Here is a 57,671-nt window from a genome sequence, read left to right on the forward strand (position 1 = left end):
CAACAGGCCGCCAAGCTGGAAAACATCTTCAGCCAGATGCAGGAAGGGGGCGCGGCCTCGGTCAATATCCTGCTCAAGACCGACGTGCAAGGCAGTGCTGAGGCGCTGCGTGATTCTCTGGAAAAACTTTCCACCGATGAGGTCAAGGTCAAGATCATTGCCGCCGGGGTGGGGGGGATTACCGAATCGGATGTCAATCTGGCCAAGGCCTCCACGGCCATCATCATTGGCTTTAATGTGCGTGCCGACGCCGCTGCGCGCAAGACCGTCGCTGAGGAAGGCGTCGATCTGCGCTATTACAGCGTGATTTACGAGGCCATTGATGATGTCAAACAGGCGCTTTCCGGTCTGCTCTCGCCAGAGATGCGCGAAGAGATCATCGGGCTGGCACAGGTGCGTGATGTCTTTAAGTCTTCGCAATTTGGGGCGGTGGCCGGCTGTCTGGTCATTGAAGGCACGGTCAAGCGCGGTAATCCGATTCGCGTGCTGCGCAATAACGTGGTGATCTATGAGGGTGAACTTGAATCGCTGCGCCGCTTCAAAGATGATGTGAACGAAGTGCGCAACGGTACCGAGTGCGGTATTGCGGTGAAAAATTACAACGATGTCAAATCTGGCGACCAAATCGAGGTCTATCAGCGCTTCGAGGTTGCCCGCAGCCTGTAGGAGCTCGCCACATGCCTAGAGATTATGCGCGTACCGACCGGGTCGGTGACCAGATTCAGCGCGAGCTGGCTGAACTGCTGCGCCATGAGGTCAATGACCCGGGGATCGGCATGATCACCCTGGCCGGGGTTGAGGTATCGCGTGATTTTGCCTATGCCAAGGTCTATTTTTCGGTGCTGGGGGATGACACCCAGATCAAGGCCAGTCAAGCCGCACTGCAACGGGCCAGCAGTTTTTTGCGCCGCGAGCTGGGGCGGCGCATACGCCTGCGTACCATCCCGCAGCTGCGCTTTGTCTATGACGATACACAGCTGCGCGGGGCCAAGATCTCGGCCTTGATTGATCAGGCCATTGCCGAGGATCGGGCAAAGCACACCCCGGATGACCCACCCGATGGCGAAACGCCGTCTGAGCGCTGAGCACAGACCGTGAACAGCCCAGCGTCCAAACCCGTGCGTCGAGATGTGCATGGCATCGTCTTGCTGGATAAACCGGCGGGGTATTCCTCCAATCAGGCCCTGCAACGGGTCAAACGCCTGTTTCGGGCGCGCAAGGCCGGCCATACGGGTAGCCTTGATCCACTGGCGACGGGGGTGTTGCCCATCTGTCTGGGCGAGGCCACTAAGGTATCGGGCTATCTGCTGGATGCCGATAAATACTATCAGGCGGTTTGTCGCCTGGGTGAGGCCACCACCACCGGGGATGCCGAGGGCGAGGTGATTGCCCGCTACCCCCTGCCGGCGCTGGAGCCTGCACACGTTGCCCAGGTTTTTGCCGGGCTACATGGCCCACTGGAACAGATTCCGCCCATGTATTCCGCGCTCAAACACCAAGGCCAGCGGCTTTATACCCTGGCGCGTGCAGGACGCGAGGTGGAGCGTGCGCCCCGGTGCGTGCAGATTCATGCCTTAACGCTGGAATCTTTGCAGGGTCCGATGTTGAGCTTTAGCGTGCATTGCTCAAAAGGAACCTATGTGCGCACCCTCGCCGAGGAGATCGGCGCCCGTCTGGGCTGTGGCAGCGCACATTTGACCGCCTTGCGTCGAACCGGCCTGGGACAGCTGGCGCAGCACACCCTGTACACCCTGGAGGCGCTCACCGCCTTGGCTGAACATGACGATGCCGCCCTGCTGGCAAGCTTGACACCGATGGATGCGGCCTTGAGTCACTGGCCACAGATTATGCTGGATCAGGCCAGCGCGCATTTTGTGCGCCAAGGGCAGGCGGTGTTTGTGCCCAATGCGCCCACCCACGGCGATTTACGCCTATACGATGCGGCGCAGCGTTTCATCGGGCTGGGACAGGTTCTGGAGGATGGGCGTATCGCCCCCAAACGCCTGCTGCAAAGCTGATGGAGCATTGCGACAACGCATCCCATACCGTTAAGCCCGATGCACATGATCGCCCTTAGCCAGCCGTATCCACCACAACCCCTTATCTTCGCTCACGAGTGCTTCTATGGATTCAGCTTCCACCCCCCAGACCACCGAACCACACTTTAGCCTCACGCTGCATGATACGCAGATCACGGTATTGGGCACGGCGCACGTTTCCAAAACCTCCGCCGAGGTGGTGCAGCAGATGCTCGATAGCGGCGCGTATGACGCAGTGGCCGTAGAACTGTGCCCCAGCCGCCATCAATCGCTGGTCAAACCCGATGACATGGCGCGCATGGATCTGTTTCAGATTCTGCGCGAGGGCAAGGTCACTATGATTGCTGCCAGTCTGGCATTGGGGGCCTATCAGCAGCGTCTGGCCGAGCAATTCGGGATTGAGCCGGGGGCAGAGATGCGCATGGCCTTACAAGGCGCTCGCGAACATCAATTGCCCGTGTTATTGATCGACCGCGAACTGGGAACTACCCTCAAGCGCAGTTATCGCAATGTGCCCTGGTGGAAACGCTTTAATCTGTTTGCCGGTCTGATGGCCAGCCTGGTGAGTCGGGAAAAAATCAGCGAAAGCGAAATCGAGGCACTCAAGCAAGGCGATATGCTGGAGACCACCTTTGCCCAGTTTGCCGATGACTCCCGCGAATTATATGAGCCGTTGATTGCCGAGCGTGACCGCTATATGGCAGCGCGCCTGCAAAGTATTGCCCGTGACGGCGACTATCGCCATATTCTGGCGGTGGTCGGGGCTGGCCATCTGCAAGGCATTGAGGCACATCTGCGCACCCCCTCCAGCGCCCCGGTCGAGGTGATTCGCGATATGGAACAGGTGCCCCCCCCGGCCCGCTGGCCCAAATTCGTGCCGTGGGTCATTGTCGCCTTGATTCTCACCGGCTTTGCCATTGGCTTTAGTCGCAATCCCGAGCTGGGCATGAGCCTGGTGTTGATGTGGATTTATATCAATGGCGGTCTGGCAGCCTTGGGCGCCATCATTGCCCGCGCCCATCCCGGTACCGTGCTGGCCGCCGCCCTGGCCGCACCGCTGACCTCGCTCAATCCCACCATTGGCGTGGGCATGGTGGCCGCTGCCGTAGAAATCTATCTGCGCAAGCCCAATGTCGGCGATTTTTCCAATCTGCGACGCGACACCATGCGACTGCGTGGCTGGTGGAATAATCGTGTTTCACGCGTATTTGTGGTATTTATGCTCACAACCCTGGGTTCAGCCATCGGCACCTACACCGCAGGCTTTACCATTTTTGAGCGCCTGATGAATTAAAGGAGTACACCATGGACACAGACAAACCGCATGATATTCGTATCCAGGTACAAAGCTTTTTTGTCGAGGCACAATCAGACCCCGAACAAGCGCAATATGTCTTTGCCTACACCGTGACCATCCGCAACGAAGGCAAGGTGGCCGCCCGCCTGTTACGGCGCCACTGGATCATCAACGACGCCAATGGCCAGGTGCGCGAGGTGCATGGCGAAGGCGTGGTCGGTGAACAGCCTTACTTGCGCCCCGGCGAAGGCTTTCGCTATACCAGCGGGGCGATGATTGAAACCCCGGTGGCCACCATGCAAGGCAGCTACGAATGGATCGACGACACGGGCCAAACCTTCAAAGCCCCCATCCCCCGTTTTACCCTCTCGATCCCACGGGTGCTGCACTGACTGCAAGCACCCCCCGTCAACCCCTTATTTTTTATGGCCACTTACGCAATCGGCGACCTGCAAGGCTGTCTTGACCCGCTCAAGCAACTGCTTGAGCACATCGCCTTTGATCCCGCGCACGACCAACTGTGGTTTGTCGGCGATCTCGTCAATCGCGGCCCGCAATCGCTGGAAACCCTGCGCTTTGTCCGTGGCCTGGGAGATCGTGCCGTCACCGTGCTGGGTAACCATGACCTGCACCTGCTGGCGATTCACGCCGGCGTCCATCGCGCCCGCCCCAAAGACACCGTGCAAAGCATCCTGCAAGCGCCAGATCGTGAAGAACTCATGCAATGGCTCCAGCAGCGTCCCTTATTGCACCATGACCCCGCGCTGGACTGGGTCATGATTCATGCCGGTCTGCCGCCGCAATGGGACCTGCTCACCGCCAAGGCGGCGGCCCAGGAATTTTGCACCACCCTGCAAGGGCCGCAGCAGCGTTTGCTGCTGGAGCGCATGTACGGTGACAGTCCGCGCCGCTGGCATTCTCGGCTGTCGTATTGGCAGCGCCTGCGCTTTACCAGCAACTGCCTGACCCGGCTGCGCTACTGCACCCGCAACGGCCATCTGGATATGCACCACAAAGGCCCGCCCGGTACCCAACCCACCCGACTGGTGCCGTGGTTTGCGGCCCCGCAGCGCGCTCATCACAACCTGCGCATCGTCTTTGGACACTGGTCAACCCTGGGCTATTACCAGGATCACAACGCCCGCCTGATCGGCCTGGACACCGGCTGCGTATGGGGCGGCAAGCTCACCGCTGTGCGCTTAGACGGCCCTGCACCGCAGCGTATCCAGATCAACTGCCCGGCGCAGCAAACCCCCGGCAACCCCGCCGCCACCCTCCAGAACTAGGGTTAGTTAATGGCCAGTATTGAGATCAGGCCGCTACCGAATTCGCTGTATCGCTTTGTTGCAAGCCAAAGCATGATGCGGTCTTGTGGATGTTTTGTGCCCAATTTCGATGAGTGGAGGCTTCGCACATCGCATCATGCATTCGGAATACCGCCGGGGCGTCATCACGCAGGATATGCTCGGCCATCTCCATATCCGCCGCATGTACGCGGTAGCAGGCATGAATCCATGGCACCTGATCAGGGTGGATTGCGGTTTTACCGACCAAACCATGTGCCAGGTCGTCTTCGACTTCACGCTGCAGAGTCACAATATCACTCAGGTACTCAAAGACCGGGGCACTGAGGTTAAAGCCGCTGGGCTTGAAGATTGTCACCAAGCGCGCAATCACCGGGCCCAAGGGAGTCTGGTACAAGGTGCGGCCCCGAGGCCGACGCATCCCCAGAATCGACAGCAGATCGTTGCCACCGATGCGCAGCGCCAGCACGCGCTCCTGCACGCCGTCTTTTTCCAAGGCACGACGCAGCGCCATCATCTCCTGTTCTTCAAACACCTCGCGGGTTTCGAGCGTGGGCATCAGCAGGTGTCCACTGCCATGCAGCAGATGCAGGTACTCAGACAGCACGCTACGGGTCACTTTGGGCAGCACGAAGCCATCCAGTTCCTCAATGCCAGGCAGGCACAGCAACTGGCGCATCACGTCCGGATTACGCACCCGGACAAAGCGCATTTGCTGTGTTGTGCGGCGCAGCGCCGCCAGGGGGACACGCAGGTTCTCAACGGCAGCACTCAGGTCGCGCTCATTCACCGAGTCTTCGGTACAGAAGATGATCGAGCGCACCTGTGTGAGTTTTTCGCCGCGCACGACCTCCAGCAGATCGCCGCGTGTGGCAGGCATGTAAAGGCTGGCACCCAGTTCATTGGCATCACGCGTCACAAACACTGCTCCTAAAAACCTAAACAAAGTTGCTTATGCGATTTTTAGGCACTTCGCTCTCCGTTGATAGCGCCCCCGAAGGGCGAGCAACTGGAGTCCTGGTTGAGCAGTCCCAACCGAATGGCCGGTCAACACCGGCAACATGGGCGGTTTCAGCCGTCGAAACCCAGCTTGCGCCATAAAAGTGGCCTCGGCGTTCATCCTGAACAGAGAACAACTTTGCGATTCGACTTCGACCCCGACCATGGAACGCGAAACCTTCGCGCTTGTAGATAACCTATCTACAGTAGGGAATTTTGATGAAGAATGAAGAAAAAATCAAGAACTGTTTTTTGCTCCTGATAATGGAAACTGCGTTGTAGGGTAGGGAGGGTGTCATTTCGACGGGCACCCCTTTGTCAGCGGCCAATGCCAACAGATGGGCAACCTTGCGATCATGCGTATTGCGTACAATCACGCACTGCGGCATGCGGCGCAATAACACCCGTGTCGCCTCGCCAATGCCGGGCTTGATGAGGTTTGCATCGGAGATGCCATAGTGCGCCATGGCAGCCTTCATATAGGCCTGCGAAATCGCCACCTGGGCTTCGCGGCTTCGCACCGGCACACTGGAGATGCCCTCACGTTCAAAAATCGCCATGGCCGCAGCCACCACATCATCGACAAACCACCGGGACAGGTCCTCAGCGGCGAACTCGCTAAAGAAAACACAGCCGTGATAATCCTTTGGGCCAATGGCCTCATTGAGGATGGAGCGGCTCAACAGTCCGCTGATGGTGGCGTTGAGAATACTAGATGAAATCAGATAATCGTGGCTAGAGGCTGCCTGCGCAGCGGTTCCCGCCAGATCGGTCAAGACATTCAGCCCAGGGGCGATGGCGGTATGCGCCTGCTGGTTGTATGCCTGAATGGCGCTGGTCAGCGTCTGGCTGATAACCCCTTTGCCCGTCCAGCCATCGACAAAGGCCATTGACTCGGGCCGATGGCCTCTGGAGAGGATTTCATTCAGCGCCACTGTATCAATGCCTCGGTCACGGATGATCGAGATTGAGTAGTGCGCCGCGTTGATGCCATACAGCCGGGAGAGCAAGTGGCGCACAATCACGCCGATGGGTGTACCCGCCCGTGCCAGAGAAACAAGGGTCAGGTCTGCGCCATATCGGTGATAGAGCAGGTAGGCAAGCTTTAGACAGTCGCCCGCCAGCTGCTCGCGGTTATCTTGGTGTGCCTGGTGAAAAAGTGCGAGATAGTGCCTGGAAGGCAGCGTCTCCGGCGAGAGCATCTCACTGTAATGTCGCGCACCTGACTGGATGAGCGATTCCTTGAGTGCAAGGTCGCTCATGTACTCAATCTGGATGGGTTTGAGCAAAAACTCAACATCATCGGGGCGATAGGAACCGCTAAACATCACACCCTCCCCCACGACTGACTGATTGGGCTGCCCCTAAGATTAAAACAGTGTGCCATCGAAATCACTAAACAGGAATTTCTTCCGCCTCATCATGTGCCTGAAAGTGAATCAGACGCGCCTGAAGGCGCTGCGCCAACTGCCTAAGGTGCGCATTGGGCGGGGTTTCGTGGCAAATCAAGACGCGAGCATACTGCCCTGGATGAACGTTATAGATGAAATTGGGGATATCCTCGCCGTAAGGGTCGGGCACCGGCAAAATATGGCGAACAGCGCCCCATTTGAGGATCGGTGAGCGGGTCGTGGACTGTACGCGCACATCTACACCGCATGCCTCAAGCGCCTGACCAAGCACGAAGGCCGTGTGCATAAATTCACCCGTACCCAACACCAAGGTGCCGCCCTCGATGGACTCACCCGCTAGACGCTCAACCAGTGCCCGCGGCAAGGACACGCAGGCATCGCGTCCCAAACGACCGTAACCGGTATCATCAAGCCATACCTCCGCACCCACGGCGCATTGGGCCGCGCTGGGGACGCAAAACGATGCAAGAGAATCCGAAGGCCTGTACGCAAAGCGCCACGCACCGCGCAGCAGCGCTCCGATGGAACACGCACAGCCCATGCGCTCAGCGAGCACTGCCCGACACTCCCTGCCGGTGAAATCAGCGATTGTCGCCAGATGCACCTGAGTCAGTACGGGCATGACGGCGCGCAGGCGCTCGACCAGATTGATAAAGGTATTGCCGGTGCTCAACTCATCATCCATCAGCACCACCTGGCGAGCCGCTTGCAGCAGCGCCATCGTCTCGGCGCGTGGCGGCAGGTGCAAAAACAGCCGGGGCGCATGACTGTGGGATTCTTCAAATAACAGACACTTTGCACCCTGAATGCGGTAGCGGGTTGTCTGCAAGTACAGCGCCGCCTGCCCAGGATGCGCCCTGATCCAGGCCTCAAACACGCCCTGCCCAAGCCCGGTCGCGGTTTCTGCCATGCCGATGAACACCACCGGCGCATGACTATGCGGCACGCTTGCCGCCAGCCTTTGGTGTACCCCGGCCATCGCACTGGGACGCGACGGATAGTGCTTGCCAAGGACTTTACTGAGAAACAAAAACGCCCGTTTGGGATTCGCCCGGGCGGCAAAGTCCATCAGCTCGGTGTACGTCGAGTCGCTGTGCTCAAGCCGCAGGTGCAAGGTGCCGGTTGGCAGATCAACGAGAATCGTGTTTTGCATCTTATTAACCCGGCAATCAAATAGCTACGCATTGTGCGATGATGTGTTGCATGAAAAAAGATAATGCCAGAACCCCGCACCTAGCGGTTGCCACTGGCTATGCCAAGAACGCGGCTTTGTTCCTGGCGGTGGCTCAGATCCGCTGTATGGCGATCCGGGTGAGGATTTTGTGACGACACAATTTAGCACAGCATAAAAGTGTGGCAGCATCTTCCAGACGCTGCTCTAAAAAAGCGACGGCTGCCGGCTTGCGCCGCGTACTTTTCGGCAGGCAGGGAAGCCGCCGCTACTTCATGCGGAACGGGTGCTCCGCGCTCCCAGGGTGGTGGTCCTGGAGGTAAAAGGATGGCGTCCTGGGTGTGGCCTTCGTATACTGATCACGGCAGAAAATGCCGAATAATCAAGCGCAATGTGCGCGTTATATACGAAAATTGAACGGAGTTGAGCGATGGCGATGAATCGACGTAATTTTCTGAAAGCAGGTTCGGTGGCGGCAGGGGCCGGGGTGTTGGCGGCACCGGCGATTGTCACGGCGCGGGAGACCTTTAACTGGCGGATGACAACCACCTGGCCACCAGGGTTGCCGTTTTTTCAGACCGGGCCGGGCAGTGCCACAGATTTTGCCCGACGCGTGGAGGAGATGTCGGACCGGCGTATCCGCATTCGGGTGTATGCTGCCGGGGAGTTGATTCCAGCCTTTGAGGGCTTTGATGCGGTATCCAGCGGGCGTCAGGTGCAGCTTAATCATGGCTGTGCCTATTACTGGTCGGGCAAATCCTTTGCCGCGCAGTATTTCACCACGGTGCCCTTTGGTATGACCTTTCAGGGGTATAACGCCTGGATGAATGAAGGGGGTGGTTATGCCCTGTGGGAGGAGGTTTACCGGCCTTTTAATCTGGTGCCGCTGCTGGTGGGCTGTACCGGGGTGCAGCCGGTAGGGTGGTTCCGCCGTCCGGTGGAAAGTCTGAAGGATTTGCAGGGTTTAAATATTCGCATTCCGGGGCTGGCCGGGGATGTATATAACGCCGTTGGGGCGAATGCGCGTCTGTTACCGGGTAGTGAGGTGTTTGCAGCGCTGGAGCGCGGTGCCATTGATGCGGCGGAATGGGTCGGGCCGTATGCCGACCGCGAGCTGGGCCTGCATCGGGCGGCGAAATATTATTATTCCAGCGGCTGGCATGAGCCTTCCACCAGTACCGAGGTGATTGTCAATCGTGCGGCCTGGGAATCCCTGCCCAAGGATTTGCAGGCGATCATGCGCAATGCAGCCGCAGCCTGTAATATCACTTCTCATGCCTGGCTGGAAGGACGCAACAGCGAGGCACTCGATGATCTGATCAATAACCATAAGGTGATTTTCCAGCCGTTGCCAGATGATATTATCCGGGCGCTGTTTGAGGCGACCCGCGACATTCTCAATAGCAAAGCAAAGGAAGACCCGCTGGTGAAAAAGGTCAACGACAGTTTCTGGCAGTTCAAGGTCAAGCATGACCGCTGGCAGGCGAACAGCGAAACCGCCTTCCAGACGCAGATCCGCGATCTGGGTCAGCAGATGCTGGCTTAAGCAAGCTAATGATTACTCGTGGGGCTTGGCGCTTGCAAAGCCCCATCTGAACGTTACCGCTTTGTTCGGGGTATTTTCAGTTACGCGGCTTTGAACTGGCGGATTTCGGTTTTGATTTCTTCGGCAAGTTTTGCCAGTTCAGTAGCGCTGTCATGTATATGTTTGCTGCTGCAGCCTATTTCGCTGGCAGCGGTGTCAACCTGGCTAATATTTACGGCCATATCCTGTGATGCTGCGGCTGTTTTAGCGGTTTTTTGATTGGCATCACTGACGGTAAAAGCGATTTGAGCGACATGGCGGGCGAGATTTTGGGTCACGCTGGTTTGTTCTTCGATGGCGGAGGCGATGTCTATGACCAGGTGATTCATTTCGGTCATAATCTGCGTGATGGTACTGATGTCGGTCGTTGCCTGTTCGACAAAGTCTTGTACGCTGTGGATTTTTTGCTTGATATCATCGGTTGCATGTGCTGTTTGCGTAGCGAGTTGTTTGACTTCCTTGGCCACAACGGCAAAGCCTTTGCCAGCATCGCCTGCATTTGCCGCCTCGATGGTTGCGTTTAGCGCCAGCAGATTGGTCTGTGAGGAAATGCGGGTAATCGTGTCAGTGACTTCCCCAATCTCTGCGGCGGCTTGCGAAAGTTTTTCCATCAGGGCGCTCATTGCCGTTGTCCGGTTACCGGCATCTTGCGTAATCTGGCGGGCTTTGTCTGTATTCAGCGCCACCGCGCCAATGGTGGCACTGATTTGCTCTGTGGCAGTGGCGGCGGATTGAAGGTTGGCATTTGCGTGTTCCATGCCCTTGGCAACCTCCTGTGTATCTGCGCTGGATTGTTTGGCTGTGCTGGCTACGCTTGCAGTGTGTTCTGACATAGCGTGCAGGTGATCGGTGGTTTGCGCACTGACTGTGGATAATTCTGTCGCCGCAGTGGCCAGGGTGTCTGCGTTATGGGTTAATCGGGTAATCAGGCTTTGCAAGTGGGCAACCACTTGATTGAATGAATGCATCATCTCAGTGATTTCGTCACGGTTTTTTATAGGCAGCCGCAAGGTCAGATCACCGGCGGTAATCGCTTTTAGCACTGTCCTTGATGCCTTGATTGGTCGAATGGAAGAAGTTATCGAAAACCATTGCAATAAAAGCACGACAATCACTAATCCGGAAAAGATAAAAATCAGCTGGTTGATGCGGTCTGTCATCTGTTGCTGGGTATCCTCCAGCTGCGTTTTGACGGTGTGCATATCGCCCTGTATGCGGACAAAGATTTTATCAATTTCTACAAGGCGCTGGCGTGCTTCGAGAGTGCGATTTTCCAAAAACAATGAAGTCACGGACACTAATCTGGTAAAATATTCAAGATAGGCCTGTTGCAAGTGAGCCGTGGATTTTGGATATGCTTTTGAAAGCTGCTCAAATTGTTCAAACAAGTCTACAGAAGTTCGCGCAGCGGTAATGGCATAGTTTTCGTCACGGGTGAGAATACCGCTTTGCACATCACGATAGATTGCGTTAATGGCCTCTTCAATGGAGTAAAAATGACGCTGTTCTGTGCTGATGCGAGAAATTTCTACATTCAAGGCATGATGTAGATACGCCATAAAGAAAAAAATCATCAGCGTTAGCGCAAAGAATGGCGTTAAGATCTTTTTTTGTAGAGTGAGTTTCATGAAGTTATCTCATTGCACAGGAATAAATCCAAATTCAGTGACTAACTGCTGGCCATGCGATGAGAGGGCCTGTTGAATTAATGCGGTAATGGCAGGGGTTGGGCTTTTGTAGACTAAATTGAGCTGTCGCTGAATGGGATAGATGCCTGAGCTCACTGCTTGCACATTAGGCATTTGGTCCTCTAAAGGCAGGACACGCACCGGCATTCCCGCATCAATCATGGCATAGGCGCTACCCATCGAAACATAGCCGATAGCACCTGGTAAACCACCCACCAGGGTTAGACTTTCCAGATTTGAGCCGATGTCGATGGCCTGTTGACTAATGCGAGGATGAGAGGAAGAGCCGCGTTGCGGGTGGCGAAGCCCGCTGTAATCTTCAAATAAATCCAGGGTTGCGCGTCCGATTTCTTTGTTGATTAAAACAACAGCCTGATCCCAGTCACAGAGGCTTTGCCAATGACTGATGCGTCCGGAATACAGTTCTTGAAGTATTTCGCGGTTTATGCCTGGCAATGGATTTTGCGCATTGACAATAAAAACCAGGCTATCTAAACCGATGGTGACATGAGTCAATGCGGCCTGTTCGTCTGTGGTTAATGCGCGGGATACCATGCCCACATGGGCGTGTTCTTCCATGACCTGACGTATGCCCGCCCCGCTTCCTCCTGCAGTTATTTGCAAGGCTTGCCCGGTGTGTGCTTGATAGGCTGGGGCGAGGTGCTCCAATATTGGTTGCAAGGTTGAGGCGCCTGCAATCACTAAGGGGTCAAGGTTTTCTTGTGCCCCGGCGGTGGATACCCAGAGACTGCTCGTACTATAACAGGCTGACAGAAAAAGTAAAATCAGAAACACCAGGCGTGGGCGTTCAAATGTGAACGTCATAAGACATTTAACCCCATTATCAATGATTTTACGCAATTTAAATAAAATTAAAATAAAATCAATTTTTTAATTGCGTAATAAAATAGATGCAATATGAACATGCAAACCCAGCCAAACGGTCTTATCTGGATACCGTGCAGCACGTATTCATAATTATGAGCACATGGGTGAGTTGCGTACCATCAGTGGCGCGCTCCGATGCAAGCGAAAGCAAAGCCTTATGCGAGGAGGCAGTATATCGCATGTTTTTTGCTACATCGCTGCAATGTGTCACACGGCGGCTTTAAACAGGCATGGCACGCCGTTGCATCGGCATCATTGGCAAATCGCAAGGGGTGACGTGGGCCTGGCCAAGTGGCGGCATCATTAGGATTAGATGCACACAACGCGGCCAGCGTTTAAACTATCCGCTTTTTTAGTCCGGCCCTAAGGGCTAGACCACATCCGTTATTCATCTCCCTCCTTAAAATTGTTTCAGGATCATCGCCTTGGATATCATGCTGGTGTGTGCGGCGGCCTTTGTTGCCGGGATGCTTAATGCCTTAGCGGGGGGGGGGAGTTTTTTGACCCTACCGGCGCTGGTGTGGGTGGGGGTGCCGCCGGTGATGGCGAATGCGACGGGGACGGCAGCGCTGTTGCCCGGTTATCTGGCCAGTGCCTGGGCCTTGCGTGATCAGATGCGCTCCTCGGCGGGGGTGTCTGTGTGGTTATTGGTGGTGTTGGGGCTAGTGGGCGGGGTGTTAGGCGCGGGTCTGTTGCTGCTGACCTCCAATGAGGCCTTTCGCGGTATTGTGCCGTGGCTGTTGTTATTTGCGACGGTGTTGTTTGCCAGTGGCCCGTGGATTCAGCGGCGTCTGAGCCAGCATACGCAGCACCGGGCAAATCCTTCGCTGGCCGGGGCGGGCGTGGTGGGGGTGAGTGCCTACGGAGGGTATTTCAACGGCGGGATGGGGATCATCATCCTGGCTCTGTTGCGCCTGTTAGGGGTGAGCAATCTGTTGCAGGCCAATGCCTTGAAAAACCTGCTGTCTGCAGTGTTGACCCTGATTGCGGTGCTGATTTATCTGCTGGGCGGTCTGGTGGAGGGCTATTTTGTGTGGTTCATGGCGGTGGCAGCCACCGTGGGCGGCCTGTTGGGGGCCAAGGTGGGACGTATCCTGTCGCCGGTGTTATTGCGTAACCTCATTATTGTGATCGGTGCGCTCACTACTCTGGCATTTTTTCTAAAGCACTAAGCCCGGTGCGGTGTGTCTGGTGGTTGCGCGAGACGCTGATCTGTCCAAATTTTACTGTGAGAATCGTTTTTTATGCATGAATCGTGCAGCTCATGCCCGCCAGTGGTGGGCGATGTGGAGGCATCAGTCGGCTATTGCTGGCCGGTGCGGGTGTATTATGAGGACACCGATGCCGGTGGGGTGGTGTATCACGCCACCTATCTCAATTATATGGAGCGCGCCCGCACCGAATGGCTGCGGGCTTTAGGCTATGCGCAGGAGGCACTGGTGCGCGAGCGCGGGATTTTGTTTGCAGTACACCGCCTGAGTGTGGATTATCTGTATCCGGCGCGGCTGGATGATCAGTTGTGTGTGCGTGTGGGGGCGCTGAAAATTCGCCGGGCAAGCATGGAGTTTTCCCAGCAAATCCAGTCTAAGTGTGCGTCTTATCCGCGCCTCTTGACACGCGCTACGGTTAAGATAGCCTGTCTTGCCGCAAAAAATATGACGCCTTGCCCCATTCCTGACCCCATCCTCGACGCATTCCATACCTGGGAGAACCGACGTTGTGAGTGTTGATTTATCCTTAACCCGCCTGATTCTTGAAGCCAGTTTTATTGTGCAGCTGGTGATGATCATGCTGGTCATGGCCTCTGTCTTATCGTGGGTCGCCATTGTGCTGAAATGGCGTACCCTGCGCGAGGCCCATGCCAGCGCGGATGAATTTGAGGAGCGTTTCTGGTCGGGGGTTGATCTGGCACTGTTGTATGAGGGCATCCGCCGACGCGGTGGGGCCAATGCGATGGAACATATCTTTGCCGCCGGCTTTAAGGAGTTTTTGCGGGTGCGCAAACCGCGTGATGTGGTCCTGGCCATCACCGATACCGCGCTGCGCTCCATGCGGGTGACGATTTCGCGTGAGGCAGATCAACTCGACCGCCATCTGCCCTTTCTGGCCACGGTCGGCTCCACCAGTCCGTATATCGGCCTGTTTGGGACCGTGTGGGGCATCATGCACGCCTTTATCGGCCTGTCCGGGGCACAGCAGGCGACGCTGGCGATGGTCGCGCCGGGGATTGCCGAGGCGCTGATTGCCACTGCCTTGGGCCTGTTTGCGGCGATTCCGGCGGTGATTGCCTATAACCGCTATAGCAATGATGTGGATCGTCTGGTGGTGCGCTATGAGAATTTTTCCGAGGAATTTACCGGATTGCTGCAACGGCAAATCCTGCAAAAAGAGGAGGCCGGAGCCTGATGATGCGCGTATTTATTAACGGGTGGCCGCTGCGATGAGTGCCTCGTCCCGGCGCGGCCATCGGCGGATGCCGATGTCGCAAATCAATGTGGTGCCGTTTATTGATGTGATGCTGGTGCTGCTGATCATTTTCATGGTGACTGCGCCTTTGTTGCAGCAGGGCGTTGAGGTTGAGTTACCGCAGGCCGATGCCAGCCCGCTGCCAGATTCCCAAAAAGGGGAGCCGATTATCGTCACGGTGTCACGCAACGGTGAGTTTAGTCTCAATCAGGGAGCGCGGGTGGGATTGACCCTGGGCTATAGCGAAGTGACCGCACAGGTCGCCGCCTTGCTGGCTGCGCGCCCGGACACGCCGGTGTATGTGCGTGGTGATCGTCATGTGGATTACGGGCAGGTGATCGATGCCATGGTGGCGGTACAGGCAGCCGGCATTGAGCGTGTGGGCCTGATGACTGACCCGAGCGGACCGTAGAGATAAGTCCATGTGGCAGGATCTGCGTGCGCATCCCATCGTGGCCCTGGTGGTCGTGGCCTTGCATCTGTTGTTTTTTGTCCTGCTGGGGATGAATTTTCATTTTAAATCGCCGAGCACCCCGCTGGAGGTTTCGCTCAGTCCGCCGGGTGAAGTGATTCAGGCCGTGGCGATTGACGCCCGCGAGTTTGATCGTCAGGCTAACGAGCAGCGTCTGGCGGAACAGCGGCAACGTGAAGCGGCAGCGGCGCGTGAACGTGAACGCCAGGAGGCCGAGCGGCGTGCTCAACAGGAACGCCAGCGTCAGCAGGAGGCCGAACGCCGCGTCCAGCAAGAGCGCCAGCGTCAGGAGGCCGAACGCAAGGCCCAGCAAGCGCGTGAGGCTCAAGCGGCGGCTCAACGGGCGCAACAGGAGCGCGAGCGCCAAGAAGCAGAACGCAAAGCGCAGCAAGAGCGCCAACGTCAGGAGGCGGAACGCAAGGCCCAGCAGGAACGTGAGGCCCAGGCAGCGGCGCAGCGTGCCCAACAGGAACGCGAACGCCAGGAAGCCGAGCGCCGCGCCCAGCAGGAACGCGAGGCCCAGGCTGCCGCCCAACGGGCGCAACAACTGCGTGACCGCCAGTTGGCTGAGTATATCGGTGCGGTGCGGGCCGCTGTACAACGTCAATGGGTGGTGCCACCGGCGTATCGCTCGGGCTATAAAGCCACTGTTTTTGTGCGTCAGACTCCGGTAGGGTATATCCAGGAAGTGCGTCTGGAAAGTTGTACTGGCGATGAGCTGTTTTGCCGTTCCGTGGAAGCTGCCGTGCGCAAGGCAGAGCCCTTGCCTACGCCGACCGATCCCGCGCTGTTTAGTCGCGAGATTCGTTTTACCTTTGAACCTTAACCGATTGAATCGACACCATGAGCCTGTATCGTATCCCCTTGTTATTGCTACTTATTCTGTGGCTACCCGGTATTGCCCAGGCGGTGCTGGAGATCCGCATTACTGAGGGCCGCGAGGGCGCCATGCCCATTGCCATCGCGCCCTTTGGCCTGACGGCAGGTGCGCCTCCGCCGGGCGAGGACCTGGCCGAGATCATCAGTACCAACCTGTACCGCAGTGGCCAGTTCTCTCCATTGGCGCGCAATGCCATGCCGCAGCGTCCCACCCAGGCCCAGGACATCCAGTTTGGGGTGTTTCGGGATCGCGGCATGGAATATCTGGTCATCGGGCGCATCCAGCAAAGCGGCGCCGAGCGCTATCAGGTGGAATTTGAACTGTTTGATACGCTGACGGAAAAATCGCTGGCCGGGTATGCGATTCCCAGTACCCGTGCGGAGTTACGCCGTACCGCCCATAAAATCAGTGATCTGATCTTTGAGCGCATCACCGGCAAACGCGGCGCCTTTGATACCCAGATTGCCTATGTCAGCGCCACCCGTAGCACGACCCAGCGCCAGTTTACCCTGCAGATTGCCGATGCCGACGGGCATAATCCGCGCACCATCTTTCGCTCCACTGAACCGCTGATGTCGCCCGCCTGGTCGCCGGATGGGCAACGCCTTGCCTATGTGTCATTTGAAAACCGGCGCTCCGAGGTTTATATACAGACCATCAGCAGCGGCACCCGCACGCTGGTAGCCAGTCATCCCGGCATCAACGGTGCTCCGGCGTGGTCACCCGATGGGCGCCGTCTGGCATTGGCCCTATCCAAAGATGGCGAGCCTAATATTTATGTGCTGGATCTGGCCAGCCGCCAGTTGCGCCAGCTTACCCAGACCCGTTCGATTGATACTGAACCGGTATGGGCACCTGATGGCCGCTCGATCATTTTTACCTCGGATCGTGCCGGCAATCCGCAGCTTTATGAGGTGGGCATTGATGGCGGCCAACCGCGTCGCCTGACCTTTGAAGGACGTTACAGCGGCGCGGCGGATATTGCCCCGGATGGGCGCACATTGGCCTTTGTCTATGGTGATGACGGGCGTTTTCGCATTGCGGCGCTCAATCGTGCCACACAGGCAGCGCGGATGCTCACGCAGGGACGCATGGATGAATCCCCAAGCTTTGCCCCCAATGGCAGCATGATCATCTACGCCACCTCTGAACAAGGGCGCGGGGTACTGGCTGCGGTCAGTGAGGACGGCCGGGTGCATCAGCGCCTGCTCTCGCAGGAAGGCGAGGTGCGTGAACCCGCCTGGTCACCGTTTTTGCGTTAACCGTTAATACTTAATACATCGTGGCGGCGGCTTTTGGCCGTCGCCACCGCGACATCGGGAGCAAAAAAAAGTTCTTGATTTTTTCTTCATTGTTTATCATAATTCTCCATTGTAGATAGGTTATCTACAAGCGCGAAGGTTTCGCGTTCCATGGTCGGGGTCGAAGTCGAATCGCAAAGTTGTTCTCTGTTCAGGATGAACGCCGAGGCCACTTTTATGGCGCAAGCTGGGTTTCGACGGCTGAAACCGCCCATGTTGCCGGTGTTGACCGGCCATTCGGTTGGGACTGCTCAACCAGGACTCCAGTTGCTCGCCCTTCGGGGCGCTATCAACGGAGAGCGAAGTGCCTAAAAATCGCATAAGCAACTTTGTTTAGGTTTTTAGGAACAGGATGCCGCACATATCCTGACGGGATTACCTATGTCCTGCGTGTTTTTTTAGCGATGTCCAAACCCATCGGCTCGGCTGTGCGCCTGTATATCGCCGCAGTGGCTGCATTTGCAGCGCTGGTGCTGTTCATTGCCGCTTTTGCCCTGTACCAGCTGTATCAGGATGCCCTGGATAACAGTTTCATCGTCGTCGAAACTCATGCGCGCAGTTTTGAAGACTTTGTGACCCAGACCCTCAAGGTGACTGAGCTGCTGGCTGCGAACACCGTCTATTTCTACACTCAGGATGCCGAAAAACTCCCTACTGATGGCATCCAGCAAAGCTTTAACGCCGCCCTCCGCCATACCCCCTTTCTGCGTTCGCTGTCGCTTTTGCAACATGAACAGATCGTGCTCAGCTCAAACGAGCAGGCCGTTGGACTTCGTCTGAATACCGACGCTTTTTTGCCGCTGACCCAGCGTGAGGGGGTGTTGCGCATTGGTACGCCCTGGGCGGGGCGCGATCTGCATTCAGGATACCCTGTCACCCCGCAACAGCCGCTCGCCGGGACAGATCTGTCGTTTATCCCGGTCAGTCAGGTCTTGAGCGAAGGCTCTGGTCTGAGCACGCTGCTGGCATCCATCAATCCGGATTTTTTTATTGATCACATCGAGCAAAGCTTTTCTACCCACCAAGGCAGCGTGGATATCGTGCGCCTTGACGGCATCTTGTTGTTTAGTACAGATCCACAACAACGCCCTGGATCGTTGATCTCGCTCGCCGGGCATCTGGAGAATTTTGAACAGTATCTGTCCGGCAGTTTCAGCCAGCAGAACCATGCACAGCGCGCCGTTTTATCGTCGTATCGGGTGTCTGCACTGTATCCGGTGGCGGTGCTGGTACACATGGAGCGGGCGGCAGCGCTGCAGAATTTTTATCAGACGGTGCTGGTGTTACTGCTGGTAGTGATCCCCTTTCTGCTGCTGTTTGTGTGGCTGGCGGTTGTCTATTATCGACGCAAGACCGAGGAAGACGCGCTGCGTCTGGCCATGTATAAGGCCACCCAGGCCAATCGCATGAAAAGCGAATTTCTCGCCAATATGAGCCATGAAATCCGCACCCCGATGAATGCCATTATCGGCATGAGCTGGCTGGCCTTGCAAACTCCGCTCAATGCCCAGCAGCGGGATTATCTGGGCAAAATCGATCACGCCGCCAAGGCCCTGCTGGGGATCATCAATGACCTGCTGGATTTTTCCAAGATCGAGGCCGGGCGGCTGAGTATTGAATCAGTCCCCTTCAGTGTCTGCGAGGTGGTCGATGATGTCATGGCGCAGATGCAGTTTCTGGCCCAGGAAAAAGGCGTTCACCTGGATCTGCAGATGGGCGCAGCGGCGCGTTGCGTGGTGCTGGGTGATCCTTTGCGAGTGCGCCAGATTCTGCTCAATTTACTCAGCAACGCCTTAAAATTTACCCCGCGAGAAGGGCGCGTCCTCCTTGAAGTGCGCCGTCTTGATACCCTCAGCATCCACACGGACAAGTACGCGCAGATCGTTGAATTATGCTACAGCGTCACGGATAGCGGGATTGGGATGAACGCCGAGCAAATCAGCCAGTTATTCAAACCGTTCACGCAGGCGGACAGTTCCACCAGCCGTCACTATGGTGGAACCGGGCTGGGCTTGAGCATCTGTCGCAAATTGATCGACCTGATGGGTGGACATATCCGCGTCCACAGTCAGCCGGGCAAAGGCAGTCAGTTTCAGTTCATTCTGCCGCTGCAACTGACCGATGAAATACCGCAGCATCTCACCTCAAGCACCCTAAAGTTGCCGCGCTCAGACTGCGCTGCCTGCCAGCATGCCTGCGTGCGTAACGCCAAGGTGTTGCTGGTCGATGACAATCCGGTCAATCAGCAGGTGGCACTGGGGATGCTCAACAGCCTGTGTGTGAGCGCCGAGGTGGCAGATGACGGCCCGCAGGCGCTGGCCAAAGCCCAGCAGATGCTGGCCGAACAGGGGGGCGTGGATGTCATTCTCATGGACATTCAAATGCCCGGCATGAGCGGCTATGAATGCACCCAAATGCTGCGCGCCCAGACGGCCTTTCGCGACACGCCCATCATCGCCATGACCGCCCACGCCATGCAAAGCGAACGCGATAAATGCCTGGCGCACGGCATGAACGACCATATCGCCAAACCCATTGATATTCATGTACTCAGTGAGGTTTTACTGCGCTGGCTGGAACCCGTTGCCTGCCGCTCAGCCGCAAAACCACCGGATTCGCCGCACCTGGCCGCTATCCCGGTGGTCGTGCAAACGCCGACACCAGGACTTACGGCGGAACATCAGGCCTTATTTCCTGAGCCGCTGCCGGGTCTGGATCTGCAGGAAGGCATTGAGCGCTTTGCCCAGGATGCCTTGTTATATCGGGATATTTTGTACGATATTGCGCCGCTGTTTCTGGAAAAACGCGAGCTGATGGCAGAGGCGGTAGAACGCGGGGATCTGGAGGACATCAAAAAGATCGCCCACAGTGTTAAAGGCATGGCCGGAAACATCTCCGCGACCCGGCTGTTTAGCGTCGCCAGCGCCATAGAAAAGCACATCTATGAAAATCCGGCCCTGCGCCCGGAAGCGTTGCAGCAGGAGCTGGCCGAATATGCCGAGGCCTTTGCCGAACTGAGTATCGGCCTACAGCGCCTGCTGGAGATGCAGCAGGGCGTGCCCGATCTCAGCTCAAGTCTTAGCCAGGACGCAGGATCGCCCCGGTGAGGGCGTCGCGGATTTCAGAGGGCTTGCTGCGTGTCCCGAGGGGGGCGTCCACAATGGCATCCAGGGATTTACCGAGCACTCGCTCGACCTCCTCGGCACTGCGAGCGGGCGGCTGGCCGTGGCGGTTGGCGCTGGTGGAGATCAGCGCGCCGTTGAAGTGGCTGCATAAGGCGCGGGCGGTGGGGTGGTCGGTGATCCGTACCGCCAGAGCGCTGTGCTTGCCGGTGAGCCAGTGCGGGGTTTGAGGCTTGGCCGGCCACAACCAAGTGACGTGGCCCGGCCAGCTTTGTAGCACCTCGGCCTCGCGTTGTGCTGGCAGGGGGTTGAGCCACTGGCTGAGCTGGCTCAATTCGGCGGCAATCAGAATCAGCCCCTGTTCAACCTCGCGGCCTTTGATCTGCAGCAGGCGTTGCACCGCTTGGGCATTGATGGGATCACAGCCCAAGCCATACACCGCCTCGGTGGGATAGGCCAAAATGCCCCCAAAGCGCAGGATGGCGGCGGCTTTTTGCGGATCGCGCAGATAACGGGCCATGATGAGGTCTACCCTGAGACGTTAGCGTTGGAATCGGTCGCCGATTTTTTGCCTTTTGCGCTGCTTTTGCGCGGGCTGGCGGCTTTTTTGGGTTTGGCTTTGGCCTTCTTGGGTTTATCCGCTGCACTTTTGGCGCCGCTGGTGGCCTTGCGCGTTTTGGCGGTGCTGCTTTTGGGGTTTTTCTCTTTTTTGGGTTTTTTCTGGGCGTCTACGCCATCTGCGCCGGCGGCCTTGGTAGGCTTGGTTTTGCCAGCGGCCTTGCGGCTTTTTTTCTCCGGGGCATTGGCCAGCAGGGTCTGGCATTCCTCGAGGCTGAGCGCTGCCGGTTCGCGATCCTTTGGCACACGGGCATTTTTCTTGCCATCGGTCACATACGGCCCGAAACGTCCATTGAGGATCTGAATGCCTTCGGCCTCAAAGGCCTTGATAAAGCGGCTGGCATCCAGTTGTTTTTTCTCTTCCACCAGCTCCAGGGCTCGCGGCAGTTCAATAGTGTAGGGATCATCCTCACCTTTGATGGAAGCGTAGCGGCTGCCAAATTTCACATAGGGGCCAAAGCGCCCGATGCTCACGCTCACCGGCTCGCCCTCAGGGGTATGGCCCAGCGCACGGGGTAATTTAAACAGCTCCAGGGCCTCTTCCAGGCTCAGGGTGTCCATCTTTTGACCAAGGCGCAGACTGGCAAAACGGGGCTTTTCTTCGTCGTCCTTCGTGCCAATCTGCACCAGCGGTCCATAGCGCCCCATGCGCACGCTGACCGGCTTGCCGCTTTTGGGATCCAGGCCGAGTTCGCGCGCCTGCACCGCCTGTTCGCGTGATACTGAGGCCTCTTTTTCTTCAACCCGGTCACGGAAACTGAACCAGAAGCGCTCCATGACCGGAATCCAGTCTTTTTCGCCGCGTGAAATCTCGTCGAGCTCATCTTCCAGATGTGCGGTGAAATCATAATCGACGTATTGGGTAAAGTGCTGGGTGAGAAAGCTGTTGACCACGCGCCCCACATCCGTGGGCACGAAGCGCCGGTTGGGCATGTCCACATATTCGCGCTGTTGCAGGGTGGAGATGATGCTGGCATAGGTCGAGGGCCGACCAATGCCGTATTCTTCCAGCGCCTTGACCAGGCTGGCCTCGGAATAGCGCGGCGGTGGCTCGGTGAAATGCTGGCTTAAGGCAATCTCCTGCAAGGGGACGGCATCGCCCTCGGTGAAGGCAGGAAGCAGGCGCTCATCGCCTTCCTCGGGGGTATCGTCCACGCCTTCGCGATACACCTGCATAAAGCCCGGATCGCGCAGGGTCGAGCCATTGGCGCGAAAAACGTGCAGGCTATCCGCCGTGGCCAGATCGACGGCGATGGTATCGAGCGTGGCGTGGATCATCTGACAGGCGACGGTGCGTTTCCAGATCAGATCATAGAGCTTGTATTGCTCGATGCTCAGATGCGCCTTGATCTCTTCAGGGATGCGCAGTGCGGAGGTCGGGCGGATAGCCTCGTGCGCCTCCTGGGCATTCTTGGCCTTGGTTTTATACTGGGGCGGCTGGGCGGGTAAATGGTTTTTGCCGTAGCGCTGGGCGATAAACTCACGCAGTTCGGTGATGGCATCGGCGGCCAGCGTCACGGAGTCGGTACGCATATAGGTAATCAAGCCGGTGGCCCCGCTGCCCAGATCAATTCCTTCATACAGCTGCTGGGCCACGCGCATGGCCCGGCTGGCGGAAAAACCCAGCTTGCGCACCGCCTCTTGTTGCAGGGTGGAGGTGGTAAAGGGGGGGGCAGGATTGCGACGGCGTTGCTTTTTTTCAATCTGGGCGACGTGTAATTGCCCCTGTGCCGCCGCGTGCAGGGTATCGCGCACCGCATGGGCCTGGGATTCATTGGGAATGTCGAAGGGGTCATGCTTGCGCCCGGCAAACACCGCCAGACGGGCAGTGAAGGGCTGCGTCTGCTGGGTCAACTGCCCGGTGACGTGCCAATATTCGCGGCTGACAAAGCGCTCAATCGCCTCTTCACGCTCCACAATCATGCGCAGCGCCGGGCTTTGTACGCGCCCGGCAGAAAGTCCGCGCTTGATCTTTTTCCACAACAACGGGGAGAGATTAAAGCCCACCAGATAATCCAGCGCCCGGCGGGCCTGCTGGGCATTGATCAGGTCAATGGAGAGATCACGCGGCTTGGCAATCGCCTCACGCACCGCCTTTTGGGTGATTTCGTGAAACACCACGCGCACCACGGGCTTGTCGGTGAGCAGGCCGCGTTCATTGAGCAATTCGTACAAATGCCAGGAAATGGCCTCGCCTTCGCGATCCGGGTCAGTGGCCAATACCAGGGTATCGGCGTTGCGCAGGGCACGCGCAATGCCATCGACATGACGGGCATTGCGCTCGATGAGTTGATAATGCATCCGAAAGCCGTGATCTGGATCAACCGCCCCTTCCTTGGGGATCAGATCACGCACATGTCCATATGAGGCCATGACCTCAAAGTCAGGGCCCAGGTATTTTTTGATGGTTTTGGCTTTCGCGGGCGATTCAACGATGACCAGATGTTTAGTCATGCTATTCCTGAATTAATGCAGATATTCCGGTGGACCTTCAAACATGATGCTTTCCAGCCAGCTATAGGCGGCTTCTTGTCCCGGTTGATTGAAAAGCACCATCAACACCACCCATTTAAGTTCATCCAGCGAAAAATCATCGGTTTCCAGATCCATCACGCGATCAATCACCAATTCGCGCATCAAGGGATTCAATACACGGTTTTGTTCGAGAAACAATAAAAAACCACGCGCCTGGGCGTCAAGACGCTCCATTTCCTGGACGCTGTAAATGCGTAGCGCCTGGCTTTTGCTATCACTGTCAAACTGCGCCGCTTGATTGGCGAGGTTTTCCAGCCAGTCAAAGGCTTTGTCAATCTCCCGGTCAGGGAAACCGGCCTCTGCAAGGCGGTGTTGCAGCTGCTCGCGATCAGGTTCCAGCTCGGTGTCCTCATCTGCATAGTTTTCAAAAAGATACATGAGTACATCTAGGACGCTTTCTTTCATCTTTTTTGCGCGAGAGACTCCGGCATTCATGCCAGAGAGGGCTTTTGCACCGTGCGTCGCACGATCACGCAGCCCTGTTCGCGTCCTCCGTTTGTCGTGCGTGATTGAGAAAGTACAGGCTTTCCACCTGCCGGGCCGTGAGGCTCTGCCCACAAGGGCCTGCTAAGGTGGGCCTTGCGACCCACGCCGCTAGGAAAGATCTGCCAGCGGCGTCCGGTCTTCAGGCCAAGGGCATTCATGCTTATGCTTATGTATGACCCTATTTCAGGCGAACGTAGCGCCCGCCGGGTGAGGACTCCACATAGCCTTTTAATTCCATGGTGGTCAGCATGGAGGAAATTGCGGCGATGGTCAATCCGCTGCGATGCACTAACAGGTCCATGCCGACCGGATCATACCCCATGCAATCGAGCAGGTGTTGGGCATTCGCATCACTATCATCGGTGCCTGAATCGTCTTGCTCGCCCGTATGTAGCGCCGGTGAGGGCTGTGTGGATGCGATGGTAACGCCTTGAGCCGCCTGCTCTGCGGGGCTGTGATGCGCCGTTGCCCGCTGTGCCAGGGTATGACCGCGTATCGCCAGCAAGGGCGCCATCTCTTCCAGAATATCCTCAACGGTTTCGACCAGTTTAGCGCCCTGGCGAATCAGCTGATGACAGCCGTGACTGAGCGGATTATAAATCGAACCGGGCACCGCAAACACCTCGCGCCCCTGCTCGGCGGCCAGCCGGGCGGTAATCAACGAGCCGCTGCGCACCGAGGCCTCAACCACCAAGGTTCCCAGGCTTAAGCCGCTTAGGATACGGTTGCGGCGTGGAAAGTTCTCTGCTTTGGGGCTGGTGCCGATGGGGAATTCTGATACCACTGCGCCCTGTTCCACCAGACGATGTGCCAGGGCCCGGTGACGCGCCGGATAGACGCGATCCGCCCCGGTACCGATAACGGCAATGCTGATACCCTGTGCATTTAGCGTGGCTTCGTGGGCAATGGCATCAATGCCCAAGGCCAGACCGCTGCTGATCAGCAAGCCCTGTTCACTGAGCTGGCGACTTAAGGTGGCGGTTGTATCAATCCCGCCCGGGCTGGGACGGCGACTGCCGACAATGGCCAGCTGTGGCAAAGCCAAGACCTCCGGATCACCCAGCACATATAAAACCGGTGGGGCGTCATTGAGTTCTTTGAGTAAGGGCGGATAGCGGGGGTCTAACCAGGTCAGCAGATAATGGCCGGGTTGCTGCGCCCAGGCCAGATCAGCCTCCACGCCCGGATGCGGACATTGCTGAATGAAGCGACGTGTCGCCTGCTTGAGGCCCAACTCGCGCCAGGCGGCCAAACCATCGGCCACCGCTGCCTGCGCACTGCCATAATGCGCCAGGATAGCGGCAAAGCGTACCGGGCCGATGCTGGGGGTATGGGTCAGACATAGCCATGCATATAACTGTTCGAGATCAACACAGGCCGAGGCTGTGGGCTCGGTGACGGCGGGTGCCGTTGATTTTTCCATCATCGGGACAATTCCTTGGGCAATAGTGCCTGCCAGTACGGGGATCAGCAGGGATAACGGGCCATGCCAACGCGGTTTCTCTGGATTTCTGGTAGCATAGGAAGCCGCATCATCTGCAGTATACGTCAAATACAGCGGAATCAAAAATACTACGGTCGGCGCGTGTAAGACGCAGCGGGCGCTGTGCAGTTCCAGGTAGCCGGCTTTCTATCATCAAGGTTTGGAGGGGTGCGATGAGTTTAGCCAAAATAGTCTATGCAACCGATTTATCCGAACGTGCGGATCGGGCCGGGCAACGAGCCTTTGCCCTGGCGCAGGCCCATCACAGCACGGTGCTTGCGCTGTGCGTGATTGATGCCGACTTGCGCGAAAACAAACTGTTACACATGACCGGCCAGGTCGGCACCGAGATCGAAAACAACCTCATTGAAAGCCATCGCCAACGCCTGCGTCAACATCTGGATGGTCTGGGGCCGTTTGCGGGCAAGGACTTGCAAAGCACCGCCATGATGGGGCCGGTGTGTCGCACGATCTTAAGCCAGGCCCAGCAATTCGGCGCGGATTTAATCGTCATCGGCGCACATGGCGTTAATCATCTGCACGATGTATTGGTGGGCACCACCGCTGAAAATCTGCTGCGCCACACAGATCGACCGGTATTGGTGGTAAAAAATCCGACCCAGGACACCCCCTATCAGCGCATTCTGGTCCCGGTCGATTTTTCCCAGCGTTCGCGCCATGCCCTGTCCCTGGCCCAGGATTTACAGACCACGGGCCACCCTGTGCAGGTGTTGCATGTCTTTAATACCGCGCCGATGGATCATATCTATCGCACCGGTGTGGATGAGGGCATGATCCAGCGTATCGAGGCCCAGGCCCAGCGCGAAGATCAACAACTGCTGCAGGAATTTATCAAAGATTCCGGCGTCAATACCGCCAACCTGCAAGAAACCATGAAGGCCGGCTATCCGCCGCTGGTGATTGAGCAGTTTGCCCGCGAGATGCAGGCCGACCTGTTAATCATGGGCACGCACGGACGCGGGCGTTTCAAGGATGTGCTGCTGGGTGGCGTGGCTCGGCGGGTGGTCAATCAGGTGCCCTGTGATGTGCTGTTAGTGCGCGGTCAGGATTAGGTTGTTGGCATGAGTGCCGATCAGCCCGATGCCCCACGCACTGCCCTTGCTTATTGGCCGGATGACCCGCGTTTCTGGCATCAGGGGCCGGCGGCCAGTATCAATAATTTGCGCCTGTTATTGGAGCGATTTCTTGGTCAGGTAGATGCGCAGCGCGCCCTGTATGAGTATGCCGTGGCACACCAGATCGACTTGCTGCGCACGCCCTGTGTCGACCCCGGTCTGATCACATTTTGCGAGCAGATTTTGGGGAATATCATCGGTCACACGGCGGCCAAGGTGATGGTGTCCAGACTTGCCCAAGGGGATATGATCGGTTTAGAAGAGCTCATGCAGATTCTGGAAGAAAGCAGTCAACTGATAGCCTACAGCCAACAACTTGAAAGTAAGTCACGCGCCCTGGAGGCGGCCACTGAGGAATTGCGTATCGCCAACGAACGCCTCCATGAGCTGGATCGCATGAAGGATGACTTCATCTCCACAGTCACCCACGAATTGCGCACCCCTTTGACCTCCATCCGCTCCTTTACCGAGATTTTATATGACAATCCCAAGCTGCCTGAGCTACAGCGCCAGGAATTTCTGGCGATTATCATCCGCGAAAGCGAGCGCCTGACCCGGTTGATCAATCAGGTGCTGGATCTCTCCCGGCTGGAATCAGAGCAGATGCACTGGGTATTAAGTCCCACCGACATTGTGCAGGTGGTGCAGGATGCCATCATCGCCAATCAGCCCTTGTTTCAGGCCAGAGCGATTGCCCTGCATCTGGATGCCCCCGCCACGCCGCTATGGCTGGACAGCGACAGCGACCGGTTGCAGCAGGTGATCACCAACCTGTTGGCCAATGCGGCCAAATTCAGTCCGGCCCAAACAGGGCAGGTGTGGGTACAGGTGCGGCGCGAAGGCACCGATAGCGCACGCATCGTCGTTAAAGACAACGGCCCAGGTATCGCACTCGCCGCCCAGACCCATCTGTTTGAAAAATTCCAGCAAGTCGGCGGCACCCTCACCAACAAACCCGAAGGCACCGGCCTGGGGCTGGCCATCTGTCGCCAGATTATCAAACGCCTGGGCGGCACCATCTGGGTCGAAAGTGACGAAGGGCAAGGTGCCGCCTTCCACATCCGCCTCAGCCCGCCATAAACTGAGAGCGCCACGCCCCGGCGCAGTCTACGGATTGCCCGTTTAAGTACGCCTTATTCCTCATCCACCGCCTCCTGCAAGGTGATGCGGTGTAAGTCAAAACGATGTGGATCAAGGCGGATCTCGTACAAATGGCACTGCGATTTATAGCGCAGGTCATAGCGAAAGGTCTGGTTGATCCACTGGCGCGTTGCGGCCTGTGCATCAATCCCCAGGGTCAGTGAACGCACGGCCTGCACCGGCAGCGGATAATAATACGCCCCCTCCGCCTCTGCGGGGTGTGCCTCGGCCAGCGGACGAATCAGGCGAATCTCCTCTTCGTGGGCATATTCCGGGGCGCGGTGAAAGAGCGCCGGAAAAGGCTTGAGCGGATGATCTGCCGTGGGGCGTTCGGCGGCATACACCACCGGGCGCAACACCTGCTTGTTGCTGCTAAAATCGGGGTGTGCCGTGTCAATCTCCAAAACCAGGCCGCGATGCGCGTCTGCGTAATATTCCCACAGCAGCGGATTATCCCAGCGCTTAAAAAAACGACACCACACCAGACTGGCATACCCCTTCGGCTCCGGTAATTTGGGTACCTTGGCCAGCAGGCGCTGCTGCATCTGCGCCTCAATCTGCGGGCGTTTGGGCAACACCTTCTCGCGAAAATCCGCAAAACTGAACGCACCTTGAATGTGCGCCGGAAGCGCCTGAAACTGGCGTTTAAGCTCCGCCTCAAAGGCATCGTCGCTGATTCTGGGCACCTTTGGCATCACGGCGGGGGCATTGCGCTGATACGGATCAGCACAGGTGCTGACCGCAGAAAACCCAAGCCGTGCATGACGCAAGACATCCAGCTCAGAAGGTGCTAAAAAGAGATACACATTCATTCATGCAACATTCAGCTAAAAATGTTTAATATTCGGTTTGCGCGTTACAAACACCACAGGCAAACAGAGCAATGGGAGTGCGAATTTTGAGATTTTGGCGCAAATTGGCGTTGATGGTGGTGCTAACAACGGCGGTGATTGCCAGCGTGTTCATTACAGCAAGCTACAACGGCCTGCGCCAAACCCTGCTACACGAATCCGACCAGCGTCTGCAGGCTGGGGCTTATGCCGTGCTTGCCTTGCTCGCGCCCGACTATCACCAGCACATCACCGGCCCGGATTCTGTTAACGCCGAGCGCTTTTTGGCCGATATGGCGGTGCTTTCAGACTACGCGGATCGGGCAGGTTTTGCCTATGTTTACACCTATATGCAGTTTGCCGGGCGTATTGTCACTACGGCCAGCTCTGCCACCCCTTACGAACGCCGCCATCAAACCCACGATCACTTCTTTCAGCACTATGCCAGCGCCCCGCCTGAGCTCTACGCCAGCTTTCAGGACGGCAAAACCCGCTATCTGGAATATCAGGACGCCTATGGCGCGTTTCGCTCCATCTTTCTCCCCATAGCGCTTGACGATGGTCACTATTATGTCATTGGCGTGGACCTGGAGCTAAGCTATCTGCAAGCCAAACTGACGACGTTGCGCAACTACACCCTGGGCCTGGGTCTGATCCTGTTCGCCGTGAGCCTGCTGCTTTTGCTGGGCAGTTCGCGCACCCTCATCCAGCCCTTGCAACGGGAAGAGCGCCTTAGCGGCATTTTTGACGGCCTCGACAGCATCGTCTTTGTCTGCGACCCGCAAAGTCAGCAGGTTTTGTTCGTCAACGCGCAGGGGCAACACGCCCTGGGCATCACAGAGCACAGTGCCTGCACGCAGATTATCCTCAACGCCAAAACCGCCCATTGCACAGGTTGCCATCATCAAGATCTTGCACTGGATCAGGCTGTGCAACGCTGGGAAATTCACAATCCGTACACCGACCGCTGGTATGAGTGCCAACGCAAATGCATATCATGGAACGATGGCCGTTGCGTCTACCTGCAAATTGCTCACGACATTACCGAGCGCAAGCAAATGGAACAGCACCTGGAGCAAAGCGAGGCACGTTTTCGCCAGCTCTTCAAGGAGATGCCGGACGCGTATGCCCTGCATGAGATCATCTGCGATGACCAAGGACAGCCGATAGATTACCGCTATATCGAGATCAATCCCGCCTTTGAGCAGATGACCGGCCTTAAGGCCGACGATTTGATCGGGCGGCGCGTACTGGAGGTATTACCCGACACCGAGGACCACTGGATTGAGGCTTACGGTAAGGTTGCGCTAACCGGCGAACCGATGCGCATTGAAAACTACTCCCAGGAACTGGACAAATTTTTTGAGGTACATGCCTACCGGCCCGCGCCCGGCAAATTCGTCGTCGTCTTTGCCGATACCACCCAACGCAAACGCGCCGAACAAACCCTGCAAAACAGTGAACAGCACTTCCGCGCCCTGTTTACCGATCTGCCGGTCCCCATTCTCATCTGCGAGGTGGAAACCGCCGACATCATCGACGCCAACCGTGCCGCCATCGCCACCTACGGCTGTGCCAACCTGCAGGAACTGCGGCAGCGCGCTATCTGGTTTTCCAAGCCCCCCTACTCCCGCGCCGATGCCCTGCGCTGGAACCAAAAAGCCCTGAGTGAAGGGTTGCAAGTGTTTGAATGGTATATTGAGCATAGCAATGGGCAAAACGCCTGGGTCATGCTCTACCTCAACGCCGCCATCATTTACGGACAGCAGCGCATGCTCTTGATCCAGCTCGACATCACCGAACGTAAACACATGGAAGCCGAACTGCAACGCCTCTCCAGCATTGATGCCCTCACCGGCCTGCTCAATCGTGGCCACTTCTTTACCCTGGCGGAACGCGAATACCAACGCTTCAGCCGCCATAAGCGCCCGCTGGCACTGCTCATGATGGACATCGACCACTTCAAACCCGTCAATGACACCCACGGCCATGTCGTTGGCGACCACGTCCTGCGCGCCGTTGCCAATACTCTGCAAAGCAACCTGCGCCAGACCGACCTGCTGGGACGCTACGGCGGCGAAGAATTTATCATGCTCCTGCCCGACACCTCCGGCGAGATGGCCCTCATTCTCGCCGAACGCCTGCGTCAGGCCATCTATGCGCTACAGATCCAGACTCCAAACGCCACCCTCTCGGTCACCCTAAGCCTTGGCCTTGCCGTACTCCACCCCGAAAATCCCGCAACCCTCGACGAACTCATCGACCAGGCCGACCAGGCCCTATACCACGCCAAACAAACCGGTCGCAACCGCACCGTCCTGGGAGCGCACAGCCCCAGCTCCGCATAAAGCGTGGCGACACCTTCCAGATGCCGCTCCAAACAGCGAACGCAAGATGCGTCCGCTACGCGCCCTGGCGATGTCTGCTAAAGTTGCTGGCGAGGCGGTGTAACATATCGATCAGATAGATCAGGAGAGCATTGCGTATGCCACGAAGGCAGGCGAAATGGGAGCCAAGTTTAATTTTTCGGTCGTGATGTGAGCGTCTAGGGACGCGGTGGCGGCCCGAGCGCGGCGAGGGTGCTGATGCCGGATTACAGGTTCACGACGCGCTCTGGGCAGTGGGTTTAAGCGAGATAATGCACCACGCAATGCAGGCTGCGTTGATCATCGCTGCTGGTGGGGAAAGTGTGTCTGAGGTGCCAGTAATTGAGCAGACTTTGCATGGCGTCTTCGCGGGCGTTGCTGGCCGGGCTTGTGTCGGGATAAAGCTGTTGTGCCAGCCATTGCAGGGCGAGCCGTTTGCCATAGAGCTCAGTGTCCAGCAGTGCCCGGCGCAGGCGGTGGGCGGGGAGTGAGGCATGGGCCTCATTTTCCAGACGTAGCTGCAGACAGCGCAGCGGGATGATCACCTGTTCGCGCCAGCCCAGCAGTGCCTGATCAAGCTGTGCAATCCGTGCGGTCTTGACGCTGCCGGCCTCCCGGACGGCCTGCCAGCAAAGGGCCAGCAGCCAGACTGGATCAAGATTGCGGCGGTTTTGCAGGTCTTGACAGGCGGCCTCAACGCCGGGGCGGGTATACAGGCGACACGCAAATTCCCAGGCATCTTTGGCCGCCAGCAGATGTTGTTGGCGACAGGCGTGTAGCTCGTGTGCAATGGTTTTCATCGGCTCAACGCGCCTTACAGAGGGTGAGTGGTGCGGATTTCAGCGAGCAGACCGGTGGCGGCATCGGTAATCATATCCAGCACCTGATCAAAGCCGCGTTGGCCGCCGTAGTAGGGATCTGGCACCTCGCGATATTCATGGCTGCGGGCAAACTCCAGAAACAGGCGCGGTTTGTTGCGGGTGCTCGGCGGCAAAACCGCCCGCACCCCGGCCAGATTGTCCTGATCCATGACCAGAATATAATCAAACTCACGCCCATCTTCGGCCTCCACCTGGCGGGCGCGCTGGCTGCTCAGATCAATGCCGCGTTGCTTGGCGGTGGCCATCGCCCGCTGATCCGGCGGCTCACCGATGTGATAGGCGTGCGTCCCGGCAGAATCAATCTCAAAGCGTTCTGCAAGGCCCGCCTCGGCAACCAGATGCTCAAACACACCCTGGGCCATCGGTGAACGGCAGATATTGCCCATGCACACAAATAAGACGCGGATCTTTGCCTGTGACTCGTTTGTTTGCGACATAAAGACGCCTCCTGAAGGGTTAAGAATCGGAAAAAAGTGGGTTATCCTTCGGGTTTGTCCTTCAAAACCTGGCCGATCACCCTAACACCTCGGCCATCCTTAGCGGCCTGAAAGGCCGTATCATGCGCGTACACGCAACCTGCGCGATGTTTTCAGACCAGACAGACTATCTGCCCAAAGGTGCCCCATGCTAGAGACACTCCAGGCCTTTATTAGCCGCCACCGTGAACCTGCCTATCTCTTGTTGCGTCGCTATTTTAGTGAAAATCGCTGCTTTTTATTGCGTAACGAATTGCAAGACGGTCTGCAGGCCCTGATGGCGGATAAAAACCTGCCGGAGCTGGCGCATACCCCGCTGGGCGAAATGATTCGGGATGCCCAAGAAGCGGTGTTGTCAGCCCCCTGGGTGTATTTTGCGGTCAGGCCGCGTGTCGGGCGCTGGTGGTATCTGCGTTTGCATGTCGATGATTTATATCCCGATAGCGTTGAGGCCAGCGAGTTTTTAGGCTTCAAGGAGCGCCTGATCAGCGCTCAGGCCGGCACTGAACGGCCTTTGGAGTTTGATATTGAACCCTTTGACCGGGGCTTTCCGAAATTGCGGGAATCGCGCTCCATTGGGCGCGGCATGGAGTTTTTAAACCGTAAACTCTCCAGCCAGCTGTTTGATGGTGGCGACCAGGGTCTGGAAAAGCTGTTTCACTTCCTGCATGAGCACTGCTGCGAAGGCCAGATCCTTATGATCAACGAGCGCGTGCGCAACGTCAATGAATTGCGCGGGGTGATCCGCCGCTGTGAAAAGCTGCTCAATGGTTATGCTCGCCATACCCCCTGGGCCGAGGTGGCGCCGCTGCTGCGTGATGTGGGTCTGGAACCGGGCTGGGGCAGTGATGTCGGGCGGATTCTGGAAACCCTGCGGCTCCTGTCGGATTTACTGGAGGCGCCCTCACCGGAGACCCTGGAGCGCTTTTTGGCACGGATTCCGATGATTTTCAGCCTGCTGATTCTCAGTCCACACGGCTTTTTCGGACAGGCCAATGTGCTGGGGCGTCCCGATACCGGCGGGCAGGTGGTGTATATCCTTGATCAGGTGCGCGCCCTGGAGCGGGAAATGCGCAGCCGCCTGCAGGCCCAGGGGCTGCACATTGAGCCGCGTATCCTGGTGGTCACGCGCCTGATTCCCGAGGCGCAAGGCACCAGTTGTGATCAGCCCGTTGAACGGATTAACGGCACCCGCAATGCACAGATTCTGCGCGTACCCTTTCGCAGCAAGGAGGGGGAAATTATTCCCCACTGGATCTCGCGTTTTGAGATCTGGCCCTATCTGGAGCGTTTTGCCGATGATGTGGAACAGACCGTGCGGGCGGAACTGGGCACCCGCCCGGATTTAATTATTGGCAATTATTCGGATGGCAATCTGGTGGCCACCCTGTTATCGGCGCGGATGCAGGTGACCCAGTGTCATATCGCCCATGCGCTGGAAAAAACCAAATACCTGTACTCCGATCTGTATTGGAAAGAAAACGAGGCCCAGTATCACTTCTCCTGTCAGTTTACCGCCGATCTGATTGCCATGAATGCGGCTGATTTTATTATCACCAGCACCTACCAGGAAATCGCCGGCACTGATCACAGCGTCGGCCAATATGAAAGCTACAGCGCCTTTTCCATGCCGGGACTGTATCGAGTGGTCAAGGGCATTGATGTATTTGATCCCAAATTCAATATCGTCTCACCGGGGGCAGATGCCGAGGTGTATTTTTCCTATAAAGACAGCGAGCGGCGTTTACACGGTCTGCACGATGAGCTGCAGACACTGATTTTTGGCACGCCTTCCGAAGATATGCGCGGCACGCTCAAACACCCTGAGCGTCCCCTCATTTTCACCATGGCGCGCCTGGACCGGATTAAAAACATCGCCGGATTAGTGCAATGGTATGCCGAAAATGAGGCCCTGCGCGAACAGGCCAACCTCTTGATCGTCGCGGGCTATACCGATGCCGGAAAATCTGCCGACCGCGAAGAACAAGAGCAGATCGGCTATCTGCATCATCTGTTTACCACCCACGGACTCGATGAACAGGTGCGCTGGCTGGGCGTGCGCCTTGACAAGGTATTTGCCGGGGAACTATATCGCTTTATCGCTGACCGGCGCGGCGTATTTGTGCAACCGGCGCTGTTTGAAGCCTTTGGTCTGACAGTGATTGAGGCCATGGTTTCCGGGTTGCCCACCTTCGCCACGCATTACGGTGGTCCGCTGGAGATCATCGAACACGGTCAATCGGGCTTTCATATCGACCCGATGCGCGGTGATCAGGCCAGCGCCCAACTACTGGCATTTTTGCGCGAATGTGAACAAGACCCGGACTACTGGGTGCGCATCTCACACGGCGGCATGGAACGCGTCGAACGTCATTACACCTGGAGCCTCTATGCCCAGCGCATGATGACACTATCGCGCATTTATGGCTTTTGGAAATACGTCACCAACCTCGAACGCGCCGAAGCGCGCCGCTATCTGGAAATGTTTTACGCCCTCCAATACCGCCCCCTGGCCCGCAGCCTGACGGGAGAGTGATTGGGCAGGCTAACCGCTACCGCCGTCTAACCCGTGGCGACCACTGCAGCCGTGGCGGCATCATCTTGATGCCGCCCCTGCACCAGCTACGCATTAAATACGCTTTAAATCCCACGAGGCCTGTGGCCTCGGTGCGTAGCTAGGGGGCGTTAACAATTACTAATTTTTATGTGCCTGATGTAGCATAACGGGATTTGGAGGGATAACGAATGCCCCGACTCATGCTGCGAGATGACCCATGGGAGAGACTTGAACCGCTTCTCCCTGGCAAAGTAACCGACTGCGGTGTGACCGCCAAAGATAACCGCCGCTTTATGGAAGCGGTCCTGTGGATCGCGCGCACCGGGGCGCCTTGGCGGGATCTGCCGGAATGCTTTGGACGCTGGCACACGGCTTACATGCGATATAACCGGTGGTCGAAAAAGGGGGGTTGGCAACGCATTGCCGAGACGTGGGCCGATGCTCCTGATCTGGAGGCGCTGATGATGGACGGCACTATTGTCAGGGTTCATCCGCAGGGCGCATCAAAAAAAACGCTCAGGACACCGAGGCGCTGGGCACGTCGCGAAGCGGATTGAGCACCAAGATCCATGCAGCTGTCGATGCCTTGGGCAACCCGGTGCGGCTGATTCTCACCCCGGACCAGGCCTGTGAATACAGTGTGGCTCCGGCGTTGCTTGAAGGTTTTGCCCCGAACGCGGTACGGGGTGACAAAGGCTACGATGCGACTGCGCCGAGAGACATCATCCGAGCGGTGGGGGCTGAACCCGTGATTCCCCCGAGGAAGAACCGTTTGGATGTCATCGAGGTTGACTGGCACAGCGATAAAGACCGCAACCTTGTCGAGCGGTTTTTCCAGAACATCAAAGCATTCAGACGAATCGCCACGCGCTATGAGCGGCTGGCACGGAATTATCCGTCGCTACTGTGTCTCGTGTCAGCCTTCGTTTGGCTGGCTTGATTGTTAACGCTCCCTAGGGTGTGTATTTTTGCTGTGACAGCGGGACGTAGTTTTCAAGCGGGACGGCGCCCAGATTCAAGCCCAGGCGGGTTTGTTCCAGGTTGTGCAGGCGCTGGTCTATAAAGGCCAGGGTCTGGCGGCGAACCAGAAAGGTGTATGGCTGATCTTCATAGAGGATGCGCTCGGCCTGATGCCATAGCGGCATCCGCGCATCTTCGTCAACGGTGGCGCGGGCCTGATCAATGAGCTGATCCAGTTGGGGGTTGCGATAGTTGATAAAATTATCCCCCCCGGCAACGGTTTGGCTGGAATGAAACATCTGGAAGATGTCAGTCTCGACCCCGCTGGTCCAGCCCAGGGTGATGGCGTCAAAATCCTTGCGGTTGAGCAGATCAATCATCACGGACCATTCGGTGGGGCGGGGCCGTAACAAAATCCCGGCATGGGCATACAGGTCTTTCAAAAACAACACCATGCGCCGGGTGTCTTCATTGTCCTGGAAAAACACCAGATCAAAGGCAAAGGCCTCGCCAGCGGCATTTTGCAAGATGCCCTCGCGATTACGGCTACGATAGCCGGCCTCGGCCAGCAGCGCCTGAGCTTTTTCCAGATTAAAGGCATAGGGCGTCAGGCTCTGATCATGCTGCGGACTGCGCGGATTAAAGGGGCTGATGGCCGGTTCGGCATAGCCTTGCATGATCTCGTTTACGATGCGCTCCAGATCGGTCAGATAGCTCATTGCCTGGCGCACCCGCACATCGGCAAAGCGGGTCGGCTGCTCACCGCGTAGCTGGTTCCAGGCAATGTAGGCATAGCCTGCGGTGGGACTCATGTACTCATAATGGTGGGTGCGCTGGCGCAGGGCCTGATCGTCGCGCAGCCGCTGATATTCCCGCGAACGGGCACCATAGACATCAATTTCCCCATTGCGAAAGGCGGTCAGGCGCGCACTGTCATTTTCAATCACGCGCCACAGCAAGCGCTGAAATGCGGGCTCCACCGGCCCCCAGTAGCGCGGATTGCGCTCCAATTCGACCAATCCCTGATCAGGCGTCCAGCCGGTCGGATCGGCCAGGCGATACGGTCCTGACCCCAATAAAATCCCGCGCGAACGGTTGAAAACCTCCGGACTTTGCAGATAGGGTTCATAGAAGTGGCGCGGCAGAATCGCCATCGTGCCCGCCAGTTGCAGGCTGTTGAAGTACGGCTCGGCAAAGCGAAACACCACCTCATGCGGCCCTACGGCCTCGACACTGGCCAGTTTTTCCAGATAGGCGCGCGCCCTGGGGGCAGCAATCGCCTCATTCATAGTGAAGCGAAAGGAAAAGGCGACATCCTCGGCGGTCAGCGGCATCCCGTCAGAAAACACCACATCATCGCGCAGCTGAAAATGAATGCTCATGCCATCTTCGCTAAAGGCCCAGTCGCGGGCAATCAACCCCTCCCACTCCAGGCTTTGCGGATGGCGCGTCAACAAAGACTCCAGCACATAGGCTTGCACCTCGCTGGCATAGGCATCCGAGGATACCAGCGGGGTCAGCGTTGCCAGACCGGTAGGAAAGGCGCGCACCAGCCAGTCTCCGGGCGCATAATCCGGCTGCTGGGTGGCGGCAAAGGCGCGGGCAAAGGCTGGCGGAATGTCTGCGCTGTCTGTGGCATTGAATGTCAGCCCACCCTGACGCACCCGCTGTTCAACACTTTGTACGTGCACCCGCAAGCGGCGCAGATCATCCGCCTGCTCCTGCATCACCCGCTGCATATCGGTCATCCGCTGCCACTGCCGATCCACCTGATACATCAGCAACACCAGCAAGATACCCAGCAGCAGCAAGACTGCAAGAAGAATAAAATCTTTGGCAATCCAACGGTTTTCCATACACGATTCCGCAAAAATCTCAAAAGGGGTGACCCGGTACGCGCTCCCAAAGGCGTTGAGGTCACATGATGCACCCATAGATATTACAGGTTTGGGCGATATTACGAAGGCCCAAGCATGGTACACAACAAAAGGTGACAATCCTCCAAGGCGCGGGTCTTTTCAGCGTCGCTCAAGCGGCCCTCACCAATCTCGATGCCGATAATGCGCAAACATCGCGGCAAGGCATTGAGCATGAGGCCCAATCCCAGCGTCTCCGATAAGCCTAGATCATGGCTGCTGGTGGGGCGAACCAGTATGTCCAGTTCGCCGCGTTGCAGCTCCTTGACCTCGCCGGGGCGGAAGCCGCCGCGCATGGCATCCACCAGAATCACAAAATCATGCGGATAAAAATGTGACAGCAATAACGCGCCCGGTCGGTCAATGGTTTGTGTGACAACCGGGTAGTGCTGATGATGTTTACTAAAGGTATTAACCGCTTCCCAGGCAATGGCATCCTCGCCCAGCGGCGAACCGATTCCCATAATTAACATGGCACCATCCTAAATGCTGTTTTAATGCAGTGAGCCGGATTCATCTAAATCCGCATCAAAGGCCAGCGGCGAACGTTCTGACAGGCTGCTGACATGACGCAACACCATGCGCCAGCCGTCCAGGGTGCGCCGATACACATGGGTAAAGCTTTGCGTGGTCAGCGGCAAGGCCTCACTGGCATGCGCCAGTTGTTCAATGCCATTGTGAACCGCCATATCCGAGCTGATCAGCCGGATCACCTCGCTGGGCTGGATCTGCAACGGGCCTTGTCGGGCGAAGGCATGCAACCAGCCTTCAAGGACCGCCGGATAACCGCGCAAGACCCGTTCAGAAAAAGGATGCAGACAAACGATATGGGCGTCTTCCTGCCAGACATTCATCATCGCATCCAGGTCTGCATTGCGCAGTGCCTGATAATAAGCCGCTTCGGCCTGTTCTGAATTTTGAAAACGCTGTGGCATAATTTCCATCACTTCGCAAACTTAACGAGCAAACACCAAGGAGTCCCACACGCATGGCGCGCATTCTGGCCATTGGTATTGCCACCTTAGATATTATCCATGAGGTAGACCATTATCCTGCCGAGGATGAAGAGCTGCGCGCCTTAAGCCAGCGCATCAGTCCGGGCGGCAATGCGGTCAACACTCTGCGGGTTTTGGCGCAACTGGGCCATCAAAGTCATCTGGCCGCCGTACTCGCCAAGGAGCCCGACGGACAGCGACTGGCTGCCAGCTTAACAGAGCTGGGAATTGACATCGCTGCCTGCCATTGGCAACCAGGCCGTACGCCGTGCTCCTATATTACCCTGAATCAGGCCAATGGGCTGCGCACCATCCTTCATTATCGTGATCTGGCGGAGCTCAAGGCAGAACACCTGGCGCAGGTGGCGGTGGAAGAGTACGACTGGGTGCATCTGGAAGGCCGTGATGTGGCCTACACCCTGCCCATGCTCAAGGCACTCAGACAGCGCCTCGTGGATCAGCCCATTTCTCTGGAAATCGAAAAAAACCGCGCGGATATCCTGCAACTGGCCGACTATGCCGATGTGGTGATATTTTCCCGCCGTTTTGTACAGGCGCAAGGGATTGACGATCCTGCGGCATGGCTGCACACCCTGCAGCCACGCCACCCCGACAGCCTTCTGCTATGCCCTTGGGGCGAACAGGGCGCCTGGGGCATTGACGCCGACAATGCGCTGATCCATCAAGCCGCCTTTGCCGTGGATCAGGTCATCGACACCCTCGGCGCCGGGGATACTTTCAATGCAGGAGTCATTGACGCACTGGCCAGCGGTCAGCCCCTGCCACAGGCCCTACGCCAGGCCTGCCAGCTCGCCGGGCGCAAAGTCGCACAAAGCGGCTTTGCCGGCTTGAGCAATGCGTATCGTGCATGACACCGCTCAAGCCAGACCCGCACTCCGGCAAGCCCGGTTTGCCCGCATGGCAGGCAACCTTGACGCCCTGATGGGCGGCTGTCTATGATGCGACTAAGGTAGACTGCTTGCTGAACGAATCTTCGAGTCGCCAAGCCTTGAGGCCAGCTTCGTAGCCGCCACCGAGATTGGCACATGCCACAGCCATACCTCCTGGCCACGCAAAACACCATACAAAGATAACGGGCAACACTATGGAGAACCTCCTTCGGCTTATTGTGATTGATGAGGACATCAATGACGCAGAGATGATGATCAGCAGGCTAAAATCTGCAGGATTTGTGGTGCGCCCGGAAAAGGCTGACAACGAGGAGGATTTGCAGGAAAAACTGCGCTCGCAGACGCCGGATTTGGTGATTTGTTCGCTGGCCCATGCGCAATTGCCTCTGGACAAAACGCTGGCAGTGATCCATCGCATGGGGCGGCGCATTCCGGTGATTGCCCTGGCCGTCGATGATCGTGTCGATGTGGTCAGCTGCCTGGAGCTTGGCGCCAATGATATGGTGCATAAAAGCCACCCGGAACACCTCAAGCGGGTGGTCGCCCGAACGCTGGAGGGGCAAAAGCACTGGCGACAGATGAAAAAACTCGAATCGGCCTTGCGTGAGGCCGAGCGACGGTGCAAGACCCTGCTCGACAGTTCCCGCGATGCCATCAGTTATGTGCATGAAGGCATGCACATTTATGTGAATGCCTCATATCTGGAGCTGTTTGGCTATACCGACATGGAGGATATCGAAGGGATGCCCTTGATGGATCTGGTGGCTGACGAGGAACAAAAAAAGCTCAAGGAGTTTTTGCGCAATTACGATAAATCAGAGGATGAAAGCGCGCAGACCACCTTGCTGGATATTCAGCTACGCAATGCCCGCAATGAAAAGTTTCCCGCCGAGATGGAGTTCAGTCCCGCCAGCATTGATGGCGAGAGCTGCACCCAAATTCTGATCCGCAATCAAAACACCAATGCCCGCCAGCTGGAAAAACAGCTCAATTACCTCAGCCAGCGCGATTTGGTCACCGGCCTGTATAATCGGCAATATTTCATTGAACGCTGCGGTACGGCGCTCGATGAAGCCTCGCAAGGCGAAGGCAACGCCAGCCTCGCCGAAATCAAGATTGATGGTTTTAATATCATCCGCGAGCAAGTTGGCGTGGCGGCCAGCGATCTGGTGTTAAATGACATCGGCAAGATTTTGGAGCGCCAATGTCAGGAAGAGCGCGGCGAATTGGTGGCGCGCTTTGAGGGTGAAACCTTTGCCATCCTGCTCAGACGCTGGGAGCAAAAGGATCTGGAAGGCTTTTATAACGGGGTGTTACAGGCGGTTGCCAACCATATCTGTGATGTGGAAGGGCGCTCCATCACCTGCACAGTGTCGGTGGGCGTAGCACAACTGGATGAAAACACCGCAGATATCAATGAGCTTTTGTCCCGCACGCAAAAATCGGTCGCGCAAGCCCTCAAGGAAGGCGGCAATCGCCTGGTGATTTATCAGCCCAAGGAAGGTGAGATGACCCAAAAACAACTGGACGATCTCTGGAATGCGCGCATCAGCGATGCGATTCGCCATCAGCGTATGCGGCTTAATTTTCAGCCGATCATCAGCCTGCACGGTGAAGGCGGCGAGCGCTATGAGGTTTTCATGCGCATGATTGATGATAAAGGCGAACTGATTGCACCCAATGATTTTTTACCCAGCGCAGAACGCTCCGGCATGGCCAAGGCGCTGGATCGCTGGATTCTGACCCAGGCGATGGATAAACTCGCCGAGCAGCGCCAAAAAGGCCGGGATACCACTTTTTTTATCAAAATCACCGCCGGTTCGCTGCAAGATCCCTTGCTCCTGAACTGGATCAATGAAAAGCTCAAGGAAAAACGCATCCCGGCGCCCAATATCGTGCTGGAAATGCGCGAAACCACTGCGCTGGCCTATCTCAAGCAGGTCAAGGAGTTTTGCAAGGGTCTGAAAACCATCCAGTGTGCCTTTGCCCTGGAGGAATTTGGCGGCGGACTCAATCCCTTTCAGATTCTCAATCAGCTCTCCGTGGATTATCTGAAAATTGACCATCACTTTATGCACAAGCTCGCGGACAGCAAAGAAAATCATGAAGCTATTCAACATATTACCGAAACCGCACACTCGCTGAACAAGCTGATCATTGCTCCGCATATTGAGGATGCCGCCACCCTGTCGGTGCTCTGGGGCATTGGCGTGAATTATGTGCAGGGTAATTTCATGCAGCCGCCGTCAGAAAAGCTTGATTATGATTTTTCTACCAGCTAGCGTGGCGACATCATTTTGATGCCGCTTTAAAAACAGCAACGGCTACCGGCCTGCGCCGCGTGCGTCGCGGCAGGCAGGGAAGCCGCCGCCACAACACTGTTTTATATCCACAGGATGACTTATGCCCGAACTTTCTCGTGCGCAGGTTGAAACCGCGCTGACACACATTCAAGACCCCTATCTAGGCACTGATTTGCTCAATGCCCAGGCCGTCAGCGCCATTGATATCAATGGCAGTGAGCTTAGCCTCACCCTGACGCTGGGCTATCCTGCACAGGGCTGGCTGCCGACGCTGTGTGAGCAGGTGCGCACTTCCCTGATGCAGCTTCCCGGAGTCACCAAGGTCAACGTTTCCGGTCAGATCAAGATTGCCACGCATGCGGTACAGCAAAACCTAAAGCCCCTTGGACACATCAAAAACATCATCGCGGTGGCCTCCGGCAAAGGCGGCGTCGGCAAATCCACCACGGCGGTGAATCTGGCACTGGCCTTATCGTTGGAAGGGGCGCGGGTGGGGCTGCTGGATGCCGATATTTATGGACCCAGTCAACCGCGTATGCTGGGCATCACTGACAAACCGGAAACCAAGGATGGACGCAGCCTGGAGCCTCTGGAAAATTATGGTATCCAGGCGATGTCCATTGGTTTTCTGATTGATGAAGACACGCCGATGATCTGGCGCGGGCCGATGGTGACTCAGGCCCTGGAGCAATTGCTGCGCGAAACCAACTGGCAGGATCTGGATTATCTGGTCATTGATCTGCCGCCGGGCACCGGGGATATTCAACTGACGCTGGCGCAAAAAATCCCGGTCAGCGGCGCAGTCATTGTTACCACACCGCAGGATATTGCCTTACTGGATGCGCGCAAGGGCTTGAAGATGTTTGAAAAAGTCGAGGTGCCGGTGCTGGGCATTGTGGAAAATATGAGCATCCACATTTGCAGCGAATGCGGTCATGAATCCTTCCTGTTCGGCCAGGGCGGCGGTGAGCGCATGGCGCAAGAATATGAGGTCAGTTTTTTAGGCAGTCTGCCCCTGGATATCAGCATTCGTGAACAGGCCGATAGCGGCAAGCCCTCTGTGGTCGCCGATCCCCAAGGGCGAGTCGCGCAGATCTACCGTGAAATCGCCCGGCGCACGGCGGCCCGCTTGGCCTTGCAGGGCAAGGATTACAGCGCCCGCTTCCCCAATATTGTGATTCAGAATACCTAAATGTCGATTAAATCCGATCACTGGATTCGCCAGATGGCGCAAAGCTATCATATGATTGAGCCCTTTGCCGGCGAACAGGTGCGCTATGTCAATGAGCAACGGGTGATTTCCTATGGCACCTCCAGCTATGGCTATGATGTGCGCTGTGCCCGCGAATTCAAGGTGTTTACCAACATCAACTCTACCATCGTCGATCCCAAGCATTTTGACGAACGCAGCTTTGTGGATATTGAGGCCGATGAGTGCATCATCCCGCCGAACTCCTTTGCTTTGGCGCGCACGGTGGAATATTTCCGCATCCCGCGCAATGTCTTGGTGGTGTGTCTGGGGAAAAGCACCTATGCCCGCTGTTTCAGCGCCGATACGGCCGTGGCCTTAAGCGATGGTCGCGCCATGACGCTGGAAGCGATGGCCGAGGGGCACGGTCGGGGGGATGTCTTTGAGGGCTACACCCTGCATCCCGACGGCGAGGTGAGTGCAAGCCCCCTGATGGCACCGCGCTATATCGGGCGGGATGCCTTGCTGGAGCTGACTTTGGATCATGGCGAAACGATCCGCTGCACCTCGGATCATGAGTTTTTGCGATCTGATCACAGCCTGACCCCGGCACATGCGCTGCGTCCCGGCGATGCGCTAATGCCCATACAGCGCCAAGTGGTTGCGGTGCGCGAACTGCCTGGCGATCATGATGTATATTGCCTAAGCGTCCCCGATACGCATAACTTTGCCCTCAAGGCCGGAGTGTTTGTGCGCAACTGCGGCATCATTGTCAATGTCACCCCGCTGGAACCGGAATGGGAAGGGCATGTGACCCTGGAGTTTTCCAACACCACCCCCTTGCCGGCACGCATTTATGCCAACGAAGGCGTGGCCCAGATGCTGTTTTTTGAATCGGATCAAGTGTGTGCCACCTCCTATAAAGATCGCGGCGGCAAATACCAAGGCCAACTCGGCGTCACCCTGCCCAAGGCCTGAGATCATGGCAGCGCGTATGCCATTACTAGCGTCGGCTTTCGTGAGCACACGCGCATGAATGTGATCTTTTTTGCGCTGGTGGCAATGGCCTTTGGCGCAGCAGCCTTTGCCCAACTGCGCTGGGATGGCGAAGGCAGCGCACCGATGGAGCTGTTGACGCGCAGCATTATCGATTCCGCCAGCGGCGCGGTGGAATTGGCCATTGGCCTGATCGGCGTCATGACCCTGTTTCTGGGGCTGATCAAGGTTGCCGAAGCTGGCGGCCTGCTGGCCATTCTGGCGCGCCTGATCCGCCCGCTGATGGTACGCCTGTTTCCCGAAGTGCCGCCCAATCATCCGGCGATGGGCGCCATGATCCTCAATCTGTCGGCCAATATGATGGGGCTTGGCAATGCCGCCACGCCCTTTGGCATCCGCGCCATGCAGGAGCTGGAAAAGCTCAACCCGCATCCGGGGGTGGCCAGCAATGCCATGGTGCTGTTTCTGGCGATTAATACCTCCAGCGTCACCCTGTTACCCACCGGGGTGATTGCCCTGCGGGCAGCGGCGGGTTCGCAAGACCCGGCGGCGATCTTGCCCACCACCTTATTTGCCACCCTCTGCGCCACCCTTGCCGGAATCAGTGCGGCGATGCTCTATCGCCGCTGGTTTCCCCTGCCGCCACCGGTTGCGCTGCCGCCGAGCGTGCCAGACCATGTGCCAGCATCCCCGGAGAATGAAGCTACACCCAGCAAGGCCCCCGCTGCGCCGGTGGATAGCGAAGCGGCAGCACTTCCCCACGCTGACGATCCGCCCTATCCCGGCTGGGTATCGGCGCTGGCCCTGCTCGCCTTTGTCAGCCTGATTCCCCTTACCGTGCTGTATGGGCAGGTGATTGCACCGTGGATCATTCCCGCGCTGGTGCTCGGCTTTCTGAGCTTTGGTCTGCTGCGCGGGGTGCGGATTTATGAGGTCTTTGTCGAGGGTGCCAAGGAAGGATTTCAAGTGGCGGTGCGCATCATTCCCTATCTGGTGGCGATTCTGGTCGCCGTGGGAATGCTGCGTGCCAGCGGCGCCTTGGGGGCAATGGTATCCTGGATCAGCCCGTGGACGGTTCCTTTAGGGATGCCCGCCGAGGCTTTGCCGATGGCCTTGTTGCGTCCCTTATCCGGTTCCGGAGCCTATGGCATCATGGCCTCCATCATCAATGACCCCGCCATTGGCCCGGACAGTTATATCGGCTATCTGGTCACCACCTTGCAAGGCTCCACCGAAACCACCTTTTATGTGATTGCGGTGTATTTTGGTGCGGTAGGCATCCGCCGTCTGCGCCATGCCATCCCCGCCGCGCTGACCGCCGATATTGTGGCCGTGATTGCGGCGGTTGTGGCCGTCAGCTGGCTGCTGGCCTGAGCGCCTGCGCTAAATCCTGCACAGATCGCTTGCACCCAGGCGCGATGTAAGCGACTATCTCGACCGGGCGGGGTTTGCCCAATGCCTCATACGCAAAAGGCTTCAAAGTGCCCGTCAATGCCGGGCGCAGTGAGCTTTTCCGCCTCTGTCGGGGCACAAGACACCCGCTGCGTCGGTCGCGTTGCAAATGACGCTATCTCAACGATGTATCCTGATAAACGATAGAAGGAGAATGCCCGTGTCAAAAGAAGTCATTGTTTTGCTGATTGGTGTTGCCGCATGCATCGGGGTTTTTTATTACTACAAGCCAAAACCCAGACCGAGAAAGACCGCGACAGACCAACACAGCACTCCTGCCACAGAGGCCAGCACTGCCCAGCACAACCCGGCGCTGATGAATCAGCCATCCGGCGAAAGCACAGCAACACCCAGTCCGGACGCGCCTGCGGCTGCCGCCAATACGCCCGCCCCTTCGACTAACGAAGACCAACCCGCGTCACAACGCAGCGACACCTAAATACAGCACACACCTCCGGGGCCTGCGCGCCTGTAAAACGGCCCTGGAGGCTTGCGCCGTTCGCTTGAAATATCATCAGCACAAGAAGTTTATGTTTACAGGGTTGGCTATTCTGAGCGGTATATGTCTCTAATTCCTGAGCCATTTATTAATGAGCTGCTTGAGCGCACGGATATTGTGGCGCTGATTTCGGCGCGGGTGCCGCTCAAGCGTCAGGGCAGTAATTACATGGCCCGCTGTCCGTTTCATACGGAAAAAACCCCCTCCTTTTCCGTCAATCCGGCCAAGCAGTTTTATCACTGCTTTGGCTGTGGCGAGAGTGGCGATGCCATCCGCTTTCTGATGCGCCATGAAGGATTGGCGTTTCGCGAGGCCATCGAAAGCTTAGCCACGGATGCCGGGATGGAGATTCCGCAGGCGGAAAATGAACGCGGCGTAACACCGGAACACCGCAAGCAGCATGAAACCCTCTACGCAGCCTTGGCCAAAGCGGCAGAGTATTACTACGCCCAGTTGCGCCACAGCCCCGAGGCCATTGAATACCTCAAACAACGTGGACTCACCGGCCAGATCGCCCGCACCTTTCAGATCGGCTATGCCCCCAAAGGCTGGGATGCGCTCTACAAAGCACTGGGCAGCGCCTTTGATGTACACATCCTGCTGACCGCAGGTCTGCTTGGGGAACGGCCACAGGGCGGCTATTATGACCGCTTTGTCGATCGCATCATGTTCCCGATTCGCGACGGACGCGGGCGGGTCATCGGCTTTGGCGGCAGAAGCCTGGGGCAAAACAGCCCCAAATACCTCAACTCCCCGGAAACGCCGGTCTTTCACAAAGGCCGCGCCTTATATGGCCTGTTTGAGGCGCGTCAGGCCCAAGGCCGCCTGAGCCAGCTCGTGGTGGTTGAAGGCTATCTGGATGTGATCGCCCTGGCGCAGTTTGGCTTACCCTATGCGGTTGCCACACAAGGCACAGCGACCACGGCGGAACAACTCACCTTATTGTTTCGTCACAGCCCACGCATTGTGTTTTGCTTTGATGGTGATGCGGCGGGCAAAAAAGCCGCCTGGCGGGCCTTGGAGCATACTTTGCCGGTGATGCAGGATCATCGCGAGGCGGCTTTTTTGTTTTTACCCCCAGGAGATGATCCGGACAGCTGGATTCGACGTGAAGGGCTTGCTGCCTTTGAGCACTTGCTGCAACAAGCGATGCTGCTCAGTGAATTTTTAATCCGTGAATTAAGCCAGCGCCATGCGCTCAATAGCGCCGAGGGGCGGGCACAACTGGTTCGCGAAGCGGCCAGACTGATGGCGTTGATGCCCGAGGGATTGCTCAAAGCGCAATTGCTCACCGAGCTGAGCCGCTTGACCGCGATTGCGCGGGATACCGTAGCGCATTATGTCAGTCAAACACCGCCGCCCCCTCAAATGCCCACGGCACCGCACACAGCAAGCCCGCCACGCACCTCCAAACTGCCCAGCCCGCAGGTGATGCAAACCCCGGTGCGCATAGCTCTGGCGCTGTTACTGCAAAGCCCGCCCTTGGCCTTGCGGGTAGAAGACCCCGCACGCCTGCAAAACCCCGACATTCCCGGCAGCGTCTTATTAAGCGAAGTCATCCAGCGGATCCAGCAAAGCCCGCAGCTACAAGGGCCAGAGCTGCTGCAACAGTATCAAAGCCATCCCGATGGCCCCCATCTGCAAAAACTCGCCCAGTGGTCCATTCCCACCGACAGCCCTACGGCCCATGCGCGCCTGTTTGACGACGCCATTCGGCGCATTCAGCAACGCCATCGCGACCTGCACACCCAACGACTGCTCAGCCGGGCGGCGGAACATCCCCTCACCCCCGAGGAAAAAAAAACCTTGGCCCTGCTATTAAGGCCACGCTAACTGTCTCAGGACGCGGTGACTCAGCGCGGGTGTTTGCGGCGCGGTTTGGCGCTTGTGTGTGGGCGGTTATTACTGAGGGACGGGCGTGGGCGTGGACGCGGTTCTGGGGGAATCAGGTGGCGCTTGCTCTGGCCGATCAAATCCGTGCGTCCCATACGCATGAGGGCGTCGCGCAGCAGTGGCCAGTTTTGCGGGTCGTGGTAGCGTAACAAGGCCTTGTGCAAACGGCGCTGGCGCTCGCCTTTGGGGATAAACACCCCCGCCCCCGGCGTTATGGCTTTGAGTGGATTGAGGCCGGTGTGGTACATGGTGGTTGCCAGGGCCATCGGCGCTGGCAGAAAGCTTTGCACCTGATCCAGGCGGTAGTCGTGCTGCTTGAGCCACAGCGCCAGCGCCAGCATGTCTTCATCGGTGCTGCCGGGATGGGCGGCGATGAAGTAGGGGATCAGGTATTGTTCTTTGTGCGCCGCCTGGGAGTATTGGTAAAACAGGCGCGCAAAGGCTTCATAGTGGGCAATCGCCGGTTTTTGCATCACCGCCAGCGGGCCGGGTTGGGTGTGCTCCGGGGCGATTTTCAGATAGCCGCCGACGTGGTGAGTCACCAGTGCCTTGATATAGTCAGGGTCTTGCAGGGCCAGATCATAGCGCACCCCGGAGGCAATCAGGACGCGCTTGATACCCGGTGTGCTACGCACTTGCTGGTACAGCCGCTTAAGTTCGGTATGGCGGGTTTCCAGACGGCTGCAGATCTGCGGATGCAGACAGGAGGAACGCCGACACTGTGCCTCAATCGCCTTGTCCTTGCAGCCCAGGCGGTACATATTCGCCGTCGGTCCGCCCAGATCGGAGATCACCCCGGTAAACCCGGCTACCTTGGCCTTGATGTCTTCCACCTCCTGCAAAATAGAAGCCTCGGAACGGCTTTGAATGATGCGCCCCTCATGGGCGGTGATCGAACAAAAGCTGCAACCGCCAAAACAGCCGCGCAGAATATTGATGGAGCTGCGGATCATCTCCCATGCAGGCAGGCGCGCATCGCCATACTGCGGATGCGGGGCCCGCGCAAAGGGCAGGGCATATACGGCATCCATTTCAGCGGTGGTCAGCGGGAGCGGTGGCGGATTCAGCCACAGAAATTTATCCCCATGCGCCTGGAGCAAGGGGCGGGCATTGCCAGGATTGCTCTCCAGATGCAGACAGCGGGCCGCATGGGCATAGGCCAGCGGATCATCTTTGACCTGGGCATAGCTGGGCAGCTGGATCAACGGCTGGGCGAGCGCCTTGGGCAACCCCTGTGGCGACGCCTGTGCATCCAGCAGCGTCCACCCCTCCGGCACTTGCTTGCAGACAAACGCGGTGCCGCGAATATCGCGCAACTGGCGGATACCTTCCCCCTTGGCGAGGCGGTGTGCCACCTCGACCACGGCGCGCTCGGCATTGCCATACAGCAGCAGATCCGCCTTGGCATCCAATAAAATGCTGCGCCGCACCTTGTCAGACCAATAATCATAATGCGCCGCCCGGCGCAACGAGGCCTCAATCCCGCCCAGAATGACCGGGGTATCACGATAGGCCTCGCGGCAACGCTGCGCATACACCAGCACCGCCCGATCCGGACGCCGCCCGGCCTGCTCATGCGGGGTATAGGCATCATTGCTGCGGGGCCGACGCTCAGCGGTATAATGATTCACCATCGAATCCATATTGCCGCTGGTCACCCCAAAAAACAGCCGGGGTTGCCCCAGCACCTGAAAGGCTGCCGCCGAAGTCCAGTCGGGCTGGCTGATGATCCCCACGCGAAAGCCCTGCGCCTCCAGCAAACGACCGATGATCGCCATGCCAAAACTTGGATGATCCACATAGGCATCCCCGGTTACCAGAATGACATCACAGGCATCCCAGCCCAGCACCTCCATCTCGGCGCGTGACATCGGCAAAAAAGGCGCAATACCAAAACGCACCGCCCAATAAGGACGATACGCAAATAATCCAGGAGCAGGCGGTGTGTGCATCAATCAGTTCCTACGCAAGAAATCCCGGCCACACGGGCGCGGGGAGGGATAGCGGCTACAACCTCGCAGCCGCCAACGTGGATGGATACAGACCCACCCGATGTTTGCCGGGTTCAATGCAGGGACGCATCGGTGAGGGTGATGCAGGTAGTGTTATTTTCATCAGTTTGCGCGGGAAACCCCGGCCTGAAGGCCGGGGAGGGATAGCGCGGCTTGCGAAGCAAGCCTCCTGTTCCCGACGCTTCCTCTTTGGTAGCTTGCTCTCTTTATACATGGATGCTATCTATATTTTAACCGCCGGGCTGGCGGGGTTAGTCTGTGGAGAAACTGTAAGTCCGGTGTCTCTTTGAGGCATTTGGCAGGTCTCGGCGAAGCAGAAAGCGCTCAGCAGCAATGCTGGGAATCCCCCTCCTTCCTACCTGCCGCGACGCACGCGGCGCAGGCAGGTAGGGCGGGGAGGATGTCAAACATGCGATCACGCGCCTGCTTGGCCCGGATGACCTCAACGCCCAGGGCCAGCTCCTGCGTCAATTGCTGTAATAAGGCCACTTCACGCGCATCTGCAAAGGCATTGGGCTGCGTGCTATACAGCGCCAGGGCGCCGATAATCTGCTGATCCTCCTGCAAGGGAAAGGCGATACATGCCTGACAGCCGCGCTCCTGCAACGCCGTGCGCCAGGGGGCATCCTGTGGTGTGTCGGGATCATCGACGCGGTGTAAAACCATGCTCTGTGTGCCAATGGCCTGTTTTACCATACAAAAATGAGCCCGCTGCGGGTGTTCCAGATGGCAAAAATCCTGTTGTAGCGCACTGCTTTGCGCGTGGCTTGCCGATTTAACGATATGACAATCGTCCTGGTGATAGCCGATGCAGGCAAGATGAAAGCCGCCGTATTGCACCAGCATCTGACACATGGCCTCCAAAAATGCAGTTTCCTGTTCGGCCTGCACTAATTCATGCCCTCCTTGCACCGTCAATTCCAGCAAACGGTTGGCGCTAAGCAGATGCTGCTCGGTATTTTTGCGCAGCTTGATCTCATCGCGCAGTGTGCGGGCCGTATTTTCCAGGTCGCAATTTTTCGCGTGTAAGGTGGCCACCAGTTCTGACAGGGTACGCGATAAAACCGAAACCTCATCACGTCCAGTCGTTGCCTGCAAAACCTGCCCGGTTTCGCCGTGATGAATACGCTCGGCCTGCAAGGCAAGCTGGCGCAAGGGTTTGATGACATTCCAGGAGGTGAGCCAGCCCAGCAACGCCAACAGCAGCGCGATCCCCAAACCTGCCACGAAAATGCGCGCTTGCAGCTCATCTGCCGGGGCCAAGGCGCTGTGCAAGTCCACCCGCGCAACCACCACCCACCCCAGACCTGACCCTGATCATCCAATACCGGCGCGGCAATATCGACAAAGCGGATCACCTCGTTTTCCTCGGTGGCCAAGGCCCTGGCCAAAAGCAATGCATCGTGTACATCGCCCAGATAAGGCCCTTGCAAACCCTCGGCAAACCACGGGTGATGGGACACCCCCAGCCCCTCCAGCAGGCCATCTGTCGCCGCAGCCACAGTCCCGTTAATATCCGTCAAACCAATCCAGGAATGCACCGGATAAGTATTGCGCAGGGTTTCCAGCAAGGCGCGCTTTTCGGCCACTGGCTTGGTGCGGTCGGTCATGCCGGGCCACTGCGCAATGATCAGCATCTCGCGGTAGCGCTCAAACATATCCCGATCCAGCTTGTCCGCCATCTGGAAAATTTTATCGGTCAGGGCCAGCTCCGTGACCTCAATGATTTTGTCGCGAGCGAGATTTCCCGCCAAAAAACCAACCCCGATGGCCAATTAACCTCTTTAAATTTGTGAACACTGCTCAAAAAATCAAAGCACTATCGAGACTCGATAGATTTTTTTACCAGGATATCATGGGCTTGACCTGATATTGTACTGACGCTGCCCGCGCAGGCGTTGACGGTCTGGACCGTCCGTTGGTGTTGCATCGTGGTAAAAGTATACACTGCCCCGCTGCTGGCATAAGTCAGATCCCACAGCGCCGAGATCAGGTACTCGAAGCGCTTGCGGTTGTAAGTGTTGAGTTGTTCCAGACTCCAGCCACGCCGACCTTCTAATTCGCACCATCGGACAGGCACGCGCAAACTTTGCGATAACGATGACGGCCGCCTGCTACACCCTCAAGCGGCAGGTGTACTTCCAGAAGGCCGGGATCGAGGTCTTCTGACGCCCGACATGGGCCGAATCTCCGTTTCACAGAGCGATTCGCCAGAAAAATGGGGCCTAATCGCATGCAAAAGCGCTGAGCCGTCAGAAAAATTGAACTGAATTCGGTCATGGCCATCATTTGGTAGTCGGGTTCATTGAAAAACCCGGGTTATTCGAGGTGCCCTTTAGGAGCTATTCGTGTCAAATGCTATGATCACCGCGCCTTGGGCTATCGGTGCTGATGGATCAGCGGGGATTAAGATCATAAAACACCTGAGACAGCAGGGTGGCCACTGCGATCTGGGCAATGGATGCCATCAAGAATTTGAAGGATACTCGCCAAGGCAACAAGATGATATTAGGTTATAAGCTCATAATTAACAAGGAAAAATAATGAATCTAGCGGCATATCAAAGTCTTAAAATGCGCATTCGGATGGGATTGGCGCTGGTATTGCTCGTGTTGATTTTAGTGATTACCGGGGTGATCTTTTTTCAAGGGGAACCAAGGATGGTTCGCCAGACTCAGCAACTGATTGAGCAAGCGGGTTTGTCGCTGCAGGTTCAGTTACAGCAACAGCTGACGGTGGTGGAGACGCTGACGATGACGCTGGCGGATCTGTGGGCAACCTTGCCAAAAGAGGCGGCACTGTATCATCAGGTATTTCCCCCGCTGCTGGATCAGCACGGTAATCCGGCCATTGCCGGGGGTGGTATCTGGCCTGAGCCGCGTGTCTTTGACTCCGAAGTGGTGCGTCGCAGCTTTTTTTGGGCGCGTGAACAGGGCCGCATGGTCTATCTGGATGATTATAATGATCCCGCTGGCAGCGGCTATCATCAGGAAGACTGGTATCAGGCAGGACGGGGGCGGGATGCCTCACAGGGCTGCGTGTGGTCGCCGGCCTATACCGATCCACACTCCCAGGCGCCGATGGTTACCTGCACGGTAGCCTTGCGCGCCGGTGCATTTGCCGGGGTGGCTACATTGGATGTGGATTTGGGCGGTCTCAATGCCTTGCTGGCGGAACAAGGCCAGATTACCGGCGGCTACGCGCTGTTATTTGATCAAACCGGACAGTTGCTGGCCTTCCCGGCGTCGCTGGCACCGATGATTCGCGTGGAGCGTGATCAGGATTTTATGTCGCGGCAGGCCTTGCTGGAGGCATTGCCCGGCTATCAACGGGTGCAGACGCTCTTTCAGGAGCGCAAGCAGCCCTCTGCCGGGGTGCGTATCGCCAAGGACCCGGTGCTCAATGTCTCCACCTATGCTCACCGCTTTACCCTGGAGGAAACCGGCTGGCACATTGTGTTGGTCACGCCCTGGAGTCGCATGGTGGGTGAGGCCAGAGCATTGACCTGGACGCTGTTGGCCTATGTGGTGCCGCTGATGGTGGTCTCCATCATCCTGGCCTTGTGGGCTTCGCAGCGCCTGCTGGATGCGATTAACCAGACCACTGAGCGCATCCGCCAGTTGGCCAATCCGGATCAGGGACAGAGCAAACAGCGTCTGCCGACACAGCGTAATGATGAAATCGGGGCTTTGCAGCAGGCGGTGAATGCCTATGCCGATTTTTTTCAGCGCTTGCTGGATGAGATTGCGGGTTATGCTACGGCCTTGTCCAATGAAGCCAAAACCCTGGCGCAGTTTAGTGATGGCTTGTCGGCACGGGCGCAGACGCAAAATGAGGCTAATGAGCTGTTGCTTAGTGCGGTGACGGAAATGGCCGGGCGCGCCCACGAGGTTGCAGAACATACGCAGGAATCCACGCACACCAGCGCCGCCTCTCAGTCCTTGGTGCGCACTGGGCGCCGTTTGGTGCAGGAAAACCATTCAACCATCAGTGTGTTGGCGCAACTGATGGATAAAACCCAAAGCATGGTGACGCAATTACAAGATGACAGTGAGCAGGTGGGCGTGATTTTGAATGTGATCAAAGGGATTGCCGATCAAACCAATCTGCTGGCCTTGAATGCGGCGATTGAGGCCGCCCGGGCAGGCGAACGGGGACGCGGCTTTGCCGTGGTGGCGGAAGAGGTGCATCGTCTGGCCATTAAATCACAGCAATCCACCGAAAACATTGAGCGCATTATTCATGGCTTACAGGGGGCATCGAAGCAGACCGTGACGGCGATGCGTCAGGGCCGCGAGCAAACCCTGGCCAGCGTCACGCAGGCCAATGATGCGGTCAGCGCCCTGGAAGACATTGCCAGCGCCTTTGCCACGCTCACAGAACTGGCGACGCGTATTGACGAGCTGGCCCACGCCCAGGCCGAGGTCGCACGGCATGTCAATGATACGATGAACGCCCAGCAAGACAGCGAACAAACCTTGCGCGATTCACAACGCATGCGCGAGATCGGGCAGCGCATTGATATTCTAGCCAAAGAGCTTGATGCGGCCACCTTCAATGCATAAATCAATTAGCAATATCTGTGCGCTATCCTTGAAAGAGAGACACAGACGATGCGCAGGCCGTCAGCGCTTGGGTGTCCATTAAATGCCCAGTCGGCGGTCTGGCACACAAGGTTTACGAGGGTTGAGGAAACACCATAATAATAGGCGTATAGCCAATATGTGCGCATGTTGCGCCGCCATTGCCTGCGCGCAATGTGTGAAACCAAACCACTCAAACAGATAGGTCTTACTGCGTTTTATGAATCAAAAAATTGAATATATTGAAAATCGTACTTTTGATGAAATCGAGATTGGCGAAACCGCTGTCATTGAACGGCGGCTTACCATGGAAGACATCAAGCTGTTTGCGGTTATCTCCGGGGATGTCAATCCGGCTCATGTGGATGAGGATTTTGCCAAGAGCACCCGCTTTCAGGAGGTGATTGCGCACGGGATGTGGGGCGGTGCCCTGATTTCAACGGTATTGGGCACGGAATTGCCCGGCCCTGGCACCATCTATCTGGGACAGACCCTGCGCTTTCTTGCGCCGGTCGGGCTGGGCGATGTGCTGCGTATTGAAGTGAAGGCGATAGAAAAAGAGCCGTATAAAAAGCGCATCAAATTCGACTGTCGCTGCGTCAATCAGGAAGGGGCCAGCGTGGTTGAAGGGGTGGCTGATGTGATCGCCCCCACGGAAAAAATCCGCCGTCCCCGTATGGTATTGCCACGGGTGCGCATGACCGAGCGCGCCCACCTGCACGAGATTTTAAGTGCCGCGAATCATCCCGAACCGGTCACCATGGCGGTGGTACATCCGGTGGACAGCCCCTCCATTATGGGCGCCTATGAAGCGGCCAAGGCGGGCTTGATTCGTCCCGTTCTGGTGGGGCCGGCCTCGCGCATTCACGCCGCTGCTGAGGCCGCCGGCATTGATATTTCCGGCTTTGAGCTGGTCGATGTACTGCACAGTCACGCGGCAGCGGCTGAAGCGGTGTCGATGACGCGGGCGGGAACCATCGGGGCCATCATGAAAGGCGCGCTGCACACCGATGAGCTGCTGCGCGAAGTGGTGCGCAAGGACGCGGGTTTACGCACCGAGCGGCGCATCAGCCATGTGATGGCCTTTGATGTGCCGACCTATCCGCGCCCCTTGTTTATCACCGATGCGGCCATCAATATCTACCCAACCCTGGCGGACAAGGTGGATATTGTGCAAAACGCCATTGATCTGGCTCATGCCATCGGCAATAAAAATCCCAAGGTGGCGATTTTATCGGCGGTGGAAACCATCAATCCGAAGCTGACCTCCACCCTGGAAGCGGCTGCATTGTGCAAAATGGCCGAACGCGGCCAGATTGTAGGCGGCATCATTGATGGCCCACTGGCATTTGATAATGCCGTCTCTGAAGCGGCGGCCAAGACCAAGAACATCCACTCCCCCGTGGCGGGGAAGGCCGATATTCTGGTGGCGCCAGATCTGGAGGCGGCGAATATGTTGATGAAGCAGTTGACGTATCTGGCCGATGCCACTGGCGCGGGATTGGTGATTGGGGCGCGGGTGCCGATTGTGCTGACCAGTCGTGCCGATGATGCCATTACCCGCATAGCTTCTTGTGCGCTGGCCTTATTGCTGGCGGATTACCAAAAGAAAAAGGCCAAGTCATCATGAGGCAGTTGCTGGTCCTTAACAGTGGCTCGTCGAGTCTCAAGTTCGCCCTGTTTCAGGCCGAACGCGAGGATCGCATGGAGGATTTCCGGCTACACTACCGGGGCCATTTTTCCGCCCTCGGGGCGCAGACCCGGCTACAGATAGATGATGCTCAAGGGGCCTCGTTGGAGGCCCTGCCCAGCGTTAACGGCAGTCTGAACCATCAACAGGCGCTGGGCCTGCTCATTGACTGGCTGAATGCCCAGCCTGACGTGGCCAAGCTCAGCGCCATCGGACATCGTGTGGTCCACGGCGGCAAGGACTATCAAGCCCCGGTGCGTCTGGAGGCACACAGCCTTAACGCGCTCCTGGCCCTGATTCCTCTGGCGCCGCTGCATCAGCCGCATTGTCTTGCGCCGGTGGAAGTGCTGGCGCAGATGCTGCCGGAGGTGCCGCAAGTCGCCTGCTTTGATACCAGCTTTCACACCCAGCAGCCGGCGGTGGCGCGGCAGTTCGCCCTACCGCAGGCACTGACTGACAGCGGCATCCTGCGCTATGGCTTTCACGGCCTGTCCTATGAATACATCAGCCAGCGCCTGGCCCGCGAATTAGGGCGCGCTGATACAGGCCGGGTGATTGTCGCGCATCTGGGCAATGGCGCGAGTTTGTGTGCGCTGCGAGATGGGCGCAGCGTGGCCTCGACCATGGGCTTTACGGCGGTGGATGGTCTGCCCATGGGGACGCGCTGCGGGAATCTTGATCCTGGCGTGATCCTGCATCTGCTGGATAACGGCTGGGACAGCGCGCAAATCAGCGACCTGTTATATAAGCGTTCAGGTCTGCTGGGGGTATCGGGCATCAGCGCGGATATGCGCACCCTGTTGGCCAGTGATGCGCCCTCTGCCCGCGAGGCTATTGAGCTGTTCGTCTATCAAATCGTGCGCGCCATCGGCAGTCTTGCGGCCGCTTTAGGTGGCTTGGATCATCTGATCTTTACCGCCGGCATCGGCGAACGCGCCGCCCCGATTCGCGCCGCTGTCTGTGAGGGTTGTGATTGGCTAGGTGTGGTCATGGATGAGGCCGCCAACCATGCCCATGCGCTTTCGATTGCTGCGCCACACAGTGCGGTCGGCGTATGGGTCATCCCCACTGATGAAGAACGCATGATCGCCTGGCACACCGCCCGCCTGCTATAAACCACGAAACCAAGGCCGTCGAACA

At 57.3% G+C, this 57,671-nt stretch carries 46 protein-coding genes and 5 pseudogenes (1 of these 51 running past the window's edge); 34 read left to right on the forward strand and 17 right to left on the reverse strand.

What is annotated here, in order from left to right:
- From infB to THISIDRAFT_RS13145, 6 genes are all read left to right on the forward strand, one after another.
- On the forward strand, nt 1-666 hold the 3' end of the coding sequence (infB, locus tag THISIDRAFT_RS13120; RefSeq protein WP_006787487.1) for a translation initiation factor IF-2. Its footprint begins 2,157 nt before the window's first position; only the last 666 of its 2,823 coding nucleotides appear in the window; its start codon lies off the left edge, out of view; the stop codon is at nt 664-666.
- 11 nt (nt 667-677) lie between these two features.
- Nucleotides 678-1,085, forward strand: coding sequence for a 30S ribosome-binding factor RbfA (rbfA, locus tag THISIDRAFT_RS13125; protein WP_006787488.1), 408 nt, complete (start codon nt 678-680; stop codon nt 1,083-1,085).
- A gap of 9 nt (nt 1,086-1,094) precedes the next feature.
- The gene (gene truB, locus THISIDRAFT_RS13130) at nt 1,095-2,018 is read left to right on the forward strand and encodes a tRNA pseudouridine(55) synthase TruB (RefSeq protein WP_006787489.1); all 924 of its coding nucleotides are present in this window, start codon (nt 1,095-1,097) and stop codon (nt 2,016-2,018) included.
- Nucleotides 2,019-2,124: 106 nt separating this feature from the next.
- Entirely contained in the window at nt 2,125-3,333 is a 1,209-nt protein-coding gene (locus THISIDRAFT_RS13135; protein ID WP_006787490.1) for a TraB/GumN family protein, read from the forward strand.
- Between the two features lie 11 nt (nt 3,334-3,344).
- Entirely contained in the window at nt 3,345-3,728 is a 384-nt protein-coding gene (apaG, locus tag THISIDRAFT_RS13140; protein WP_006787491.1) for a Co2+/Mg2+ efflux protein ApaG, read from the forward strand.
- A gap of 33 nt (nt 3,729-3,761) precedes the next feature.
- Nucleotides 3,762-4,622, forward strand: coding sequence for a symmetrical bis(5'-nucleosyl)-tetraphosphatase (locus THISIDRAFT_RS13145; RefSeq protein WP_006787492.1), 861 nt, complete (start codon nt 3,762-3,764; stop codon nt 4,620-4,622).
- A gap of 25 nt (nt 4,623-4,647) precedes the next feature.
- On the opposite strand, the gene THISIDRAFT_RS13150 is transcribed toward THISIDRAFT_RS13145, so the two are convergent.
- From THISIDRAFT_RS13150 to THISIDRAFT_RS13160, 3 genes are all read right to left on the reverse strand, one after another.
- Nucleotides 4,648-5,559, reverse strand: coding sequence for an HpcH/HpaI aldolase/citrate lyase family protein (locus tag THISIDRAFT_RS13150; RefSeq protein WP_006787493.1), 912 nt, complete (start codon nt 5,557-5,559; stop codon nt 4,648-4,650).
- Nucleotides 5,560-5,836: 277 nt separating this feature from the next.
- Complete coding sequence (locus tag THISIDRAFT_RS13155; protein WP_006788574.1) at nt 5,837-6,967, reverse strand: cysteine protease StiP family protein; 1,131 nt, start codon at nt 6,965-6,967, stop codon at nt 5,837-5,839.
- 67 nt (nt 6,968-7,034) lie between these two features.
- Nucleotides 7,035-8,204, reverse strand: coding sequence for a phosphoribosyltransferase domain-containing protein (locus THISIDRAFT_RS13160; protein WP_006788575.1), 1,170 nt, complete (start codon nt 8,202-8,204; stop codon nt 7,035-7,037).
- A gap of 50 nt (nt 8,205-8,254) precedes the next feature.
- Between THISIDRAFT_RS13160 and THISIDRAFT_RS15075 the strand changes: the two genes are divergently transcribed.
- On the forward strand, nt 8,255-8,377 hold the full coding sequence (locus THISIDRAFT_RS15075; RefSeq protein ID WP_256439205.1) for a hypothetical protein: 123 nt from the start codon (nt 8,255-8,257) through the stop codon (nt 8,375-8,377).
- A 275-nt stretch (nt 8,378-8,652) separates the two neighbouring features.
- On the forward strand, nt 8,653-9,768 hold the full coding sequence (locus THISIDRAFT_RS13165) for a TRAP transporter substrate-binding protein (RefSeq protein ID WP_006788577.1): 1,116 nt from the start codon (nt 8,653-8,655) through the stop codon (nt 9,766-9,768).
- A gap of 80 nt (nt 9,769-9,848) precedes the next feature.
- Here the strand turns inward: THISIDRAFT_RS13165 and THISIDRAFT_RS13170 are convergent, their stop codons facing one another.
- Nucleotides 9,849-11,366, reverse strand: a complete 1,518-nt coding sequence (locus tag THISIDRAFT_RS13170) for a methyl-accepting chemotaxis protein (protein WP_159098541.1) — start codon at nt 11,364-11,366, stop codon at nt 9,849-9,851.
- Between the two features lie 78 nt (nt 11,367-11,444).
- Complete coding sequence (locus THISIDRAFT_RS13175) at nt 11,445-12,356, reverse strand: substrate-binding domain-containing protein (RefSeq protein WP_139064089.1); 912 nt, start codon at nt 12,354-12,356, stop codon at nt 11,445-11,447.
- Nucleotides 12,357-12,817: 461 nt separating this feature from the next.
- On the opposite strand from THISIDRAFT_RS13175, the gene THISIDRAFT_RS13180 reads away from it, so the two are divergent.
- From THISIDRAFT_RS13180 to THISIDRAFT_RS13210, 7 genes are all read left to right on the forward strand, one after another.
- On the forward strand, nt 12,818-13,555 hold the full coding sequence (locus THISIDRAFT_RS13180; protein ID WP_006788581.1) for a sulfite exporter TauE/SafE family protein: 738 nt from the start codon (nt 12,818-12,820) through the stop codon (nt 13,553-13,555).
- A gap of 72 nt (nt 13,556-13,627) precedes the next feature.
- Nucleotides 13,628-14,113 carry a tol-pal system-associated acyl-CoA thioesterase gene (gene ybgC, locus THISIDRAFT_RS13185; RefSeq protein WP_006788582.1) on the forward strand — a complete coding sequence of 162 codons (486 nt, stop codon included), beginning with the start codon at nt 13,628-13,630 and terminating at the stop codon, nt 14,111-14,113.
- Nucleotides 14,103-14,789 carry a protein TolQ gene (gene tolQ, locus THISIDRAFT_RS13190; RefSeq protein ID WP_006788583.1) on the forward strand — a complete coding sequence of 229 codons (687 nt, stop codon included), beginning with the start codon at nt 14,103-14,105 and terminating at the stop codon, nt 14,787-14,789. Before ybgC ends, tolQ begins: the two co-directional genes overlap by 11 nt.
- Before the next feature lie 34 nt (nt 14,790-14,823).
- Nucleotides 14,824-15,261, forward strand: a complete 438-nt coding sequence (gene tolR, locus THISIDRAFT_RS13195; protein WP_006788584.1) for a protein TolR — start codon at nt 14,824-14,826, stop codon at nt 15,259-15,261.
- Between the two features lie 10 nt (nt 15,262-15,271).
- On the forward strand, nt 15,272-16,147 hold the full coding sequence (gene tolA, locus THISIDRAFT_RS13200) for a cell envelope integrity protein TolA (RefSeq protein WP_006788585.1): 876 nt from the start codon (nt 15,272-15,274) through the stop codon (nt 16,145-16,147).
- A 17-nt stretch (nt 16,148-16,164) separates the two neighbouring features.
- Complete coding sequence (tolB, locus tag THISIDRAFT_RS13205) at nt 16,165-17,463, forward strand: Tol-Pal system beta propeller repeat protein TolB (protein ID WP_006788586.1); 1,299 nt, start codon at nt 16,165-16,167, stop codon at nt 17,461-17,463.
- A gap of 443 nt (nt 17,464-17,906) precedes the next feature.
- Nucleotides 17,907-20,609 (forward strand): ATP-binding protein, encoded by a 2,703-nt coding sequence (locus THISIDRAFT_RS13210; protein ID WP_006787031.1) that lies wholly within the window; start codon nt 17,907-17,909, stop codon nt 20,607-20,609.
- Here THISIDRAFT_RS13210 and tsaC read toward each other — a convergent pair.
- From tsaC to dprA, 4 genes are all read right to left on the reverse strand, one after another.
- Nucleotides 20,581-21,144 (reverse strand): L-threonylcarbamoyladenylate synthase type 1 TsaC, encoded by a 564-nt coding sequence (gene tsaC, locus THISIDRAFT_RS13215; protein WP_006787030.1) that lies wholly within the window; start codon nt 21,142-21,144, stop codon nt 20,581-20,583. The two genes, THISIDRAFT_RS13210 and tsaC, sit on opposite strands and share 29 nt — an antisense overlap.
- An 8-nt stretch (nt 21,145-21,152) precedes the next feature.
- Entirely contained in the window at nt 21,153-23,696 is a 2,544-nt protein-coding gene (locus THISIDRAFT_RS13220) for a DNA topoisomerase I (protein ID WP_006787029.1), read from the reverse strand.
- A 12-nt stretch (nt 23,697-23,708) separates the two neighbouring features.
- Complete coding sequence (locus tag THISIDRAFT_RS13225) at nt 23,709-24,182, reverse strand: DUF494 family protein (protein ID WP_006787028.1); 474 nt, start codon at nt 24,180-24,182, stop codon at nt 23,709-23,711.
- A 259-nt stretch (nt 24,183-24,441) separates the two neighbouring features.
- On the reverse strand, nt 24,442-25,689 hold the full coding sequence (gene dprA, locus THISIDRAFT_RS13230; protein ID WP_006787027.1) for a DNA-processing protein DprA: 1,248 nt from the start codon (nt 25,687-25,689) through the stop codon (nt 24,442-24,444).
- Between the two features lie 230 nt (nt 25,690-25,919).
- Between dprA and THISIDRAFT_RS13235 the strand changes: the two genes are divergently transcribed.
- Together THISIDRAFT_RS13235 and THISIDRAFT_RS13240 are read left to right on the forward strand one after the other, a co-directional pair.
- On the forward strand, nt 25,920-26,819 hold the full coding sequence (locus THISIDRAFT_RS13235; RefSeq protein WP_006787026.1) for a universal stress protein: 900 nt from the start codon (nt 25,920-25,922) through the stop codon (nt 26,817-26,819).
- A gap of 9 nt (nt 26,820-26,828) precedes the next feature.
- Complete coding sequence (locus THISIDRAFT_RS13240; protein ID WP_006787025.1) at nt 26,829-27,962, forward strand: sensor histidine kinase; 1,134 nt, start codon at nt 26,829-26,831, stop codon at nt 27,960-27,962.
- Between the two features lie 53 nt (nt 27,963-28,015).
- Here THISIDRAFT_RS13240 and THISIDRAFT_RS13245 read toward each other — a convergent pair whose 3' ends face one another.
- Nucleotides 28,016-28,834, reverse strand: a complete 819-nt coding sequence (locus tag THISIDRAFT_RS13245; RefSeq protein ID WP_006787024.1) for a DUF2971 domain-containing protein — start codon at nt 28,832-28,834, stop codon at nt 28,016-28,018.
- Nucleotides 28,835-28,947: 113 nt separating this feature from the next.
- Here THISIDRAFT_RS13245 and THISIDRAFT_RS13250 point away from each other — a divergent pair, with 113 nt between their 5' ends.
- A complete protein-coding gene (locus tag THISIDRAFT_RS13250) occupies nt 28,948-31,200 on the forward strand; it encodes a sensor domain-containing diguanylate cyclase (RefSeq protein ID WP_159098509.1) in 2,253 nt (750 codons plus the stop codon).
- A 278-nt stretch (nt 31,201-31,478) separates the two neighbouring features.
- On the opposite strand, the gene THISIDRAFT_RS13255 is transcribed toward THISIDRAFT_RS13250, so the two are convergent.
- Nucleotides 31,479-32,018, reverse strand: coding sequence for a TIGR02444 family protein (locus THISIDRAFT_RS13255; protein ID WP_006787022.1), 540 nt, complete (start codon nt 32,016-32,018; stop codon nt 31,479-31,481).
- Nucleotides 32,019-32,032: 14 nt separating this feature from the next.
- On the reverse strand, nt 32,033-32,536 hold the full coding sequence (locus THISIDRAFT_RS13260) for a low molecular weight protein-tyrosine-phosphatase (protein ID WP_006787021.1): 504 nt from the start codon (nt 32,534-32,536) through the stop codon (nt 32,033-32,035).
- A gap of 187 nt (nt 32,537-32,723) precedes the next feature.
- Here THISIDRAFT_RS13260 and THISIDRAFT_RS13265 point away from each other — a divergent pair, with 187 nt between their 5' ends.
- Complete coding sequence (locus THISIDRAFT_RS13265) at nt 32,724-35,111, forward strand: sucrose synthase (RefSeq protein WP_006787020.1); 2,388 nt, start codon at nt 32,724-32,726, stop codon at nt 35,109-35,111.
- A gap of 236 nt (nt 35,112-35,347) precedes the next feature.
- Nucleotides 35,348-36,069, forward strand: a pseudogene (locus THISIDRAFT_RS14960) (IS5 family transposase); the annotation flags it as partial.
- A 16-nt stretch (nt 36,070-36,085) separates the two neighbouring features.
- On the opposite strand, the gene THISIDRAFT_RS13280 reads toward THISIDRAFT_RS14960, so the two are convergent.
- From THISIDRAFT_RS13280 to THISIDRAFT_RS13290, 3 genes are all read right to left on the reverse strand, one after another.
- Nucleotides 36,086-37,948, reverse strand: a complete 1,863-nt coding sequence (locus THISIDRAFT_RS13280) for a peptide-binding protein (protein WP_418896135.1) — start codon at nt 37,946-37,948, stop codon at nt 36,086-36,088.
- A gap of 101 nt (nt 37,949-38,049) precedes the next feature.
- Nucleotides 38,050-38,481, reverse strand: coding sequence for a hydrogenase maturation protease (locus THISIDRAFT_RS13285; RefSeq protein WP_006787016.1), 432 nt, complete (start codon nt 38,479-38,481; stop codon nt 38,050-38,052).
- 21 nt (nt 38,482-38,502) lie between these two features.
- Nucleotides 38,503-38,943, reverse strand: a complete 441-nt coding sequence (locus THISIDRAFT_RS13290; protein WP_159098508.1) for a YybH family protein — start codon at nt 38,941-38,943, stop codon at nt 38,503-38,505.
- A gap of 53 nt (nt 38,944-38,996) precedes the next feature.
- Here THISIDRAFT_RS13290 and THISIDRAFT_RS13295 point away from each other — a divergent pair, with 53 nt between their 5' ends.
- The 9 genes and pseudogenes from THISIDRAFT_RS13295 to dnaG all read left to right on the forward strand — a co-directional run bounded on the left by THISIDRAFT_RS13295 (nt 38,997) and on the right by dnaG (nt 48,186).
- The gene (locus THISIDRAFT_RS13295; protein ID WP_006787014.1) at nt 38,997-39,875 is read left to right on the forward strand and encodes a PfkB family carbohydrate kinase; all 879 of its coding nucleotides are present in this window, start codon (nt 38,997-38,999) and stop codon (nt 39,873-39,875) included.
- A 233-nt stretch (nt 39,876-40,108) separates the two neighbouring features.
- Nucleotides 40,109-42,196 (forward strand): EAL domain-containing response regulator, encoded by a 2,088-nt coding sequence (locus THISIDRAFT_RS13300; protein ID WP_006787013.1) that lies wholly within the window; start codon nt 40,109-40,111, stop codon nt 42,194-42,196.
- A gap of 121 nt (nt 42,197-42,317) precedes the next feature.
- Complete coding sequence (gene apbC, locus THISIDRAFT_RS13305; RefSeq protein WP_006787012.1) at nt 42,318-43,409, forward strand: iron-sulfur cluster carrier protein ApbC; 1,092 nt, start codon at nt 42,318-42,320, stop codon at nt 43,407-43,409.
- Nucleotides 43,410-43,760: pseudogene (locus THISIDRAFT_RS14965) on the forward strand (dCTP deaminase); the annotation flags it as partial.
- Nucleotides 43,734-44,159, forward strand: a pseudogene (locus tag THISIDRAFT_RS14970) (Hint domain-containing protein); the annotation flags it as partial. The pseudogenes THISIDRAFT_RS14965 and THISIDRAFT_RS14970, both read left to right, overlap by 27 nt.
- A gap of 6 nt (nt 44,160-44,165) precedes the next feature.
- A pseudogene (locus tag THISIDRAFT_RS14975) lies at nt 44,166-44,384 on the forward strand (dCTP deaminase); the annotation flags it as partial.
- 54 nt (nt 44,385-44,438) lie between these two features.
- Complete coding sequence (locus THISIDRAFT_RS13315; protein ID WP_006787010.1) at nt 44,439-45,776, forward strand: nucleoside recognition domain-containing protein; 1,338 nt, start codon at nt 44,439-44,441, stop codon at nt 45,774-45,776.
- 238 nt (nt 45,777-46,014) lie between these two features.
- A complete protein-coding gene (locus tag THISIDRAFT_RS13320; RefSeq protein WP_006787009.1) occupies nt 46,015-46,293 on the forward strand; it encodes a hypothetical protein in 279 nt (92 codons plus the stop codon).
- 123 nt (nt 46,294-46,416) lie between these two features.
- Nucleotides 46,417-48,186: a DNA primase gene (gene dnaG, locus THISIDRAFT_RS13325; RefSeq protein ID WP_006787008.1), complete on the forward strand. Its 1,770-nt coding sequence runs from the start codon at nt 46,417-46,419 to the stop codon at nt 48,184-48,186.
- Between the two features lie 20 nt (nt 48,187-48,206).
- Here the strand turns inward: dnaG and THISIDRAFT_RS13330 are convergent, their stop codons facing one another.
- Entirely contained in the window at nt 48,207-50,198 is a 1,992-nt protein-coding gene (locus THISIDRAFT_RS13330) for a YgiQ family radical SAM protein (RefSeq protein WP_006787007.1), read from the reverse strand.
- Nucleotides 50,199-50,582: 384 nt separating this feature from the next.
- Nucleotides 50,583-51,539: a GAF domain-containing protein gene (locus THISIDRAFT_RS13335; RefSeq protein ID WP_139063985.1), complete on the reverse strand. Its 957-nt coding sequence runs from the start codon at nt 51,537-51,539 to the stop codon at nt 50,583-50,585.
- 122 nt (nt 51,540-51,661) lie between these two features.
- Between THISIDRAFT_RS13335 and THISIDRAFT_RS13340 the strand changes: the two genes are divergently transcribed.
- From THISIDRAFT_RS13340 to THISIDRAFT_RS13360, 5 genes and pseudogenes are all read left to right on the forward strand, one after another.
- Nucleotides 51,662-52,054: a hypothetical protein gene (locus THISIDRAFT_RS13340; RefSeq protein ID WP_006787005.1), complete on the forward strand. Its 393-nt coding sequence runs from the start codon at nt 51,662-51,664 to the stop codon at nt 52,052-52,054.
- Between the two features lie 259 nt (nt 52,055-52,313).
- Nucleotides 52,314-52,427, forward strand: a pseudogene (locus THISIDRAFT_RS13345) (IS5/IS1182 family transposase); the annotation flags it as partial.
- A 374-nt stretch (nt 52,428-52,801) separates the two neighbouring features.
- Entirely contained in the window at nt 52,802-54,823 is a 2,022-nt protein-coding gene (locus THISIDRAFT_RS13350) for a methyl-accepting chemotaxis protein (protein ID WP_006787004.1), read from the forward strand.
- A 238-nt stretch (nt 54,824-55,061) separates the two neighbouring features.
- Complete coding sequence (locus tag THISIDRAFT_RS13355; RefSeq protein WP_006787003.1) at nt 55,062-56,471, forward strand: bifunctional enoyl-CoA hydratase/phosphate acetyltransferase; 1,410 nt, start codon at nt 55,062-55,064, stop codon at nt 56,469-56,471.
- Nucleotides 56,468-57,646, forward strand: a complete 1,179-nt coding sequence (locus THISIDRAFT_RS13360) for an acetate/propionate family kinase (protein ID WP_006787002.1) — start codon at nt 56,468-56,470, stop codon at nt 57,644-57,646. The genes THISIDRAFT_RS13355 and THISIDRAFT_RS13360 overlap by 4 nt, the downstream gene beginning before the upstream one ends.
- Nucleotides 57,647-57,671 lie beyond the last annotated feature (25 nt).

The organism is Thiorhodospira sibirica ATCC 700588 (assembly GCF_000227725.2).
Lineage (GTDB): Bacteria > Pseudomonadota > Gammaproteobacteria > Ectothiorhodospirales > Ectothiorhodospiraceae > Thiorhodospira > Thiorhodospira sibirica.

Bases quoted from the DNA above. Each gene is read 5' to 3' on its own strand.
- THISIDRAFT_RS13170 (WP_159098541.1), bottom strand. From the start codon at position 11,366: ATGGCGTATCTACATCATGCCTTGAATGTAGAAATTTCTCGCATCAGC.
- THISIDRAFT_RS13180 (WP_006788581.1), top strand. From the start codon at position 12,818: ATGCTGGTGTGTGCGGCGGCCTTTGTTGCCGGGATGCTTAATGCCTTA.
- THISIDRAFT_RS13160 (WP_006788575.1), bottom strand. From the start codon at position 8,204: ATGCAAAACACGATTCTCGTTGATCTGCCAACCGGCACCTTGCACCTG.
- THISIDRAFT_RS13220 (WP_006787029.1), bottom strand. From the start codon at position 23,696: ATGACTAAACATCTGGTCATCGTTGAATCGCCCGCGAAAGCCAAAACC.
- THISIDRAFT_RS15075 (WP_256439205.1), top strand. From the start codon at position 8,255: ATGAAAAAAGATAATGCCAGAACCCCGCACCTAGCGGTTGCCACTGGC.
- THISIDRAFT_RS13290 (WP_159098508.1), bottom strand. From the start codon at position 38,943: ATGCCACAGCGTTTTCAAAATTCAGAACAGGCCGAAGCGGCTTATTAT.
- ybgC (WP_006788582.1), top strand. From the start codon at position 13,628: ATGCATGAATCGTGCAGCTCATGCCCGCCAGTGGTGGGCGATGTGGAG.
- THISIDRAFT_RS13165 (WP_006788577.1), top strand. From the start codon at position 8,653: ATGGCGATGAATCGACGTAATTTTCTGAAAGCAGGTTCGGTGGCGGCA.
- tsaC (WP_006787030.1), bottom strand. From the start codon at position 21,144: ATGGCCCGTTATCTGCGCGATCCGCAAAAAGCCGCCGCCATCCTGCGC.
- THISIDRAFT_RS13240 (WP_006787025.1), top strand. From the start codon at position 26,829: ATGAGTGCCGATCAGCCCGATGCCCCACGCACTGCCCTTGCTTATTGG.
- THISIDRAFT_RS13225 (WP_006787028.1), bottom strand. From the start codon at position 24,182: ATGAAAGAAAGCGTCCTAGATGTACTCATGTATCTTTTTGAAAACTAT.
- THISIDRAFT_RS13285 (WP_006787016.1), bottom strand. From the start codon at position 38,481: ATGTTAATTATGGGAATCGGTTCGCCGCTGGGCGAGGATGCCATTGCC.
- THISIDRAFT_RS13265 (WP_006787020.1), top strand. From the start codon at position 32,724: ATGCTAGAGACACTCCAGGCCTTTATTAGCCGCCACCGTGAACCTGCC.
- THISIDRAFT_RS13295 (WP_006787014.1), top strand. From the start codon at position 38,997: ATGGCGCGCATTCTGGCCATTGGTATTGCCACCTTAGATATTATCCAT.
- THISIDRAFT_RS13155 (WP_006788574.1), bottom strand. From the start codon at position 6,967: ATGTTTAGCGGTTCCTATCGCCCCGATGATGTTGAGTTTTTGCTCAAA.
- tolR (WP_006788584.1), top strand. From the start codon at position 14,824: ATGAGTGCCTCGTCCCGGCGCGGCCATCGGCGGATGCCGATGTCGCAA.
- THISIDRAFT_RS13315 (WP_006787010.1), top strand. From the start codon at position 44,439: ATGAATGTGATCTTTTTTGCGCTGGTGGCAATGGCCTTTGGCGCAGCA.
- THISIDRAFT_RS13135 (WP_006787490.1), top strand. From the start codon at position 2,125: ATGGATTCAGCTTCCACCCCCCAGACCACCGAACCACACTTTAGCCTC.
- tolB (WP_006788586.1), top strand. From the start codon at position 16,165: ATGAGCCTGTATCGTATCCCCTTGTTATTGCTACTTATTCTGTGGCTA.
- THISIDRAFT_RS13245 (WP_006787024.1), bottom strand. From the start codon at position 28,834: ATGAATGTGTATCTCTTTTTAGCACCTTCTGAGCTGGATGTCTTGCGT.
- THISIDRAFT_RS13210 (WP_006787031.1), top strand. From the start codon at position 17,907: ATGTCCAAACCCATCGGCTCGGCTGTGCGCCTGTATATCGCCGCAGTG.
- THISIDRAFT_RS13235 (WP_006787026.1), top strand. From the start codon at position 25,920: ATGAGTTTAGCCAAAATAGTCTATGCAACCGATTTATCCGAACGTGCG.
- THISIDRAFT_RS13360 (WP_006787002.1), top strand. From the start codon at position 56,468: ATGAGGCAGTTGCTGGTCCTTAACAGTGGCTCGTCGAGTCTCAAGTTC.
- THISIDRAFT_RS13280 (WP_418896135.1), bottom strand. From the start codon at position 37,948: ATGGAAAACCGTTGGATTGCCAAAGATTTTATTCTTCTTGCAGTCTTG.
- tolA (WP_006788585.1), top strand. From the start codon at position 15,272: ATGTGGCAGGATCTGCGTGCGCATCCCATCGTGGCCCTGGTGGTCGTG.
- THISIDRAFT_RS13145 (WP_006787492.1), top strand. From the start codon at position 3,762: ATGGCCACTTACGCAATCGGCGACCTGCAAGGCTGTCTTGACCCGCTC.
- THISIDRAFT_RS13250 (WP_159098509.1), top strand. From the start codon at position 28,948: ATGGTGGTGCTAACAACGGCGGTGATTGCCAGCGTGTTCATTACAGCA.
- THISIDRAFT_RS13355 (WP_006787003.1), top strand. From the start codon at position 55,062: ATGAATCAAAAAATTGAATATATTGAAAATCGTACTTTTGATGAAATC.
- dprA (WP_006787027.1), bottom strand. From the start codon at position 25,689: ATGATGGAAAAATCAACGGCACCCGCCGTCACCGAGCCCACAGCCTCG.
- THISIDRAFT_RS13255 (WP_006787022.1), bottom strand. From the start codon at position 32,018: ATGAAAACCATTGCACACGAGCTACACGCCTGTCGCCAACAACATCTG.
- THISIDRAFT_RS13300 (WP_006787013.1), top strand. From the start codon at position 40,109: ATGGAGAACCTCCTTCGGCTTATTGTGATTGATGAGGACATCAATGAC.
- dnaG (WP_006787008.1), top strand. From the start codon at position 46,417: ATGTCTCTAATTCCTGAGCCATTTATTAATGAGCTGCTTGAGCGCACG.
- THISIDRAFT_RS13350 (WP_006787004.1), top strand. From the start codon at position 52,802: ATGAATCTAGCGGCATATCAAAGTCTTAAAATGCGCATTCGGATGGGA.
- THISIDRAFT_RS13330 (WP_006787007.1), bottom strand. From the start codon at position 50,198: ATGCACACACCGCCTGCTCCTGGATTATTTGCGTATCGTCCTTATTGG.
- apaG (WP_006787491.1), top strand. From the start codon at position 3,345: ATGGACACAGACAAACCGCATGATATTCGTATCCAGGTACAAAGCTTT.
- THISIDRAFT_RS13260 (WP_006787021.1), bottom strand. From the start codon at position 32,536: ATGTCGCAAACAAACGAGTCACAGGCAAAGATCCGCGTCTTATTTGTG.
- rbfA (WP_006787488.1), top strand. From the start codon at position 678: ATGCCTAGAGATTATGCGCGTACCGACCGGGTCGGTGACCAGATTCAG.
- apbC (WP_006787012.1), top strand. From the start codon at position 42,318: ATGCCCGAACTTTCTCGTGCGCAGGTTGAAACCGCGCTGACACACATT.